Source organism: uncultured Ruegeria sp. (assembly GCF_947497005.1).
GTDB lineage: Bacteria > Pseudomonadota > Alphaproteobacteria > Rhodobacterales > Rhodobacteraceae > Ruegeria.
The window spans coordinates 1-50626 of sequence record NZ_CANMFF010000025.1 but is presented as its reverse complement, the minus strand read 5'-3'; the positions used below and the strand labels follow the sequence as shown (position 1 = coordinate 50626).

55 protein-coding genes and 1 pseudogene are annotated in these 50626 nt (G+C 54.2%); 21 read left to right on the top strand and 35 right to left on the bottom strand.

The annotated features are described in order from the left end of the window. The first annotated feature begins 244 nt into the window (after nt 1-244). Nucleotides 245-1114 carry a helix-turn-helix domain-containing protein gene (locus tag Q0816_RS23195; RefSeq protein WP_298855135.1) on the top strand — a complete coding sequence of 290 codons (870 nt, stop codon included), beginning with the start codon at nt 245-247 and terminating at the stop codon, nt 1112-1114. A 10-nt stretch (nt 1115-1124) separates the two neighbouring features. Next, nucleotides 1125-2084, top strand: a complete 960-nt coding sequence (locus Q0816_RS23190; RefSeq protein ID WP_298855132.1) for an IS5 family transposase — start codon at nt 1125-1127, stop codon at nt 2082-2084. A gap of 79 nt (nt 2085-2163) precedes the next feature. Here Q0816_RS23190 and Q0816_RS23185 read toward each other — a convergent pair whose 3' ends face one another. The 6 genes from Q0816_RS23185 to Q0816_RS23160 form a co-directional block, all read right to left on the bottom strand. Beyond that, nucleotides 2164-2397: a VOC family protein gene (locus Q0816_RS23185; RefSeq protein WP_298855129.1), complete on the bottom strand. Its 234-nt coding sequence runs from the start codon at nt 2395-2397 to the stop codon at nt 2164-2166. A gap of 289 nt (nt 2398-2686) precedes the next feature. Continuing rightward, nucleotides 2687-5002: a molybdopterin-dependent oxidoreductase gene (locus Q0816_RS23180; RefSeq protein ID WP_298855126.1), complete on the bottom strand. Its 2316-nt coding sequence runs from the start codon at nt 5000-5002 to the stop codon at nt 2687-2689. Nucleotides 5003-5005: 3 nt separating this feature from the next. Then, nucleotides 5006-6478 (bottom strand): pyridoxal-5'-phosphate-dependent protein subunit beta, encoded by a 1473-nt coding sequence (locus Q0816_RS23175; protein WP_298855123.1) that lies wholly within the window; start codon nt 6476-6478, stop codon nt 5006-5008. A gap of 122 nt (nt 6479-6600) precedes the next feature. Continuing rightward, nucleotides 6601-9045, bottom strand: coding sequence for an FAD-dependent oxidoreductase (locus Q0816_RS23170; RefSeq protein ID WP_298855120.1), 2445 nt, complete (start codon nt 9043-9045; stop codon nt 6601-6603). Nucleotides 9046-9070: 25 nt separating this feature from the next. Continuing rightward, nucleotides 9071-9883: an Asp/Glu racemase gene (locus Q0816_RS23165; protein WP_298855117.1), complete on the bottom strand. Its 813-nt coding sequence runs from the start codon at nt 9881-9883 to the stop codon at nt 9071-9073. 5 nt (nt 9884-9888) lie between these two features. Then, nucleotides 9889-10755: a phytanoyl-CoA dioxygenase family protein gene (locus Q0816_RS23160; protein WP_298855114.1), complete on the bottom strand. Its 867-nt coding sequence runs from the start codon at nt 10753-10755 to the stop codon at nt 9889-9891. 106 nt (nt 10756-10861) lie between these two features. On the opposite strand from Q0816_RS23160, the gene Q0816_RS23155 reads away from it, so the two are divergent. The 3 genes from Q0816_RS23155 to Q0816_RS23145 are packed head-to-tail and all read left to right on the top strand — an operon-like array spanning nt 10862 to nt 13189. Further along, entirely contained in the window at nt 10862-11608 is a 747-nt protein-coding gene (locus Q0816_RS23155; RefSeq protein WP_298855111.1) for a GntR family transcriptional regulator, read from the top strand. A gap of 32 nt (nt 11609-11640) precedes the next feature. Then, a complete protein-coding gene (locus tag Q0816_RS23150; RefSeq protein WP_298855109.1) occupies nt 11641-12807 on the top strand; it encodes a Xaa-Pro peptidase family protein in 1167 nt (388 codons plus the stop codon). A gap of 10 nt (nt 12808-12817) precedes the next feature. Continuing rightward, on the top strand, nt 12818-13189 hold the full coding sequence (locus Q0816_RS23145; RefSeq protein WP_298855106.1) for a cupin domain-containing protein: 372 nt from the start codon (nt 12818-12820) through the stop codon (nt 13187-13189). 57 nt (nt 13190-13246) lie between these two features. Here the strand turns inward: Q0816_RS23145 and Q0816_RS23140 are convergent, their stop codons facing one another. The 5 genes from Q0816_RS23140 to Q0816_RS23120 all read right to left on the bottom strand — a co-directional run bounded on the left by Q0816_RS23140 (nt 13247) and on the right by Q0816_RS23120 (nt 17165). Then, nucleotides 13247-14038: an arylmalonate decarboxylase gene (locus Q0816_RS23140; RefSeq protein WP_298855105.1), complete on the bottom strand. Its 792-nt coding sequence runs from the start codon at nt 14036-14038 to the stop codon at nt 13247-13249. A 12-nt stretch (nt 14039-14050) separates the two neighbouring features. Then, nucleotides 14051-14866, bottom strand: coding sequence for an ectoine/hydroxyectoine ABC transporter ATP-binding protein EhuA (gene ehuA / locus Q0816_RS23135; protein ID WP_298855103.1), 816 nt, complete (start codon nt 14864-14866; stop codon nt 14051-14053). Between the two features lies 1 nt (nt 14867). Next, complete coding sequence (ehuD, locus tag Q0816_RS23130) at nt 14868-15569, bottom strand: ectoine/hydroxyectoine ABC transporter permease subunit EhuD (RefSeq protein ID WP_298855100.1); 702 nt, start codon at nt 15567-15569, stop codon at nt 14868-14870. Nucleotides 15570-15572: 3 nt separating this feature from the next. Next, complete coding sequence (ehuC, locus tag Q0816_RS23125) at nt 15573-16238, bottom strand: ectoine/hydroxyectoine ABC transporter permease subunit EhuC (RefSeq protein WP_298855097.1); 666 nt, start codon at nt 16236-16238, stop codon at nt 15573-15575. Nucleotides 16239-16322: 84 nt separating this feature from the next. After that, the gene (locus tag Q0816_RS23120; RefSeq protein ID WP_298855094.1) at nt 16323-17165 is read right to left on the bottom strand and encodes a transporter substrate-binding domain-containing protein; all 843 of its coding nucleotides are present in this window, start codon (nt 17163-17165) and stop codon (nt 16323-16325) included. A gap of 207 nt (nt 17166-17372) precedes the next feature. On the opposite strand from Q0816_RS23120, the gene Q0816_RS23115 reads away from it, so the two are divergent. After that, on the top strand, nt 17373-17822 hold the full coding sequence (locus Q0816_RS23115; protein WP_298855091.1) for an Lrp/AsnC family transcriptional regulator: 450 nt from the start codon (nt 17373-17375) through the stop codon (nt 17820-17822). Between the two features lie 302 nt (nt 17823-18124). Here the strand turns inward: Q0816_RS23115 and Q0816_RS23110 are convergent, their stop codons facing one another. The 4 genes from Q0816_RS23110 to Q0816_RS23095 form a co-directional block, all read right to left on the bottom strand. Next, on the bottom strand, nt 18125-18367 hold the full coding sequence (locus tag Q0816_RS23110; protein ID WP_298855087.1) for a hypothetical protein: 243 nt from the start codon (nt 18365-18367) through the stop codon (nt 18125-18127). A gap of 14 nt (nt 18368-18381) precedes the next feature. Beyond that, on the bottom strand, nt 18382-18852 hold the full coding sequence (locus tag Q0816_RS23105) for a hypothetical protein (protein WP_298855084.1): 471 nt from the start codon (nt 18850-18852) through the stop codon (nt 18382-18384). A gap of 756 nt (nt 18853-19608) precedes the next feature. Further along, nucleotides 19609-19962, bottom strand: coding sequence for a hypothetical protein (locus tag Q0816_RS23100; RefSeq protein ID WP_176865328.1), 354 nt, complete (start codon nt 19960-19962; stop codon nt 19609-19611). Between the two features lie 59 nt (nt 19963-20021). Continuing rightward, nucleotides 20022-20273 (bottom strand): hypothetical protein, encoded by a 252-nt coding sequence (locus tag Q0816_RS23095; RefSeq protein ID WP_282121187.1) that lies wholly within the window; start codon nt 20271-20273, stop codon nt 20022-20024. Nucleotides 20274-20618: 345 nt separating this feature from the next. Here Q0816_RS23095 and Q0816_RS23090 point away from each other — a divergent pair, with 345 nt between their 5' ends. Both Q0816_RS23090 and Q0816_RS23085 read left to right on the top strand, forming a co-directional pair. Then, complete coding sequence (locus Q0816_RS23090) at nt 20619-21035, top strand: hypothetical protein (protein ID WP_298855066.1); 417 nt, start codon at nt 20619-20621, stop codon at nt 21033-21035. Nucleotides 21036-21206: 171 nt separating this feature from the next. After that, nucleotides 21207-21407 (top strand): hypothetical protein, encoded by a 201-nt coding sequence (locus Q0816_RS23085; protein WP_113789405.1) that lies wholly within the window; start codon nt 21207-21209, stop codon nt 21405-21407. 54 nt (nt 21408-21461) lie between these two features. On the opposite strand, the gene Q0816_RS23080 is transcribed toward Q0816_RS23085, so the two are convergent. Then, entirely contained in the window at nt 21462-22193 is a 732-nt protein-coding gene (locus Q0816_RS23080) for a Crp/Fnr family transcriptional regulator (RefSeq protein ID WP_298855056.1), read from the bottom strand. A gap of 155 nt (nt 22194-22348) precedes the next feature. On the opposite strand from Q0816_RS23080, the gene Q0816_RS23075 reads away from it, so the two are divergent. Together Q0816_RS23075 and Q0816_RS23070 are read left to right on the top strand one after the other, a co-directional pair. Then, nucleotides 22349-22585 (top strand): hypothetical protein, encoded by a 237-nt coding sequence (locus Q0816_RS23075; protein ID WP_298855054.1) that lies wholly within the window; start codon nt 22349-22351, stop codon nt 22583-22585. A 17-nt stretch (nt 22586-22602) separates the two neighbouring features. Beyond that, nucleotides 22603-22917, top strand: a complete 315-nt coding sequence (locus Q0816_RS23070; RefSeq protein WP_298855052.1) for a fatty acid desaturase — start codon at nt 22603-22605, stop codon at nt 22915-22917. 245 nt (nt 22918-23162) lie between these two features. On the opposite strand, the gene Q0816_RS23065 is transcribed toward Q0816_RS23070, so the two are convergent. The 3 genes from Q0816_RS23065 to Q0816_RS23055 all read right to left on the bottom strand — a co-directional run bounded on the left by Q0816_RS23065 (nt 23163) and on the right by Q0816_RS23055 (nt 26238). Beyond that, nucleotides 23163-23294, bottom strand: coding sequence for a hypothetical protein (locus Q0816_RS23065; protein WP_268952749.1), 132 nt, complete (start codon nt 23292-23294; stop codon nt 23163-23165). A gap of 98 nt (nt 23295-23392) precedes the next feature. Further along, nucleotides 23393-25015: a chaperonin GroEL gene (gene groL / locus Q0816_RS23060; protein ID WP_298855048.1), complete on the bottom strand. Its 1623-nt coding sequence runs from the start codon at nt 25013-25015 to the stop codon at nt 23393-23395. Nucleotides 25016-25788: 773 nt separating this feature from the next. Continuing rightward, a complete protein-coding gene (locus Q0816_RS23055) occupies nt 25789-26238 on the bottom strand; it encodes a DDE-type integrase/transposase/recombinase (protein ID WP_298855046.1) in 450 nt (149 codons plus the stop codon). A gap of 384 nt (nt 26239-26622) precedes the next feature. Between Q0816_RS23055 and Q0816_RS23050 the strand changes: the two genes are divergently transcribed. Continuing rightward, nucleotides 26623-27678, top strand: a complete 1056-nt coding sequence (locus tag Q0816_RS23050) for a class I SAM-dependent methyltransferase (protein ID WP_367180573.1) — start codon at nt 26623-26625, stop codon at nt 27676-27678. 259 nt (nt 27679-27937) lie between these two features. Here the strand turns inward: Q0816_RS23050 and Q0816_RS23045 are convergent. The 11 genes and pseudogenes from Q0816_RS23045 to Q0816_RS22995 form a co-directional block, all read right to left on the bottom strand. Then, nucleotides 27938-28339: pseudogene (locus Q0816_RS23045) on the bottom strand (transposase); the annotation flags it as partial. Between the two features lie 126 nt (nt 28340-28465). Beyond that, on the bottom strand, nt 28466-29302 hold the full coding sequence (locus Q0816_RS23040) for a fatty acid desaturase (protein ID WP_367180572.1): 837 nt from the start codon (nt 29300-29302) through the stop codon (nt 28466-28468). Nucleotides 29303-29538: 236 nt separating this feature from the next. Continuing rightward, nucleotides 29539-29745: a cold-shock protein gene (locus tag Q0816_RS23035; protein ID WP_298855044.1), complete on the bottom strand. Its 207-nt coding sequence runs from the start codon at nt 29743-29745 to the stop codon at nt 29539-29541. An 867-nt stretch (nt 29746-30612) separates the two neighbouring features. Then, on the bottom strand, nt 30613-30885 hold the full coding sequence (locus Q0816_RS23030; RefSeq protein WP_298855042.1) for a hypothetical protein: 273 nt from the start codon (nt 30883-30885) through the stop codon (nt 30613-30615). A gap of 379 nt (nt 30886-31264) precedes the next feature. Then, nucleotides 31265-32380, bottom strand: a complete 1116-nt coding sequence (locus Q0816_RS23025) for an alanine/ornithine racemase family PLP-dependent enzyme (protein WP_298855040.1) — start codon at nt 32378-32380, stop codon at nt 31265-31267. Beyond that, complete coding sequence (locus tag Q0816_RS23020; RefSeq protein ID WP_298855039.1) at nt 32377-33468, bottom strand: DUF1611 domain-containing protein; 1092 nt, start codon at nt 33466-33468, stop codon at nt 32377-32379. The genes Q0816_RS23025 and Q0816_RS23020 overlap by 4 nt, the downstream gene beginning before the upstream one ends. Before the next feature lie 201 nt (nt 33469-33669). Continuing rightward, a complete protein-coding gene (locus Q0816_RS23015; RefSeq protein ID WP_298855037.1) occupies nt 33670-34299 on the bottom strand; it encodes a hypothetical protein in 630 nt (209 codons plus the stop codon). A 214-nt stretch (nt 34300-34513) separates the two neighbouring features. Beyond that, nucleotides 34514-34867: a hypothetical protein gene (locus Q0816_RS23010; RefSeq protein WP_298855035.1), complete on the bottom strand. Its 354-nt coding sequence runs from the start codon at nt 34865-34867 to the stop codon at nt 34514-34516. 44 nt (nt 34868-34911) lie between these two features. Continuing rightward, complete coding sequence (locus Q0816_RS23005; RefSeq protein ID WP_298855033.1) at nt 34912-35178, bottom strand: hypothetical protein; 267 nt, start codon at nt 35176-35178, stop codon at nt 34912-34914. 192 nt (nt 35179-35370) lie between these two features. Further along, nucleotides 35371-35916, bottom strand: a complete 546-nt coding sequence (locus Q0816_RS23000; RefSeq protein WP_367180571.1) for a transposase — start codon at nt 35914-35916, stop codon at nt 35371-35373. A gap of 133 nt (nt 35917-36049) precedes the next feature. After that, nucleotides 36050-36244 (bottom strand): hypothetical protein, encoded by a 195-nt coding sequence (locus Q0816_RS22995; RefSeq protein ID WP_298855031.1) that lies wholly within the window; start codon nt 36242-36244, stop codon nt 36050-36052. A gap of 207 nt (nt 36245-36451) precedes the next feature. Between Q0816_RS22995 and Q0816_RS22990 the strand changes: the two genes are divergently transcribed. Next, nucleotides 36452-37105: a DUF2461 domain-containing protein gene (locus Q0816_RS22990; RefSeq protein WP_298855029.1), complete on the top strand. Its 654-nt coding sequence runs from the start codon at nt 36452-36454 to the stop codon at nt 37103-37105. A 207-nt stretch (nt 37106-37312) separates the two neighbouring features. Here the strand turns inward: Q0816_RS22990 and rpsU are convergent, their stop codons facing one another. Then, the gene (gene rpsU / locus Q0816_RS22985) at nt 37313-37513 is read right to left on the bottom strand and encodes a 30S ribosomal protein S21 (RefSeq protein ID WP_040700433.1); all 201 of its coding nucleotides are present in this window, start codon (nt 37511-37513) and stop codon (nt 37313-37315) included. A 313-nt stretch (nt 37514-37826) separates the two neighbouring features. After that, nucleotides 37827-38414 carry a TetR/AcrR family transcriptional regulator gene (locus tag Q0816_RS22980; protein WP_298855025.1) on the bottom strand — a complete coding sequence of 196 codons (588 nt, stop codon included), beginning with the start codon at nt 38412-38414 and terminating at the stop codon, nt 37827-37829. Between the two features lie 87 nt (nt 38415-38501). On the opposite strand from Q0816_RS22980, the gene Q0816_RS22975 reads away from it, so the two are divergent. Genes Q0816_RS22975 through Q0816_RS22965 form a run of 3 tightly spaced genes read left to right on the top strand, consistent with a single transcriptional unit; the run spans nt 38502 to nt 40772 of the window. Then, nucleotides 38502-39608: an NmrA family NAD(P)-binding protein gene (locus Q0816_RS22975; RefSeq protein WP_298855023.1), complete on the top strand. Its 1107-nt coding sequence runs from the start codon at nt 38502-38504 to the stop codon at nt 39606-39608. A gap of 47 nt (nt 39609-39655) precedes the next feature. Continuing rightward, nucleotides 39656-40228, top strand: coding sequence for a carbonic anhydrase (locus Q0816_RS22970; RefSeq protein ID WP_298855021.1), 573 nt, complete (start codon nt 39656-39658; stop codon nt 40226-40228). A 55-nt stretch (nt 40229-40283) separates the two neighbouring features. Beyond that, complete coding sequence (locus tag Q0816_RS22965; RefSeq protein WP_298855018.1) at nt 40284-40772, top strand: hypothetical protein; 489 nt, start codon at nt 40284-40286, stop codon at nt 40770-40772. Between the two features lie 319 nt (nt 40773-41091). On the opposite strand, the gene Q0816_RS22960 is transcribed toward Q0816_RS22965, so the two are convergent. The 3 genes from Q0816_RS22960 to Q0816_RS22950 form a co-directional block, all read right to left on the bottom strand. Next, nucleotides 41092-41508, bottom strand: coding sequence for a hypothetical protein (locus tag Q0816_RS22960; protein WP_298855017.1), 417 nt, complete (start codon nt 41506-41508; stop codon nt 41092-41094). 201 nt (nt 41509-41709) lie between these two features. Next, nucleotides 41710-43527 (bottom strand): gamma-glutamyltransferase family protein, encoded by a 1818-nt coding sequence (locus Q0816_RS22955; RefSeq protein ID WP_298855015.1) that lies wholly within the window; start codon nt 43525-43527, stop codon nt 41710-41712. 88 nt (nt 43528-43615) lie between these two features. Beyond that, the gene (locus Q0816_RS22950) at nt 43616-44539 is read right to left on the bottom strand and encodes a LysR substrate-binding domain-containing protein (RefSeq protein ID WP_298855013.1); all 924 of its coding nucleotides are present in this window, start codon (nt 44537-44539) and stop codon (nt 43616-43618) included. Between the two features lie 95 nt (nt 44540-44634). Here Q0816_RS22950 and Q0816_RS22945 point away from each other — a divergent pair, with 95 nt between their 5' ends. The 6 genes from Q0816_RS22945 to Q0816_RS22920 all read left to right on the top strand — a co-directional run bounded on the left by Q0816_RS22945 (nt 44635) and on the right by Q0816_RS22920 (nt 50027). Continuing rightward, nucleotides 44635-45828, top strand: coding sequence for a Xaa-Pro peptidase family protein (locus tag Q0816_RS22945; RefSeq protein WP_298855011.1), 1194 nt, complete (start codon nt 44635-44637; stop codon nt 45826-45828). Nucleotides 45829-45854: 26 nt separating this feature from the next. Next, nucleotides 45855-46838 (top strand): TRAP transporter substrate-binding protein, encoded by a 984-nt coding sequence (locus tag Q0816_RS22940; protein WP_298855009.1) that lies wholly within the window; start codon nt 45855-45857, stop codon nt 46836-46838. A 67-nt stretch (nt 46839-46905) separates the two neighbouring features. Next, on the top strand, nt 46906-47433 hold the full coding sequence (locus Q0816_RS22935) for a TRAP transporter small permease (protein WP_298855007.1): 528 nt from the start codon (nt 46906-46908) through the stop codon (nt 47431-47433). Nucleotides 47434-47436: 3 nt separating this feature from the next. Beyond that, entirely contained in the window at nt 47437-48744 is a 1308-nt protein-coding gene (locus Q0816_RS22930; RefSeq protein WP_298855005.1) for a TRAP transporter large permease subunit, read from the top strand. Nucleotides 48745-48747: 3 nt separating this feature from the next. Then, on the top strand, nt 48748-49185 hold the full coding sequence (locus tag Q0816_RS22925) for a universal stress protein (protein ID WP_298855003.1): 438 nt from the start codon (nt 48748-48750) through the stop codon (nt 49183-49185). Nucleotides 49186-49214: 29 nt separating this feature from the next. Continuing rightward, nucleotides 49215-50027 carry a sulfite exporter TauE/SafE family protein gene (locus Q0816_RS22920; RefSeq protein WP_298855000.1) on the top strand — a complete coding sequence of 271 codons (813 nt, stop codon included), beginning with the start codon at nt 49215-49217 and terminating at the stop codon, nt 50025-50027. Nucleotides 50028-50626 lie beyond the last annotated feature (599 nt).

Here is a 50626-nt window from a genome sequence, read left to right as displayed (position 1 = left end):
CAATTCGCAGAACTCGCAGTCTAAACACAGCAATTTCTTACGAGCATTCATACTTCCGAAAAGAATGCGACAAAGCCAGGATAAACGCATTCGTGCGAATGGATTTTCTTTGTCTATTGCTGAGGTTCGACGCGCCTTGCTTCCCCAATGAGAAGCACACCATGAAACTGATGAACCATTTCGAATGTTCCGCCCCGCGAAGCTGCGATAACAACTCTTGCCTTTGCCAAGTGAGGTCGAAACCATGAGCTTTCGGCACATCTCATCCGCCCGAAATCACCAAAAAATGCGCTTCCACAACGGCCTTCCCGAGGGCTGGAACCGTGACCGGTTTCGGCAGCTTTGTGTGTGCTACGCCCAGATCAGAGGCGCATCAGCCCAGTGTATTCGCACCTTTGAGATCATCGTCGACATGATCTCACCAAGTGCATTTCGAGACCCGTCTCAGGAACCCTTCTGCTACGCCCGTCAGGAAACGCTGATCGCCGGGCGTGGCGTAACAGATCGGACAATTCACAACCATGAACGCCAGCTAGAAAAGCTTGGCCTGATCGAACGCAGGCTTGGCGCAAATGGCGCGCGATGCAAGCGCAAGGGGCTTGGCCTGTTCCTGACCCCGGCCCTGAACCTTATTCCCGAGATGCTCGACGCGGACGTGCAAAGCAAGGCTGAGAAGAAAGAGCATGATGAGTTGCGCGGGGATCGATCAAGGCTTTGCAGATATGTGAAACATAGCCTGGCCGTACTTGTCTTACTCCCCTGCCCTCGTGAAGGCTTCGATGAGATGGTGGACGCGTTTCGGTCCTGGCCGCGCGCAGACAAGCTGAAATATATGACGTTGGATGGGCTTAGATCACATGTTCAGGCGGCTCACGACCTTTGGAAGCGGATCGAAGATCATGTCGAAAAACTCGGTGAAATTTCGGGTGAACCGGAAGCCAGTTTCGGGTGCCATATACAAGATCAAATTGAAGAAAAAATTCTGTCCTGTAACGCCGATGGCGAGATTTCAATGCCCTCGGCTAATGCCTCGGAACCAGATTGTTCTGGCTCCGGGCGACTGTGTTGCAGGGATCGGTCGCTCAAAGTATTCTCAGCGTTTTCTGTGACGTGAGCAACGGTCGATGCCCCACAAATTCAATGATGCCCGTCGCGACAAGTTTCCCAAAGCTAAGTACCGGGTCACGAACTGCTCGGAATACAATGAAAGTCTGCGGCGTCGAGGCGATGTGACGATCTGGGTTTCTGATGATGTGGTGCAGAACTGGACATCGCCACGTCGCAAAACGCGCGGTGGTCAGTCGCGTTACTCCGATCTGGCAATCGAGATCTGTCTCACTCTGCGGGTCGTGTTTCGACTTCCGCTCAGGCAAACTCAGGGCTTCGTGCGGTCGATTGCCAGGCTGATGGGCATGGACCTCGTGGTGCCGGATTACTCGACTTTGTCGCGGCGCGGTAAGAGGTTGAAGATCACCCCAAACCGGAGCGTTTCAGACAAGTCTATCACCCTCATCGTGGACAGCACGGGACTGAAAGTGCATGGCGGCAACGGCTGGCATGAAGAAAAACACGGCACCAAGAAAGCCCGCAAAACATGGCGTAAGCTCCACATCGGACTCGACCCGGAAACTGGCGATGTCGTTGCCTCGAAGGTGACCACGGAGCATGTGGGCGATGAAACGGCGCTGCCAGCTTTGCTCACTGACATTGATGATTATGTGAGCCGGTTTCTGGCGGATGGTGCCTATGATGGCCAGGGCGTGACAGACTGCCTGATTGGAAAGTTCGGGCGCGGGATTGATGTCATTATCCCTCCGCCGAAGAACGCAGCTCACGGCGAGAATGCACAGCGCAATCACCACATCGATGCCATCGCTCAACATGGCAGAATGAGCTGGCAAACGAAGACGGGATACAACGAGAGATCGCGGATTGAAGCCCAGATCGGCAGATGGAAACAGGTCATCGGCGATCGCCTGCAAGCGCGTGATTTCGACAATCAAATAGCTGAGGTGAAAATAGCATCAAAGGCGCTCAACCGCATGACTGGTTTCGGTCGTGCGGCGTATGAACGTGTCTTCTGAAGTGATGGGGTATGGGGCAAATTCGCCTCAATTCTGATCCATGCAACACGGTCAAGTTCAACCTAAGCCGTTAGTGAAGTTACTGTTTTTCCCGTGAGACAAATTCATGAACGTTGCCATTCGGGCCTGCAAAGAACCCGATGTACTCACCCCACGGCATCTTGGTTGGTTCTGATACAACCCGAGCGCCCCTATCCACGATCGCTGTATATGCTTCATCCACATGTACGTCAGTATCAAAGTAGAATCCCAACCCGACACCGGAACCTGTTCGAGTGCCGTCAAAACCTCTGTCTCCGAGAATTTCCAACATGTCGGATCAGTTGACTAAACCAAGGTTTGTTGGTGTCGAGACGAAATTGGCGAACTCACCTTGCTCAAAGGAGATATCAAGCTTCAACACATCTCAATAGAAGGCAAGCATTTCCGGGTAGTTAAGGGGAACAAAGCGTGCGGCAAAATCAGGACCCATTTCCCCGTTGCATCCGCCGCACCAACAGGCACGACTATTTAGAATTAGCTGCTTTGGTTCGAACCTCAGGAACGCCAGGGACGCAGATTCCGATACTTTCTGTTGTTCCCGCTCACACATTTAGTGCCGTTCATTTGCGGGTTCGGATCTCAGGCGCTGAGAAAGCAGCTTTCGTTTCATCAGTGTCGACAGGTTCGACTGCTACCAGGCAGGAATGTGCAACAGGTCCTTGAGCTAGTTCAGAAGTGCCACGATCTTGTGTGACGGTGTTCGGATTGCCGTGGCGGCACATAAGTGTGCCGTCGTCTTGTTGGACTGCGTCCAACCAAGCACCGGTACTCATCTGAAGAACACCTGGCATCAGATCGGAATCGGCTATGACTGTAACCAAGCAGGCACCACGGTCATTGTAGACTCGTGCACAATCGCCCGAAGATACGCCAACTTTGGCGGCATCGTCTGGACGAATTCTAAGGGGGGTTCGCCCGTTAACCTTGGCGGAACGGCTGACACGACCATGGTCAAGTTGAGAATGCAGCTTGTCGGCCGGTTGGCTGGATATCAGGTGGAACGGGAAGTGGCCCGTAGCTTGCCCAAGCCATTCGACCGGTTCGTACCAGGCTGGATGTGGTCGAATCTTTGAATCCGCAAAGGATTCGATCGTCTTTGATGTGATCTCGATCTTGCCGCTGGGTGTCCGCAAGGGGTTGGAACCCGGATCGTTTCGGAAATCCGTGAAGGCATCCGACGGATCTGTGGGCATTTCGGTCTCGTGCCAACCTGCTAATTTAAAGCTTTCATAATCCGGTAAGTTCACGCCGCCACGCGCAGCTTGGGCGCGGCTTTCCTCATAGATCCATTCCAACCAACTGGTCGCATCTCGGTTTGCTGTGAACGCGTCTTCAACGCCCAGCACCCGGCCGATGCCACGCAGGATGTCGTGGTCATTGCGGGCCTGCCCAACAGGGAGGATTACCGCCTTCATCGCGACGATAAAACGATCCCGTGGTGTGATCATGATATCGTCACGTTCCAGCGGGGTGGTACAGGGCAGTACGATATCGGCACGTTTAGCAAGGGCATTCCAGCAGTAATCCTGGACGATTATAGTCTCTGGTTTCTGCCAGGCTGCCGACAATCGTGTCAGATCTTGATGGTGATGAAACGGATTGCCTCCTGCCCAATACACCAGGCGAATATTGGGATATTGATGCACTTCACCATTGAAACGGTATTCGGTGCCTGGATTTAGCAACATGTCGGAAATCCGGGCGACGGGAATGAATGTGTCCACTGGGTTTTTCAACTGCGGAAGCGATGCGTAGCGCACGCGATGACGCTCAATCCCTACTGAATTTGCTGCGCCGTAGCCGTAGGCAACACCTCGTCCCGGCAATCCGATTTGGCCAAGCATAGCGGCCAGAGTCGTCGCCATCCAGAACGGTTGTTCACCATTCTCTTGGCGTGTCAAAGCCCAGCTGACGGAAATCATCGTGCGTGACTTCGCCATTTGTTTGGCAAGACTCTGTATTCGTTCTATAGGAATGCCCGAGATATTGGCTGCCCACTCGGCTGTTTTGGCGATACCATCTGTCTCGCCGGTCAGATATGCCGCGAACAGATCATAACCGTGGGTATAGCGACTCAGAAATTCCTTATCGTGCCAGTCGTTGCGTTGAATTTCGTGGGCCAGTCCCAACATGATTGCCACATCGCTGCCGGGGCGAGTCGGCAGCCACTCCGGGTTCAGATCCTCCGACATGTCGCTTTGAATCGGCGACAGGTTGACGAAGGATACACCGGCATCCCTGGCCTGCCTCAGCCCCTCATTTGTGCGGTGGTAGCCGGTGCCGCCGGCGCTGATCTGGCTGTTGCGTACGGGAATGCCGCCAAAAGAAACAACCAGTTCGGCATTTCCCGCAATAGCTTGCCAAGGCTGCGGCGCATGAATGAAAGGCGCAGCATCGCCAAGGGTATGCGTTAGTATCACTTCACCAGCGGCCAGAGAATAAGAGTTAACCGACCTTGTGTACCCGCCTATGCAATTAAGGAATCGGTGGAGTTGACTTTGTGCATGGTGAAACCGCCCGGCGGAGGCCCAACCGTAGGAACCCCCGTAGATTGATTGGTTGCCGTGGGTCTGACGAACCCTGTTCAACTCGGCAGCCGCCAGCTTTTCGGCCTCATCCCAGGTGATGCTGACAAACTCATCGTTGCCGTTGCGTTTCTGGGCATCGCCACGTTGGCTTTCAAGCCAAGCTTTGCGCACCATCGGTGTCTTGATCCGCAAAGGTCCGTCAACTGCATCCAGATATCCTTGCCCGATGGGAGAAGGATCGGGGTCATGCTCGAACGGGTGCAGCGCCTTTAGTTCCCCGTCGCACACTTCGGCACGGTAGACGCCCCAATGGGTCGCGGTCAGAGGTAAATGCGTGCGATCAACCATGGCTCATGCTGCATTGAAGCGTTCGATCATCCCATCCCAAACCGGCACCAGCTCCAGCAGTCCATCCCAGAATGACTGGTCTCTGCGACGGTCAAAATCTTCCAGAGAGGTCCCCTGTTGCTCGACCCAGGTATAGTAGCCCAGGTTGAAGATGCGTTCACGATCAGGACGTGTCAATTCGATCATGTTATCTGTTGTTGCACCCAACACTGATCGGCCGAAAATCTCGGCAGCCTTCACCTTGTCGAGCCCGGTTGAGCCAAGTTTCTTTTCAGCAATCTGTAACTCGGTTTCGTACATGGCCGCGCCGTCTGTAGCGACCGTCATCACGACGTCTTCTGCGCCCAGGTCCATGTACTTGGCGTATTTGATAGCCCCGGTGATATTGGCCAGTGCCGAGAGCCCGAAATGCGACAGGCTGGTGATATCTTCCTGTGTCAGCCCACGATGGGTTGCAAGATAGTCGCGCCCAACAGTGGTGTTGGCCACAAGGTTCATGCCGTCCGAGGCTTGATCGGATACCCCAATTACAAAATCCGCATTCATCACGTTGTGAATCAGCGGCACATGTTTGTCGCCAATGCCCTGAATATTGTGTTCACCGTAGCCGTTGTACAACAGCGTTGGGCATTCCAGGGCTTCGATCGCGCCGATTTGTGCACCCAAAGATGCTTTCAGATGGTCACCCGCAGCAATCGTGCCGGCGGAACCAGTGGCCGAAACAAAGGCGCGCGCCTTTAGATTGCCCGAAGCATTCAGGTGATTAAAGATCCGTTCCATCGCGGGACCTGTAACAGCGCGGTGGATGATGTAATTGCCGTATTCTGCAAACTGGTTGAGGATCAGGTTTTCCGGACTTTTGGCTAGCTGATGGCAGGCATCATAGATTTCCTTGACGTTGCTTTCAGTCCCCGGCGTTCGGAAAATATCGTTCGGATCAGAAAGCCAGCGGTTCAGCCAGTCGAAGCGCTCGCGGCTCATGCCTTCGGGTAGGACAGCGACTGAGCGACAGCCCAAAAGATTTGAAATCGCGACACCACCGCGGCAATAATTGCCGGTCGACGGCCACACAGCGCGATGACGTGTTGCATCAAACACACCGGACATAAGACGAGGGATCAGACAACCATAGGCGGCAAGAACCTTGTGGCAGTCGATCATCGGAAACCGGTCGCCCAGGGCGACGACGATTTTGGCTTTCACACCAGTGACGTTTTCGCCCAAAACGATGTGCTCTGGAACGTCGGCAAGACCTTTGCGGTCTCGGGCATTGTGCCAATGGACGCGAAACAGGTTACGCGGATCGGCAACGTCCGGGTCGGCATTACCGATGCTGTCCATCCTACTCGACAGCGCGGCAACGGGATCTGCCAGTTCCGAGATGCGTGGTAGGGTAACGCCGGCCGCGTGTAATCGGTCAACGTTGCGGTCATAGGCGTCCTGATCAACAATTGCGGTTTCCAGCCCAGGCGTCATTTTTGGTCCCTCCGTCAATTCTTCCGTAAAAGGATAGCGGCGAAGGGAGAGGGTCTTTCGCAAAGACCGGGACTATCGTTACGAAAATGATCACAAAAACTCCTGTACCCGGGCGAATTTGATCAACTAAGCATGCGAGTGTTATTTGGATCAAAAAATGGTGTCAGGCTGACTTGGGCTGCAACCTCATGGCCTTCGATCATTACGGTCCAGCGCCCGGCCGGAACACTTGCCCGTGTGGATTCGCCTTCGGGCGGTGAAACCAGACACAAACCTACAGAGGCTCCCGCCGTGGCACTATATGCGCCGCCGGTCACATATCCGGCAACCTCACCATCGCGCAGCACAGGCTCGTTATGGTGCAATAGTGGACCGGGGTCGCAGAGTTTGATCGCACACAGGAACGGCCCCCGACCTTCTGCCTTGCGCGCCAGATACGCATTGCGGCCGATGAACGGCACCGGCTTTTTCGGCTTGCAAGCAAAGTCGAGCCCCAATTGATGCGGCGCCTCGGTATAGGCCATTTCGTGGCCCCAATGGATAAATCCTTTTTCGAGCCTCAACGCGTTCAACGCCTCGCCCCCAATCAGCTTCAGGCCAAGGGGGCGCCCTGCCTCAGCTAGAACGTCAAAAACATGCTCGGCCAAGTCCGGAGTGACGAAAATCTCCCACCCCAGTTCACCCGTATAGGACAGGCGTTGGGCAAAGACCTCGGCGTGACCGATGTAGAAACGTTGAAGACTGTTGAAGGGGAAGGCTGCGTTGGAAGTGTCGATGTCACTGACGGCGGCCAGTAGATCGCGCGCCTTTGGTCCGCAAATGGCCAGCACGCCGTAGGATGTGGTGGCATCGCGCAGACGAACGTCTTCTTCGGGCTGGACGTGATCGCGCAGATAATCGCGATCACGCCGAGTGTGAGAGATCGAACTCATCACCATGAAACGGTCTTCGCGATGGCGCGCCACGGTCACATCGCTTTCGATGCCGCCGCGATCGTTCAGCATCAACGTATAAGCCACACGACCGACGGGCAGTACCATATCGTTGGTGCACATCCGTTGCAGAAAAGTTTCGGCATCACGCCCTTCGACCATCAGCTTGCCCAACATGGAATAGTCGATCATACCAACCGCGTTCCGAACTGCCTTTTGTTCATCCTGTGCAAAGTCAAACCAGTTCTGGCGTCCAAAGCTGTATTTGATTTTTGGTATCGATCCTTCGGTCGCAAAAAACAGCGGGCGCTCCCATCCCTGAACCTCGCCGAAACAGGCCCCATGGGCCTTCATCACGTGGTGGAAGGGCGTTTTTCTCAGGTTGCGAAGGGTTTCCCGCTGACGGTTCGGCCAGTGCATTGCGTAGGTTAGTACAAGCGTTTCGGGGCAGCGTTCGCGCAAGTAGGGATCACGCGCTTGAAATTCTTCGCACCGCGCAGGGTCCATTTCGGACAGATCCATCGGCGGGTGACCCTTCATAATCCAGTCCGCCAGCGCCTTGCCGGCCCCCGAGCCCGATTGAATGCCTGTCGAGTTCACGCCGGCCAGGATAAAATATCCTTTCAGATCTGGCGCTTCGCCCAAAGTGAACCGACCATCATAGGAATAACTTTCAGGGCCATTGAAGAATGTGCGAATACCACAATCCAACTGCACGCGGTTCATCGCCAGTTCCAGCACTTCCATCACGTCGTCTTCGACAAAAGGCAGGCTGTCGAATTCGAAGCTGTTCGGGATGCCATCGACCGCCCAGGGCTTGGCTTGGAAGTGAGCAAAGCCAAACAACAATTTGCCCGCGTCTTCTTTCCAATAGGTGCCATCACAATAGGACCGGAGAACAGGCAAATCGCTAGGAAGGTCCGGAATTGGCTCGGTCACCAGATAGTAGTGTTCGCAGGCGTGAAGAGGTACTCCGACACCATTTCGCTGCCCCAGTTCACGCGCCCACATGCCACCGCAGTTGACCACCACATCCGCCCGGATTTCGCCTTGGTCAGTCCGAACCCCGGTGACTTTTCCACCTTCTGTCAGAACTTCTTCGACGAGAACGTTTTCTCGGATCGTGGCCCCATGCTTCCGTGCGCCCTTGGCCAGTGCCTGTGTCAGATCGATTGGATTGGCCGAGCCATCGGATGGCATATAAATACCGCCTAGCACGCCCTCGTCATTCATCAAGGGCCAGCGCTCGGCAATTTCAGGCGTAGAGACATAGTGCGCCTCAACCCCAAAGAGGGAGGCGAAGTCTGCCTTGCGCTTTAACTCGGCCATCCGTTCATCATTCACCGCGATGGAAATCGAACCCGACTGGCGGAAGCCAGGGTTCTGACCGGTCTCGGTCTCGATATCTTGCAACAGTTCTATGCCGTATTTCGCAAAAGCCGTAGTCGAATGGCTGCCTTGCAACTGCCCGACCAACCCGGCGGCATGCCACGTGGTGCCCGACGTCAACTGTTTACGTTCCAGCAGAATGACATCCTTCCAACCTTCGCGAGCCAGATGATAGGCGACAGAGCAGCCGTGAATGCCGCCGCCAATGATGACAACCTGCGCGTGGTCAGGAATTTGTTTTTGCATGGTTTTCTCGACTTCAGATTGTGAATCAGACAGCGTTTGAAAGTTGTTCTTCGAAGAGGCAGCCTGCGCCTCTCAGAGTATCGGGAATGCCGGCTAGGCGCAGAAGATGCCAGGCCAGGGCATGATTACTCGCTGTGACGGGCTTGTTCAGGGCACGTTCAGCGGCTGGGATAATAGTGGCGGCACGCAAACTTGTGCACGAAATGAAAACGCCGTCCACATTGTCTGAAGAGCCCACCGAGATCGCACCCTGCAGGATCGAATCTGAATCGATCCTGCCGACGATCAGATCGCTTTCCTCATAAAACGAGCCCACGACTTGTACAGAAATGCCTACCGCGTCGAACCGGGATTGCATCGCGTCAGTCACGTCTGGTGAATAGGGGGTCAGAAGGCCCAATCGTTTGACGCCGAGCGCGGTTATCGCCGCCTTGGCCGCTGTCAGCGGGTTGGTCGACGGAATGTCTGGATGTGCCTTTGCAATGATTTCAGCTACGCGGTCTTCCCCGATGATCGTCGCTCCCGAGGTGCAGCCATAACCGATAGCCTTCAGCCCCAGATAGTTTGGCAGCAATCCGGCAGCTACGGGCAACTCCCGCTCCATTTTTGCTAGCGTGTCGGGCGTAACCGTCACTTCGTTCGCAAGTCGTGCGTGATAGACGGAAACGCCTGGCAGGTCAGTCAGCGTACGAAACTCTGACTCCATGGTCTGATCAGATTCAAGGACCAGAAGGCCCAGGCGCGCACGATCCCCGGCACCGGAATCGGTGGTGAAAGACAAGCGTTCAATCCGAGTTCTATCATGTGTTCCGTCTTTGGCGGCATGTCCTTCTGTCATGTTCGTTACCCGACCTCGGTTGCTTCCTGCTGCGCGAAGAACGATGTGCCATCCGGGACTTCAGGAAGCTCCATCTCATAAGACGAGCAACGCACCCGCCCCGAGGCCTGACCGCGGACCAGTTCATGCGTCAATGTGCTGGGCAGGTGGTTCGGGCTGAGTTCGATTGCGTCTTCAGCGTAGTAGGTAGCAATGTACAGCGTACGTGGCTGATCTGACAGATTGGGTGCCGAGCCGTGTAACAGGCAGGCGTGCATCAGGCAGACCGACCCTGCCTTGCCGGTACATTTGACTATCTCGCCGTCGCGTCCCTCCATCACTTCCGAGGCGACTGCTCCGGTAAAGGTGCCATTATGCCAATGGGAATGGATGGGCCCTTTGTGTGATCCCGGGATCACTTCCAGCGGACCATTTTCTAAGGTAACGTCATCGATGAAGAGAAGACACGTAATCATGTCTTGGTTGGTCATCGGCTCGAACGGGAAATCCTGATGCCATTTAACCTCGGTTGCTGTTCCCGGAAGCTTGGAGTTGACCTTGCCATGATGAAACCGAATTCCCGGCCCGATCAGCTCGGCACAAAGTTCGACGGTTCTGGCGTTGCGCATTGTATCGGCAAAAACCTCTGAGATTTCTTCGGGCGACTGCACCCGACGCAGACCCGGTACTTCAGCAGTATGACCGGGCTGCAGATCAAATCGCGGACGTCCGTCCAGTGTTTCGCCATAATCGTCCTGATGCGCGCGGCTTTCGTCCACCCATTGCTTAAATACGTGGCGCAGATCGGCTAGCTGATCTGCGGTTACAGCATCTTCGACCACCAAAACTCCATCGCGCCAGAACTGGTCTTTCTGATCCTTCGTCAGTGTCATTTTCGAAATCCTCCCAACCAAGAATCTGGTATATACCAGATTAATTCTTGGTATATACCAGAGGCAGTGTTACACAAAGAAAAATCTTACAAAAGAAGCACTGCACTTGACCCAGCCACACCTCTCTGACGCACCTGTTGCTCCACGTTTCAGGCAAATTGTCGATGCACTTCGCCAGAATATTGTTGACGGGACCCTGCCGGAACACACGGCCCTGCCGTCCGAGCGCATGATCGCAGAACAACACGGCGTCAGCAGAATGACGGCCCGACGGGCGCTTGAGGCGTTGGAAATGGAGGGGCTGGCTTATAGCGAACAAAGGCGTGGACGTTTCGTCTCTCCGCCGCGGCTGACTTACGATATCAGTCGCAAGATCAGTTTTGCCGCTGATGCGCTAGCAGATGGCACGGATCTTGAAATCGAAGTGATCGCCAGTTGGACATGTCCGGCCGATGCGCGATTGGCACGGTTGCTTGATATCTCGCCGGATGAGGGATTGTTCGGCTACACACGATTGTTTCGGATGGGCGGGCACGCGATCTTCGTGGAAACCGAACATGTCATTGCTAGTCGATGCCCCGATCTTTTAGGCCATGATCTGCGGCAATCGACGACAAGATTGCTTGAACAATACTACGCAACAAGTGCCCAGATCGGTAACATCACGATCCGCATGCGCGGAATGAATGCTAAAGAATCAGAGCTGCTTGGCCTGCCCCAGAACCATGCGGGAATTGAGCTGGAACAAGTAATCCGTGACACCGAAGATGTGCCGTTTTGTATCGGTCTTCAGATGTGGCGCGGCGAATTGGCTGAGTTTTCCGCCCGGGCATTCGTCAATCAAGAGGTCTAAGGCGGTGACATCGGGGAATGAAAGGGTGAGAAATGGCTGATACGTTGAAACGCGGATTTCCCAATGCCGAGTTTGAGGCGCGTACCGCAAGCGCGCAGATATTGATGGCGGAACAAGGTCTGGCAGGGCTGCTACTGATGAGCGAACCGGACGTGCGCTATTTCAGTGGCTTTCACACATTGTTTTGGCAAAGCCCAACACGGCCCTGGTTTCTGTTTGTCCCGGCTGAAGGCAAGCCCATCGCCATAATTCCTGAGATCGGTGCCGAGTTGATGCGCCGTTCCTGGCTTGACGACATCCGCACCTGGAGCGCACCAGCGCCCGACGATGACGGGATCAGTCTTTTGACAGAACTGCTGTCTCCTTATGCGTCACGTCGCGAAAAGATAGGCGTGATGAAAGGACATGAGACGGGGTTGCGCATGCCACTGGGAGACTGGGAGCGCCTGATTGCGCGGCTGCCTGGATTACAAATCGGCGATGCCACGGGGTTGGTTCAGGGATTGCGCATGGTTAAATCCGGGGCCGAAATTAAGAAGCTTGCCCATATCTGCGGCATCGGTTCAGCCAGTTTCGCCCGCGTACCCGAGATCATGTCCGAGGGTATGCCGCTCGACCATGTATTTCGCCAATTCCGCCGCGAAGCGTTGGCGCAAGGGGCGGACGACGCGCCTTATGTTGTCGGCGGGGCGGCCCCCGGTGGATATTCCGATGTGATCTCGCCACCATCCCAACGTCCTTTGCAGGCGGGCGATATTCTGATGATCGACACCGGTTGCACCTGGGACGGATATTTTTGTGACTTCGACCGGAATTGGGCGATTGGCCAGGCGGATGATGACGCGCGACGCGCCTATGATGTGTTATGGCGTGCGACCGAGGCTGGAATAGTTGCGGCGCGACCGGGCTCTACCTGCCGCGACTTGTTCCGGGCCATGTCACATGTGATTGCCGAGATGGACGATAGCGGTGGTGATATCGGGCGGCTTGGACACGGTCTTGGCATGCAGTTGACTGAGCAGCCATCACATGCCGCATTTGATACAACCGAGCTGAAGGCAAACATGGTTCTGACCCTGGAACCGTCGTTGTCCTATGGCGATGGATTGATGATGGTCCACGAAGAGAACATCGTTGTAACACCCACCGGCGGACGTCTGCTAACGACGCGTGCATCGCCTGACCTGCCTGTTATCTGAAGGATACACGATGTTTAAATATCAACCTGGGGACGATGTCGGTGAGCTGGAACTCTGGTCTTTCGACAATCCTGAAAGTGACTATCGCATCACGAAGGGTGCACCCAAAACTTATGGTCGGATTGATCTAGGTGGGGTAGGTCACACGACGCGGTTTGGTATCTGGCGCTGTACGGCTGGTGCGGTGGAATGTACCGAACAGGGTGACGAGTTGATGACCATCCTGTCCGGACACTGTCGTATCACACGCCACGATGACGGCGAATCTCGCGAGTTGAGCCCTGGCGATACATTGTTCGTTCGTGACGGTACCCGCGTGACTTGGGATGTTCATGAAGAAGTGACAAAGGTGTTTTTTGGTCACAAGGCTGAGGAGTACTGATGCCAGAGTGGCGTGCGTTTCGGAAAACGGACAACGTTCGTGGCTCACACCGCACTGTCAGCCAGGCAACAACGAAATACCTTTACGCGAGAATATCTGACCAAACCCATCCAACTCGTCCGTAATTCCGGCGCGTCTGAGGCAACTCCAGAATTGTGCCTGATTTGAGGTGATGACCGGTTTTCCGACTGCCTCTTCAATCTCGGCCACCACTTCCAGCGAACGAATGCCACCGCAGCTCAGGAAAATCACATCCGCGTCGGGCCTGTCGATGGCAATAGCAAATCTTTTCCAGAACTCGGGTGTAACCTGCCCCATCTCGGTGCCGGTCGCCAGATTGAGCCCTTGAATATCCAGAACCTCATACCCTTTTTCCAGAAGGTACTCGGCCTCGGCTGTGTTTACTTCATCCAGATAGGGAGTGCCTACCACCAGTTTTTTCACTCCCAGTTCGTTCAATGCGTCCAGCACTCCCTGCACCAGACACATGGGCCGTGCCCAGGGGGCGCCTTTGCTGATTTCGGCCATCACCCGGTTCTCACCGATGACAATCGATCCGCTGGTACAGGAATAGCTGACAACATCAGGTTTCAGGTCGGGTTGAATGCGTGCGGCGGCCTCGGCCATGTGATCAATGTGGCGGGCAAGGGTTTCATTGGTGGTATAGTCTTCGGTCTTGAGACGCGTGATGTGTACTGCCACCCCTTCGGGAACCATGTCGAAAAAATCGGCCTCTGCGGCCAGATCGGTGGACATCAGGATAAACCCAAGCCTGGCCCTATGGTGCCGTCCGGCATCCAGAACCGGATTCCAATCTTTCGATCTGACTTTATCTCCGGGTTTGAACATTCAGGCCGCTCCTTATACTGCTTCTTTGACGGCGCTCAGAAATTGCTGGGTTCGCTCCCTCTTAGGATTGCCGAACAGGTCTGCAGGCTTACCCTGTTCCTCAATCTTGCCGTCATAGAAAAAACACACCCGATCCGAGATATCGCGGGCGAAGCCCATTTGGTGGGTCACCATGAGCATGGTCAGATTGTGTTCCGACACCAGCTTGCGGATGACATTTGTAACCTCACCGATCACTTCTGGATCCAGCGCGGAAGTGACTTCGTCAAACAGCATCACCTTGGGGCGCATCGCCAGCGCGCGGGCAATGGCGACCCGCTGTTGCTGACCACCTGACAAGCGGGAGGGATGCTGGTCTTTCTTGTCGATCATGCCGACCAGTTCCAGCAGTTCTTCGGACCGAGCGCGCGCTTCGGCCTTGGGCAGACCTAGAACCTGCACAGGACCTTCCATGCAATTTTCCAGTGCCGTCATATGCGGGAACAAATTGAAATGCTGAAAGCACATGCCGATATCGGCGCGCCGTTTGCGCAGGTGCCGTTGGTTTGCGGGTACAAGAGTTCCGCCTTTGGACATATGGGTAAGCGGTTGGCCGTCTACATAGATTACGCCGCCGTTGATCTGTTCAAGCGTCATCAGCATGCGTAGAACGGTGGTTTTTCCTGATCCCGAAGGTCCGATGATCGTCACCATCTCACCGGCCGCCACATCCAGATCCAGATTGTCCAGCACCACCAGCGATCCATAGGCTTTTCGCACTTTTCTGAAACTTACCATTGGTACATCTTCGCCGGTGATCTCCAGCGGAAAAGCTGACATGTCTTCCATATTACATTCCCAATTTGCGGCGCACGAAACCTTCGAACGCGCGGATTAGACCAGCGGCGGGCAGCGAAAGCACCAAAAAGATGATTCCCACCATTGTATATGCCTCCAGATAGCGCCAGGTCTCGGAACCGATGGCATTTGCGGTGTGGATCAGTTCTGCTACCCCGATCACTGAAAGCATCGGCGTATCTTTGAAGATGCCGACAAGATAGTTGCCGAGACCTGCAATGGCCGGAGGGATCGCTTGCGGGATCACAACGCGTTTATAGGTTTGCAGGGTCGACATATTCAGTGCAGTCGCAGCTTCCCATTGCCCTTTCGGTACGCTTTCAATGCCGCCGCGATAGACTTCGGAAAGATAGCACGAATAGTGCAGCCCGATGGCGATCATTCCAGAAACCCAAGGGCTGAGCGTGACGCCGAATTGAGGGCCGACGTAGAAAATGAAGAAGATCTGAAGCAACAACGGTGTCGACCGCACGAATTCGACAAATTCGCGTACCGCAAACGTCACCGTGCGGTAATTGGTACGCTGCGCAAGCGCCAGGAACAGACCAACGACCAGAGCGATCAGATAGCCGGCCGCCGCTGCAATCAGAGTGTTCAGCGTAGCCTCAAGAAGCCGGGGCAGGATTTCCCAGGCAAAATCCCATCGCCAGTCAAATTTCGGAAACCAGTCATCTGTAAAAAGCCAGTCAAACATTGGTTATGCCTTTCCGAGCTTGCGTGACATGAACGCTTCCAGCCAGCGCATGAAAGGGGTCAGCATGAACCGGGCGAGGATGTAATAAATGATCAATGCTGTGCCGAAAATCTGAGCGGAGAGGTAAGTGCTTGCGTTGATCTGCTTGGCCTGGAACATCAGGTCAGCGACCGAGATCAGAGACACAAGAGCTGTGCCTTTCAGAACTTCGATCATCAAATTCCCCCAGGGTGGCAACATGTTCACCAAGGCCTGCGGTAGAATGATCCTCCACATGCGTTTGGCCGGGCTCATGTTTATCGCGGTTGCCGCCTCCCACTGGCCCTTTGGTACTGCCAAAATGCCGCCCCGTACCAATTCGGCGCCGTATGCACCGGTGTTCATGGCGATCGCTACATAACCAGCGGTGAACTTCTCAAGGGTCACACCAAATAGAGGCAAGACAAAGAAGATCCAGTACAGCTGGACCAAAAGCGAAGTACCCCGGAAGATTTCAATGTAGGTGACTGCAAAGCCCTTTACAGCGCGGTTGCTCGACATCTTCATCAAGCCAAACGCCAAAGAGAGGAGAACGGCAAAAATGGCGGACAGGAAAAATTGCGCAACTGTGATACCGGTTCCTGTCAACAAACGCGGCCAATAAACGCTGACAAATTCAAAAAAGCTCATGAAGCCACCCGAGTTGTCTGGTGTACAAAGAGTGTGGCAGGCCGATCAGCCTGCCACAGCAATCAATGGATTGTTTCCGAGACTTCAGCGGTTTGCACAGGTCCATTCGGCGGTAGTGTCGCCTGGCAGGTGGTTCTCGGTGTATTCATGATCGGCCACTTTCGCCATCATCTCGTCAGTCCCGATGTAACCAGCCAGTGCTTCATTGAACTTGGCAAGGAAATCCTGATCTTCATGACGGAACCCGATCGCAGCAAAATTCATGCTCCAATCTGGCATCTTTGAGGCATCACCAAGCTCGATCTCTTCGTGATCATCGGCAAGGTGGGATGCTTCGAAGTAGGTCAGAATCGCCGCGTCTGCACGACCAGCTTTCAATGCCGCGACCATTTCGGTGGGGCCTGGTACCTGCATCAGGTGGGCATCATCAATTCCAACTTTCTTGGCCGCTTCAACAGTGTTGTAACCTGCACCGGTCACCATGATGTGACCGCCGTCCAGAATGTCAGAGTAGTTGTGAATGTTCTTTGGGTTTCCTGCAGCAACCAGAACCCCGTCGCCCGATTTCGCAACTGGTTCAGAAAAGGACACGTTCTCGCATCGTGAATTGAGGATATACATGCCGCCGGTGATCAGGTCGAAACGCTCGGCCTTCAGACCGGGGATCAACCCACCCCAGTCGGTCACAACCGGTTCGACGTTTGTCAAACCCATCTTCGCCAGCGTTTCGATTGCGATGTCATTGGTAAAGCCATCTGCGTTTCCAGCTTCATCCGGATAACCCCAAAGTGGGATATTCGCAAAGCCAATGCGGATCGTTTCACCCGCATCGATGCGATCCTGTAGCGGGCCGGCAAAAGCAGCGACTGTTGTGCTTACAAGCGCGATGCTTGCTCCTATCAATGTTGTTGTAAACTTCGTTGGCATATTCACCTCCATGCCGATGATGGACATTCCCACGCCACATTGCGCAGTCTTGAGGGTCCGTCCTCGCTATCCGAGCGCCATCGATTTTTTGTTAAGCCCTCAATATGCACATCAGTGTATCGGTCAAATGTGATGTATTTCGTCAAATTTGCCAGAATCGTGACTAAATATGTTGTCACAATCTGAATCTTCATCATACACCAAGCTATGGACGACAAAGATTTCGAGATTCTTCGCCTCGTGCAATCAAATGCACGGCTGACAGCCGACACTATAGGACATGAGATTGGACTGTCGCCTCCCGCAGTGCAGAAACGCCTAAAACGACTCCGGGAAACCGGTGTGATCGAGAACGAGATCGCGGTCTTATCGCCGGCTAAGGTGGGCCGTGAATTGACGGTTATCGTGCAGGTCATGCTTGAAAGGGAAAGCCGACTGCACCTGGATTCATTCAAGCGAAAAATGAAGGTCGCTCCGGGCGTGCAGCAATGCTATTATACAACCGGCGAGGCTGATTTTATCCTGGTCGTGATCGTTGAGGACGTCAAAGCCTACGAGGCCTTTACACAAGAATTCTTCTTTGATGAGTCAAACGTCAGTAAGTTCACGTCCTCTATTGTTATGGACCGTGTCAAAGTTTCTCTCGATACGTTGTAAGTTTTTCGGTTTTGTTGCGATCTTTTGAGAACGATGACCTGATTAAGCGATTGCGGTGGATCACCTCGGACGACGGAAGCGGCCCAGCATCTGGCAGGTTTGCTCGACCAGGATGGTTAACGACGGCCCACAGCTGCCATTCATCGGGTCAGGACACGCCGCAACGCAGCTTCATCATACCGGCCATTCGCTGCGCGGGCGAGATCCGTGCGTTGTGATAGGTCGGCACCGCGGACGCAGAGAGCTTTCGCATTATCTCGGACAACAACGGCAGGCAGCCCTAAAAACAAACAAGGGATCTGTCACGACCGGCCGCCAGAGCGGCGACCTTGACTGACGCCTTCCGGCACGGCCGCGCGCCAAGCAGAGGTGGCCTTGCAGCGGGAACAGATGCGTTCGCCAAAACCTTCGGTCCAGAAAGAGGATTTGCAGCGCAAGCAAAACCGTTCCTTGGGCGCATCTGCAAGCGCACGCTTTGGCGGGTCCGAGACGATGAATTCCTTCTTCTTTTGCATCAGTTCCTCGCTTTCCATTGACTCAGGCATTCGCTTCTTCCACTTCATTCAGGTACAAGCGAAGTGGCCTGTTGGCATGGCATCCCTTCATTTTCGGCGTTCTGAATTTCAGAGCTGTCCTGCGAAAAAACTTGCGGGGTCTCGTCTTTGGGACTTTGGTCAACGAGATCGATATTCTCCCGCGTTGTCCGCGATCCCGAGTAAAGATGGCGCAATTGGGCCTCGGATACCCCGTCGGCCTGCATCACAAGCTGCACCATTGGGTCTGCCAGCATTTCTTCTAGAAAAACATCAGACAGCTCTCTTCCTGAAAGCTTGTCCTTCGCGCGGGCATTGTCGAGATCAATCAATGAAACGGTTAGGCTCCGGGTTAATCCCGGATGGGAAATGCGTGGATGCAGGTGGACAACAACTGAGGCCTTCCAAGCTTCAGGGTCTTGGTGATCCGGAGGCGAGGCGAGTTCGGTCTCGATTTCATACTCGCCGGCGGGGAGCGTTTCTGCAAAACCGGGCACTGTGAATGGCCAGTCGAAAACTGCGATGGTCTTGCTGAATTGGTCATCCATTGCAGTGGTCCTTTCGATTAAGGGCCAGGTAGGGCTCGCCAGCCCGTTCCGGCGCGACTCTCGGGGTTTTTCGAGATTGGCTGAACCGGTCTTTGCCGCCCTGATTGTCGGTTTCCTTATTCGACGGTTCAGCAGGACGGCAGACCTAATAGCCAGGTCATTGAAAGACTTGATCCCAATCGATTTCGGATTTTCCACTGAGACCTCGGTGCGTCGGTCAGACCCGAAAATTCGCACGTAGCCTATCAGCATATGGGGTTTGAAGGGCCGATTTACTACGGCGCGTTGCCAAGCAAATCAGCACATGACGCTCGGTATCGGACCGCGGAGCGCTATTTGAGAAGTTACAACAACTTCAAATTTAGGCAGGCTTCGCTATCCCCGTTAGTTTTGGCAAGTTTTCCTTGCATAGTCGAATTCTCGCGACATCCGGCGCGTTTATGCCCCCATAAGAGCGTTGTAGTTCATGCCTATTTTCATTTCGCGCCTGACGGGCCCGGTTGGTTTGGCTGAGCCGGTGTGATCGCTTGTTGCGCCGCGGTAGATTGTACCTGAGGGAAATTTCAGACTGCTTGCATCGGTATCCCACTTTCTAACATCAAGGGTCGAACAGGTTCCATGGTCGCTTTCTAGTTGCAATCCAAACATCCCACTTACCGTAGCAAACCAGTGTGAATTGACGAGGGCGGCATTGACGCAATCATACTAAGATGCATCAAGATTCAGTCCTTCTATGCACGCTTTAGCGAGATCGCGGTTCGGGGAATCGGAACCAGGCATGGTTGCCCAACCCGCATCCATCACGGCGTCGCGTCGCTTGTACGACGTGGCAGCCTGGATCGTTGCGAGCTTTGCTAAACGCTGATTATCCGTGCGGGACATGTCGTGGCAAATTGGCACGAGCGCCGCGATCACCTGGTCCCGCGCCATTTCGCTTGCCAACTTGTTCGCGCTTCCGCCAGTCATCCAACCGCCCCAAGAAAATCCAACGACGCCGACAAACACCGCGCCGAGCAGCGCGCCATACATACCAGGTTTCAGCCATTCAGGATTGGTCATATCAAGTCCTCCAGCGGAGAAAGCGCCGCTTCGCTATGTTGAATTGTTTCACAGTGGGCCTAGTCGCAGGCAATGGCATGCTCCAGATCCTTTTGTGTTGTCATGTGCATCGTTGTTTGACCGACATGACTCCCTCGACCCCTGACCATCAGGTAGGTCGCGGTGCGTCGGTAAGCCTCAAAGCTGACGCCTTGCAGCAACTCCTCCTCGAAGAGAATTTCATACGCGCCAGCCGGAAACACGATGTCGCTGTTTCCCAACCTGAAGGCATTGGTGAACGTCACCTTTGACCTGATCGAACGCGTGAGCATCCCATACCTCCGTTGAATTGATCGCTGGATTTCCGGTACCGACCATGGTCGGCCGCATCAGTCCAGATGCCCCGTCAAGTCACAGCACTTAGGGCTATATTATTCCCAACCCACGGGCTTTATGCTGATCGAAGTTAGTACCCATCAGGTTCTTTACTGTCAGGATGTGTGCAACAGCCTCACTCCCGACAATCGGGGCTAGAAGGTGGCGCATCCAGGCAGATGCAAGTCTTTGCGCCTTGCAGCAATCAAGCAATATTGAATGCGGTATCCAACGCGTTGGTCGGTATCTTTGTCCCAACGATTTTTGTCGAGCGCCGCTCCCCCAGTCCGAAAGGAAAAATCATGTCTGTATCAGATGTTCTTCGCCCGGATGGCTCCGACTACGACCCTTTCCTGCTTGCAGAAGTGGGTGAAGACAAAACCGGTGCAACAGTCACGGTTTTGTCAGCCCTTGCGCGTCTCGGGCTCGAGCCTTGGACCGAGGCTCGTGAGCTTACACTTCTGGGCCGAGATGCAGCGCATGCCCGGCTGAAAGCGCATCTTTCAACAGTCAGAGATGTACCCACGCTTAATCATGCGAGCGGCAGTGTGGCGACAAAGTTGGTGGCCTTGTTACCTAAGCGCGTGTCGCATCGCGTTTCGAAACTGCCAGAGACAATAAAGTATAACGGCCCCAGGATCCCGATTTATTGGATGCTGATTGCACTCATGGGCGCTCTGATGTTTGCGCGGATCTTTTATCTGGCTCAAGCGGGCTAACCTGCGTCAGTACGAAGGCGCTCTGAAACCCGTTAGGTAACATGTGTCCGCTGTGTATTTGGTTGGCATTTTTTTGAGTATCTGAGGGGCGCGGGGAACATGGAGCTCCCCAAAAGAGCTGTATGAGTCTCGTGCTTCTTATTCTCGGACCGTCCAGGAAAGGACATTCCAATGAATGATGAAGACCAGAGTCAGGAAAACCACACCGTCAAACACATGGCCTCCGTTAAGGCCGCCTGGGACAAAGCGCCAGAAGGCCCCAAAAAGGCGACGGCATTGAAACACTATCAGGCCGCTGAAAGTGCCCACGAAGCAGAAAATGACGAAGAGGCTCACAAGGAACTCAAGGAAGCCAGTCGGGCGCTGATGTAACGTCACGCGTTTGAGATGTAAGCAGGATCGTCCAAAACCAGATTGTGGGCCCAATCAGGCCAGAAGCGGCCGTTTCTGATCCAGATACGCTGGATCGAAATCCGCCAGTTTAACCAGACCCTCATAGTTATTGAACGTCACAAACCCATCCCGACATGTAACCAACTCGTCCTCCCTGAGTTTGCGCAGGACGCGGTTGACGTGAATGGCGCTCAATCCCAGTGCATCGGCAAGATGGTACTGTGTGAGCGGGCAGGCATAGCCTTTCTTGCTGCCCATCCCCACAAGCGACAGCCTGACTCCAAGTTCCAGTAGGAAATGTGCCATGCGCGCATCCGCATCACGCCGCCCAAGCCCGACAAGATGTTCGACAACCATCGCTTCGTCGCGTGACACGGCCCATAAAATTGCAGTGGCCAGCCGAGGTGTCTCTGCGAAGGCTTGCAAAAGATCGCTCACCAGAACCTCGGCGGCTTCGATATCAACAATCGGCTCAATGCCATGGTCTGACGTGTGCAACAAAACGCTGCGCAGCCCAAGGAAATCCCCTGGAATCTGGAAATCGACGATTTGGCGTGATCCGTCAGGCTGAATCTTATATGAAACAACCCAGCCAGCGGCGAGGATATAGGCAGCCTGTTCCGATTGTCCCTGATGAACAAGATCTCGGCCAGCCTCAAAGGTTCTCCTCCGCTGGTGCAATTGTTCCAAAACGGCCAGTTCCGCCTCTGCCAAGGCAACAAATGCCGAGAGTTTCTGTGTTAACGGGCTGGTGTTGGTGTTCATCGTTGGATTTCCCCGAGCCTGTAAAGACTCTACCAAGAATTTGGTATTGAGGCTACTTTCGATCAGTCCAAAATACCAAAACTCATGTGACAATAGAAAAACCATCACCACCTCGCCTGGTCACGAATCCAATGACTTTAAAAGGAATGACCCCAATGTCAGACCACCAAGATCCCGCAGGCATGGCTGCACTCTCGATCTGCGAGGCTCTTCTACTTGCCTTAAACGATCTCAATCTTCTTCAGGAACGTGAGATCGTCGGGGTTTTGCGCGATGCTGCCGTGACCCACGAGAGTGCCAATGGTTCGGAATTAGAGCAAGAAACCCATTCGGCAGTCGCCAAATTGATCAACGAGATTATTGTCAGCGGTAACTTCTCGCGCCGATCTTAGATTACGCGGCCAGGTACTTGTACGTCCTGTTGTTCGTGTTTCTGCCGACGATGTTCCTCGCTGCAATTGCTGGCATGTGGTTCTCTTACGTGCAGCACCAGTTCGAGGAAACCAGTTGGCAGCGGCAAAATGATTGGAGCATTCAGGATGCGGCGCTTGAAGGCAGTTCACACTATGCACTGCCCGGAATGCTGAGCTGGATCGCCGGGAAAGTCGGAGTTCACCATGTTCATCATCTGGCCAGCCGCATCCCGTTCTATCGTCTTCCGGAAGTCCTTCGAGGTCATGACGTCCTTGCCAACACCCGGCGCATCACTCTCCGCGATAGCTAGCGCTTCACAAGCCTCGCGCTCTGGGACGAAACCGAACGCATCGTTATAGTGAGTTATGAATCAATCCGGGTATAGATCAGAAACTTCGGAAACCAAATTGCGAAGCATGCCAATACGGCGCTCCAATGGCCTTCGGACACCATGGGCCGGAGTTGCGGCTATTGCCCATGTCTCAATCCCTTCCTGACGACGCGAATCCTGCACGCTCCGCCTTGGTTGCAATCTTCGTCTTGCGACTATGAAAATTACTTTTTCTTACTCCCTATCTTGACCGGCTTCTGACCCTTTGAGAAGTCGGCCGTCGCCACGATTTTTTCCTTTGCTTTCTTTGGCTTTTTAACTTCGCGGTTGCCGCGCCTCTTGTCACCTTTCGACATCTGAGTTCCTTTCAGGTTGGTTTCTCTCAATACGTTTGCATGTTACAGATCGACCGACTGCATTGAGGTGGTCCCGTCGTTGGGTCAAAAGACCTGCGTCACGCCCTCAAGGGTCCCAAATCTGATGCAGTTCCAGACCTGTAGGGTTTTTGTGCGACCATCGCCTCGGTTGTGATCAGAAGGCTTGCAATCGACGCCGCATCTTCCAGAGCAACCCGGACAACTTTGGTGGGGTCAATGATCCCCGCTGTCAGCATGTCGACATAAGTTTCCGTTTGAGCGTCGAACCCGAAGGATGGGTTTTCGCTTTCGATGATCTTTGCCGCGACGACCGATCCGTCCACGCCGGCATTTTCGACAATCTGGCGCAGCGGTGCCTGGATTGATCGCCGGACGATCCTGATACCGGCATCCTGGTCGGAGTTGGCACCTTTAAGGGTCGCAAGCGCTTTGTCTGAATGGAGCAGCGCAACACCACCGCCTGGAACAACACCTTCCTGAACCGCCGCGCGAGTGGCGTTCAACGCGTCGTCAACCCGGTCTTTGCGTTCCGTTACCTCAATCTCCGTGGCCCCTCCGACCCGGATGATGGCGACCCCGCCTGTCAGTTTAGCAAGACGACTCTGCAGCTTTTCCCGTTCGTAGTCGGACATCGTATCTTCGATTTGGGAGCGAATCTGGGCGACCCGCGAAGTGATTGCTGATTTGTCGCCAGCGCCATCAATGACGGTCGTATCATCCTTTGAGATGACGACTTTCTTTGCGGCACCGAGCATGTCCAGCGTGACGGTTTCAAGCTTGGTCCCCAAATCGGTCGAGATCACTTGACCGCCCGTCAGGATCGCGAGGTCCTCCAGCATCTCCCTGCGGCTATCCCCAAACCCAGGCGCCTTCACAGCGGCAACTTTCAATCCGCCGCGAAGCTTGTTGACCACAAGCATGGCCAGCGCATCGCCCTCCACGTCCTCGGCAACAACCAGAAGCTGCTTTTCGGCTTCCATGACTGCTTCGAGCAACGGCACCATGTCGGCAAGAGACGACAACTTGCTCTCGTGGAACAGGATAACGCAGTCTTCCAGCTCTACACTCATCTTGACCACATTTGTTATGAAATATGGGCTAAGGTAACCGCGATCGAAATTCATACCTTCGACCACTTCGGTTTCGGTGTCCAATCCCCTGCTCGCTTCAACCGTGATTACGCCTTCAGTGCCGACCGCAGCCATCGCATGGGCGATCTGACGGCCAATCGCTACATCTCCGTTGGCGGAGATGGCCCCTACCTTCGCAATTTCAGCACTGTCGCCAACCGGTCGGGACAGGTCCTTGATCTTTGCGACGACGACCCTGACGGCTTGTTCAATACCTCGCTTTAGATCCATCGGGTTCATGCCAGCGGCAACGGCCTTCATCCCTTCCTTGACGATCGCCTGAGCCAGAACGGTAGCAGTGGTTGTGCCGTCGCCAGCCTCTTCGTTGGTGCGGGACGCGACTTCCTTCACCATCTGGGCTCCCATGTTTTCAAAGTGATCCGGAAGCTCGAATTCTTTGGCAACAGTAACGCCATCCTTGGTGATACGCGGGGCACCGTGGGATCTGTCCAAAATGACGTTACGACCTTTTGGACCAAGAGTGATCCTGACGGTGTTCGCCAGCATGTTGATCCCTGTTAGCATTCGGCTGCGCGCATCAGCACTGAATTTGACGTCTTTGGCGGACATGTCGGGAACTCCCTGAGACAAGGATTGGATGATGGTCTGCCGCGTCGGAAAAGACCGACTGGTCCATGGTCTTTTCGTCTTCGTCGAAAAGGCGACGTCGAGTGAATGGCCTCGAAGCGCTCTTTGTTAAGGTTTGCCGAGCAGAACAGCACTGGACGGAGGCGTGCTGATCGGGCGAGTTTCATTCGGGCGGGAGCGGTGGCGGTTTCTTTTTCGGATCCACTTCAAAGGTCGGGGAGCCAAACCACTACCGCGCGGTGTCACAAAAATCGAACCGTGTTTTTGGTGACTATGATCGCGTTAATCAAATCAGCAACGGCCTGATGGCATTTTGTTTCCAATCCTATTGTTGGAGCGTTTTCGTGAGCCGTCGCCGCGGCGCGTAATACCCTCGTGACATGGCGTTCCGGAAGCAATTTTTTGATTGTTCAAGGAGAGCGACGGTGCCTCACTGGTCGAGAGTGCCGCCATTCCTGCAAATTCTGTTGGGTCAGACATCATGGGCCGTTCCTGTTGCGTGAATTCATCAGGACCAAAATTGGGCCCGATGAATTCAACCATCGTTGCAGAATTTTCTGCATGTTGGACTGATTGAAAGCAGCTTCGCGTCGAATTTTCTCATGAAATTTTCGTCGCACTTGGAGTACCCAATAAAAACAAGCGAAAACAGTCCTCTCGCTCGAAAACTATCTGCAATCGTCGCTCTTTCGGGTGCTGAACGGTTGTGTTGCTAACTTTTAGAACGGCCAGAGTTAGCGACTTGCTGGACACATTTATCCAGCGATCTCAGCAAACAACTGAAAGCCCGAAGTTGTAGCGCTAGAGAACTGCTTTATTCGGATCATATGGACGACTTCGATACCATCCAGCTTAGCGGACACGGATGCGATGGATTTGAACACACACATGCGCCGAAGACGCTGTATTATGAACTGATGTTCTTGCTCGATCAGGTTATTCAGGAGTTTCGACCTTATTGTCTGTACTTTAGCCGGGCAACCAAATCGCTTCAGAAACCTGTTCACTTCTTGAATTCCTGCTGCGTTGGCTCCGCTCTTATCGATTACGGTTTTGCCAGGGCTTCCGATTGACGACAACGCTTTGGCAAAGAACTTGGTTGCTGCGGGACCGTTCCATCGCTCAGGCAGCACGAAATCATGGGTGTTCCCTGTCACCTGCTTTATCGACAGTTCGATTAAGGCGCATCCAATTGCCGCGAACACGCAATTAAGTCCGGTCCATGCGCCAGGAATTCAGCGCAGGGCGCCTTTTCGATTGTGCTCGCGCGGCGATCATCGGCGAGTATTTGAGAACCTACCTATTCAATGTGGCATTATCTACGCGCACGACCGACCGCTCTGCGGACTAAGCGGACATAACTTGCTCCTTCAACTTGTGCGATTGCCATGGAGTGTAGTCTAATCGTGGAAGCATTGGAGGACGTCACATTGTGGGTGTCATTGCTTGACCGCCTTTTGACCAAGATCATCCAAGAAGGTGAGCTTGCGGTGACTTGGCCGGATGGGCGTTGCAGCACCTATGGCCGCGGAAAAGGGCCCAGTTCAGCCATAACCCTCCACGACAAAGCGCTTCCGCGCAAATTGGTAATGAACGGCGATCTCGCCTTGGGCGAAGCCTATATGGATGAGACTCTCATAATTTCGCAAAACGATTTACGCGGCTTTGTTTCGCTATTTGTGCGCAATGCAAACAACTATGGTGGTGGGCGTTACGGCACGTCGGTCACAGGGCTGCGCAAGTCACTTAGACGTATCGCACAGTATAATCCCGTTCATATCGCGCGCAGAAATGTAGAACATCATTATGACCTTTCCGCTGATCTCTATGAACTTTTTCTTGACCAGGACCTTCAATATACCTGCGCCTATTTCTCAGATCCGGTGCAAAGCATCGAAGAGGCCCAGGTAGCAAAGAAGGCGCACATAGCCAAGAAGCTCTTAATCGAACCAGGAATGACAGTGATGGATATCGGCTGTGGTTGGGGCGGCATGTCAATTACCTTGGCGCGAGACTATGGAGCAAAGGTGGTTGGTGTGACCTTGTCCAAAGTGCAGTTGGAATATGCAAAAAGCAGAGCCGAAGCGGCCGGTGTCGGGAATATGGTCGAATTCCGCCTGATCGACTATCGGGACGTCAACGAAGAATTTGACCGTATCGTTGTGGTCGGAATGATGGAGCATGTTGGTCGGCCCCAATATCCAACTTTTTTTCGCAAGCTGCGTGAGAATCTGAAACCGGATGGCGTCGCATTGGTGCATACAATCGGTCGATCCACCGCACCCGGTCGAACATCGCCATGGATTCACAAATACATTTTTCCTGGTGGATATGCACCATCAATGTCCGAAGCCATGAAAGAGATTGAAAAGCAGGACTTGGTGGCCACAGATGTTGAAGTCTGGCGCGGCCACTACGCGCGAACGCTTCAATGTTGGCAGGAGAAATTCGAGGCCAATCTGGAAACGATCCGCGACCTCTACGATGATCGGTTTCTGCGAATGTGGCGATACTATCTGCTCGTGTCCGAGGCGGCCTTTTCGGAACAGGGCATGGTAGTCTTTCAATTTCAGTTAAGCAGAGGTCAGATGGTTGTTCCCGTAACCAGAGATTATCTATGCAAAACGTCTATTCACTCGGGTTGAGGGTCGTGGGAGCCAGCGGTTCTAAAATACGGCGATGGAGCCTGTGCGGGCATCGAGAACAATAGAACTCAACGTGAAAACATCGAGAAAAAGGGGTTCCGCTTTGGGCTTAGAGCGGTCATCGACAGGCAGTACAACTTCACCTTTTTCAGACAAAACCTGACTGTCGCGCACGGCCCAAGGACGAAGCCGCTCCGCGGCATTGGCGCTCGTGACTGGTGTTCAAAACTGGTCTGACTGCGGTGCATTTGGGAATGGGCGTGCGTTGCCGGACCAGCATGTCGCGCGAGCGATATACCATGGCTTGAGCTTGCTGCGCCTGAGATTTCACTGAAACAAATCGCATCGTCGGACGTGAAGCCGCTTCGGCAATCACCTCGGCGTCCGCTGTATCATTTTTGTGTCGCTTCACATATTGCTTGGCATAGACAGGTGGAACCAGCCGCACCTCATGACCAAACCCTGCAATCAACCGACCCCAATGATGGGCACTACCACAGGCCTTCATCGCAACGATGCAGCGTGGGTGACGTTCCATATAGCGACTGAACTGCGCCCGAGACAGCTTCTTGCGAAATACAACCGGTCCATTTCTGGCAGCCCCGTGCAAATGAAAAACGCGCTTGGCAAGGTCGACCCCAATTAGTGTAACATCGTCCATGGATGCCCTCCTCGTTGCTTGGTGATACTTCACCATTCTGGCACATTGCGACGCCGTATAGCGGGGGTATCCACTCCATCACGGTCGATCGAAGCATACCTCGTATGCGCCAGACTACATTGAGTTTTATGCGTGTTTGGCGTTCGACAATGCCTCAGAAAACGTCGACAGACGTTGACGGCTTTCATCCCAAAGGTGCAGCCGCGCACAGTGCAGGCTTTCGTAGAGCGTAATGCGCTGACAATCGGCGAGTTCAGCGTGATCGCGCAACACTTCTTCAAGCCGGTAAAAAGGTATCCGGCTGGCCACGTGATGAACGTGGTGCACACCTACATTCGCAGTGATCCAGCGAAGAGGAGCAGATAAGGCATAATGAGAGCTGCCGTAAAATGCAGCATGCTGAAGTTTCCAATGCGCCTCGTGTTCCCAAGTTGTGTGCTCGAATTGATGCTGGATGTTGAATAACCAGACACCGATTGAAGCCGCAACAATCATGGTTGGGAGAAACACAAACAACAACACATCCGCTCCTCCGACCCAGTAGATTACGCCTAATACAGAAGCGATCGCAGCATTTGTGGCCATGGCACTTAGCCAATATCGCCACCCGGCGTACATTAACCCGACAGGCAGCCTGTTTTGGACAAAAAACGCGAAGATGGGGACAACACCAAACATGAATACCGGGTGCCGGACCAGGCGGTACAAGGCACGCCCAACCCATTTTCGGTTCAAATACTCGTCGACTGTCAACGTCGGTAGATCACCGGTACCCCGCCGATCCAAATTACCTGTTGAAGAGTGGTGAATTGCATGGGTCCGGCGCCAGACATCGTAAGGTGTGAGCGCCAGAACACCCAGACAACGGCCAGTCCAATTACAAAGCCGACGGCTCCTGAAAAATGATCCATGACCACAATCGTGCATGATTATGAACAGTCGCACCAGAAATGCGGCATTCAATATGGCCAGCGAAAATGCAACCTAGACGCTGATGGACAATGCTTGCCACGCAGCAATCCAAAGCACTACAAAAGGTACGACAGTGATTGTCAGCTCGAAAACACTGCGTCCGGTGTCTGGCGCGCGATATTGTGCGAGAACTCTGGTCCAGTCCTGAGGTTTCAACCTAGTGCCCTCTAGTCTCTCTTCGGAGCCAAAGGTTCAAACGGGCACCAACAAGGGTGCCCGTGAGACGTTCAGGCGAGCGCCAGGTTGGCGGCGTTATCGCGCCCGTCACGACCAGCTTCCAAATCAAAAGTGACCTTCTGGCCATCTTTCAGCTCACTGATGCCGGACCGCTCAAGCGCCGAAATGTGTACGAATACGTCACCCTTGCCGTTTTCAGGCGCAATAAAGCCAAAACCTTTGGTTGAGTTGAACCATTTCACGGTGCCATTTGCCATGGTGTAAGTCTCCTAATATCAGCCGCCCACACTATTGCGGCGGATCGGCGCGGTCGGTCTGAATCGAAAGACTGAACGCCGATTTTGGGAGACAGCAGGTCGAAAAAGAAAAACGTTGGCATTGTATAAATAGGTTTCGGGGGAGCCTTAAACAAGGCTTGGCCTTCAGAAGCATCAACACTCCTGACAATAATAAACCAACGAACAGGCTGGGAAGAAGAACCAGGTTGAAAAGGCTAAATGCACAATAACATCAAATGACATATGCCCAGACTAGCCGATTACGCTGTCGTCGGTTTATCAGCGACGCCGAGCAAGTCCGGGGGTTACCGATACGCCATTTCGCCACGCGTTCAGTCCTTTGCAGCGCCGACAAATCCGCTCTCCGAACCCTTCGCTCCAGAACGGAGTTCTGCAACGTAGGCATGCGCGTTCTTGCGGCACGTCATTGTGAGCGCGGGCTATGATCGCATCTGTTTCGTTGTCGGGGTCTTCCATCAGTTCTTAGCCTCGATTTCTATTTGATTAACTCCGCGGCTGGAATAGAAACTACCAATAAAGTTCACCCTATGCTTTGAGGTTGAAGGAACTGCCTGGTTCAGACTGCCCGTTGGGACGGCCTACAATCCGAGGGGTTTTATTAGGACGAACCGGCATTCCTTCATTCTCGGCAGCTTGGACAGCGAAGGCATACCGAGAGCCGCGCCCGCACACTTCCCGTAGGGCTCGTTGACTTGATGATCTGTCGTCTGCTTCGGAAATGAGCGAGTCCGAGTAGAGGTGCCGAAGTTGAGTCTCAGACACACCATCAGCTTCCATGATCAGTTGCACCATCGGATCGGCCAAAAGTTGGTCGAGCAGGAACTGCTACAACTCCTTTGAAGACAACTTGTCCTTTGCGCGTGCACTGTCCAAATCAGCAAGAGAAACGGTCAAGGTACGCGCCAGGCCGGGGTGAGATTTCCGTGGAAACAGACGGATTAGCACCGATGCCTTCCAGGCTTCTGGGTCCAAATAATCTGGTGGTGCGGAAAGATCAGTTTCTATGTCGTATTCACCCGCCGGGAGTATTTCATCAAAGCCAGGGAAAGAAAACGATCTGCAAAAGACTGCGATTGCCTTGCTGATTATCTGGTGCATTTGGGTAGTTCTCCTTTGCTGATACCGCTCACTCGGAGATGCAGACAAGAACAAACCACCCACTCCCTGCAGGGTATTTTTAACTTTGAGGTTTAGGCCTTGGTTTTTCGGGGGCGACGTCAGGCGCTTCAGACGAAACTTCTTTTTTCGGCGTGTCCACATCGTTTTCCTTCAGTGCGGCAGCCGCTCTGGTCGTCAGGTCTTTGAAAGACATCATTTTGATCCTTTGATTGTCCGCAACACTTTCATGCCCAGATGGGGTGTGGAAAGTGAATGCGGCTACCTCCAATATAGGGATTGGAGGCCTCATTTACTACTTAAGGCCGCAGAATAAGAAGGTTGACTGAAGTTGAACTTAGGCGGCGACAACCTTGGTGCGCTACGTTAACTTCGAATATGGGCGATCATTGTTCGCAGCGGTGCATTCTGCCAAGGCGCTAGCACCACGGTAGATCTTTGCAACATCGGATGCAGCCATGCCGCGTGAGAGCGCGCTGTACTTCATTTTCAGCTTCATCTCGCCACCAGCGCGAAGCTGGCAATTGGTGGTTTCAACAACGATATGATCACTGGTGGCTCCGACGAACGTAACGCCAGCAGGGAATATAACACCCGCCGCATCGATGTCCTGGAGTCCAATGGCCAAGATCGACCGAGCGTTCGAAGGGCTGTCTAAAGTCACACACTGCATTGAAGGCACGGGAAAAGCCATTTGCAGGGGATTTGCTTTTGTCTTCGTTTCAATCACTTCCGCCCTCAGCGTGAAAACATCTGTGTAAAGCCCGTCGATCGCGTGCCCCGAAACGGGATCGGTACCCAGCAGGATGGCCTCACCCAGACGCAGGTTGTTGATCTTTCCGGTTGCCCCGTTGCCAAACGCCCATAGCAAATTTGCAGAGCCGCCGCCTGACACAGTTTCAAGAGGGGGTCCACACGCGCGCTCGGTGTCGATGGCAAGCGATGAAAGCAATGCCATTGCTTCTGCAGAGGGTGCCACATGACCCAGACAGGCGAAATTTGCGCCAATCCCCTTTAGAGAAATCCCCTCCATTTTAAGGACTTGAGATACGGTGCTTTCAAGGCGTTCAGGCAAGATGCCTTCCCGCATGTCCCCCATTTCCACCATCAGGATAATATTGTGGGTAGTGTTCTTTCCCAGCGCATTGACGGCCAGGCTGGCGATAATGTCCATCTCTGTGTTGAAGCTTACATCGCAGTTATCAACGACTTGCGCGACCTGGCTCAGCATGGGTGTTCGGATCAAGGAAATGGAGCACGAGATTCCAGCATTGCGCATACGTATGACATTGCTGATCCGCGCGTCCGCCAGCCCTGTCGCGCCACCTTCAAGCATAGCATTCGCAATCCCAGGATGACCGCACACGGCTTTTGTCACGCCTGTAACTGTAATTCCGCGGGGTCTAAGGCGATCAACAAGGAACCGTGTGTTGTACCGAATTTTGTCCAGATCAATGTCGATACGCGGTTTGCTCATTCAATCGTCGTTATAGGTACGGGCTGCAAGCGCGGAAAGGCAGATAGAACCATATTCACCAAGTTTTTTGGAGGACGGTTCAATGCGTCAGTGACCGGGAGATACAATTTGCAGTTATAGTCTGTGATGGCCTTTGAAATCTCAACCTCATTCATTCCTTCGTGGTTGATCGTCATTCCAATTACCTCTGTATTCGCAAAAGCCTCGATCAGGGTGATTTCATCGCAAGGGTCGGGCATAGCCATGTTTGGGAAGTCGCATCGACGTTTTCGTTTAGGCGCGTGTTGAAGAATAACCGCATGTGGCTGACTGCCTCGCAGAATGAAGGCTGATGTGCAAAAGGCCGGATGGCTGAGCGCGCCCTGGCCCTCGATCACTATGACATCGGGGCGCTCACCTTCAGATGCAGCAACAACAGCGCGCTCAAGTTCGCCACAACAAAATTGCGGCGGCACAGAATCCATCGCGACACCATACTTGGCGCCCTGCATCAAACCTGTCTGGCCGGTGCCGACCAAAACTGTTTTGATCCCATGCGCGTTAAGTGCGCTTGTCAGGATTGTCGCGGTTGTACGCTTTCCAATTGCACAATCGGTGCCGAACACCGCGATTCGGATCGCCTGGACGTCTCCAATACTGCCATCTAACAGGCGCAGGTCGGGATTGGGCCGCGGCTTGCGAATGTCGCGTATCGTGACATCGTGAATTTTGGCAAATCCGGCGAGCTCTTTGTCATCGCTAAGAAATTCATGCAGCCCACTGACGATGTTCATTCCGAGCGTTATCGCATCCACAACAACTTCGCGATCCTCAAGGGACATTCTGCCGCTGGCCGGCGCCATTCCGTAAATAAACGTGTCGGGGATCGTAGCTTCATTAGCGACGGCGGCATCAAGATCATCGAAGATGGGAACCTGATTTGCGACATTATCAAGCACTTTGCCACTATCACAACCGCCATACGTGCTGTCGATCACCGAAAGAACGCGATAGGCCTGTGAATGTCGAACGAGACCATTAGCTGTCTTGCCATCGATCTTTGCGAAGTTTCCTTCGCAATACACGATTGCAGTCGGTGTATCTGTCACAAGTGTCTTGCGGTGAAGCTCTGGAAAAACTGTTTGTTCAGGCGGCAGCTTTTGCGCATCGCTGGCAATGAACTGCTTGGCATCCGACGCAATGGGTACGGGTTTCATATTTGTTCCTTTTTGGAGTGTGAAACGCGCTGTCCTTGGTAAGAACGGGCACAAATTGTGAAGATTGGAAATGTGGGCTCTCTGTCTGAAACCTCATTCGTTCAGAACGCACAGCCCTTCTGATCGATGATAGTTTTTGTGGCATTGCCACCCATTGCCGGATCGGTCGATATGGGCATTTGCCGGTAGCTCGATTGCATTGCAGTAATCACCGGACGCCTCGTAGCCACGTTCGCATTTCCATCCAACTCCATGGATCGCGTCATCGTAGAAAGCATTTTCAGGCACAAAAACGGTATCGCACCTTCCGTCGCGCTCAAAATACCCACGCTCGCACGTCCACGGACGCCCGCTGGTTGATGCGTTCAGAAAAGCGTTTTCCGGCACTGCTACTGCCACGCATGCTTCTCCGTCGATTTCGTAGCCACGGTTGCAACGCCATGCAGATCCATAAGTGCTGTTCGTCAGGTAAGCATTATCCGGCACGACAATTTTCTGGCAGCTATCGTCTACTCTTATGTGCCCCCGCAGGCATCGCCACCTCTCACCTGATGGATCGAGATATCCACCCTCAGGCACAATCACTTCAGTGCATGAGGTGCCACCAACTTCAACAAAGCCATGCATACATGCCCACCCTGAGCCATAGGTTCTGTTTGTGGGGTAGGCATTTCCCGGCACGACAATGGCCACGCATTCTTCGCCTTTCAACCGATAGGACAAATCACATTCCCAACCGTCGCCATACTTTTTGAGATGCGCGTTATCCGGGATCGAATTTGTTTTGGCCGATGCGGGACTTGATGAGATAAAGGAGCCCGCCAAACTGCTGAAGACGACAACAAACAACGCAGTCATCAAGTGAGCGCAACACCAGTGCTGTTTTTTTCGATTTGCCCTGGTGCTAACGGCGTTGTTCGAATGATGAGTGATTGAGTTACGATCCATCCAGGTTCAGCCCCTCGATACAGGCCTGTGCCAGATCTTTGTTGGGGGTTTGAGATCCCGGTACAGTTGCCCAGCCTGCCTCCATGAGGGCATCCTTCTGCTTGAAAGAAGAAGCCTCTTTGATTGTTGTTATTTTTTCGGCGCGTTGAGCGTCAGTTCTCGCCTTATCGACGCAGACCGGAACCAACGCAGCGATTACATTGTCGCGGGACATGGCGTTGGCCATCTTGTCCGCGTTACTGCCGGTCATCCATCCACCCCAAGAAAATCCAACGACGCCTACGAAAACCCCTCCGATCAGGGCACCGTAGATTCCGGGTTTAAGCCATTCGGGCGTGTTCATAATCTATTCCTCCTGCGGGGAAAGCGCCGCCTCGCTGTCAATATTTATGTGGCCAAGGCCTGGTCGTGCTTGAACGCCAGTTCAAAATCTTTTGGGTCAATTGGGCGCATTTCTGTGCGGCCTGACTTGCTGCCTTTGCTCTGAACTGTCAGGTAGGTTCCGGTTCTTCGATATGCTTCAAAACTCAAGCCCTGTAGAAGTTCTTCTTCAACAACGACTTCATACTCGCCCGCAGGAAGTTCATCCGGGTAGCCGGACAAAGAGAACGGATTTGAAAAAGTCACCAAAGAACTGGACGATCTCGTGCTCACCTTAGCCCTCCATGTAGTTTGTTGGATCTTCCCCGCGCAGCCTGCCGCGGAACACGCTCGTAAGCGCTGCGGTAGTTCTGGCGTTGTAACTTAAAATAATGTGCAAATGGCAGACGTGCGCTGATCGATGTTAGCCTTCGGCCCATGACCTAGGATTTTATTGGAATCTCAAATGCATTTGGAGCCCGAGGATCAGGGGCGAATGTCCTGTGTGGATGTATATGGACCCCGCCTTATTGCAACGGTCTGTTTGGTTCTGGTTTCGAGGTCGCGATTGCTGATGTATATCCGGCTTCTTAGGGCGGCCCGATAACTCGTTGCCGCGAGCCCCGATGGATTTCCGCTTGCTTCCACCTCATCGCCCCTAATGCGATGAACGGCCTGGATCTCAAGCTGTTCGGCAGATTTTGGTGGCACGAACCTCATTGATGGTCGGCCGACGGCCTCACAAATCGCCTCGGCATCGTTCCAATCGTTCTTGTTGGATTTGACATACGGCTTCACAAACTGGGGCGAGATCAAACGCACCTCATGCCCCAATTCCGTCAAAACCCGCGCCCAATAATGTGATCCACAGCAGGCCTCCATACCAACGATACAGGGTGATAACTCGGCGAAGAACTGTGCAACAGCATCTCGCCGAAGGGTCTTTTGCAAAACGACTTCATCATCAACACCGACTGCATGGACTTCAAATACGTACTTAGCTAGGTCAAGGCCGATCCTTTTGATTTGCATGATATGATCCTCCATCTTTCTCTTCAAAGATACGCCGCCCGAGGGCGGCGGGGGCCATACCATTGCTCCTGCATTGCAAGGACCGCGTTGCACGAATAGCGCTTGGGCCGCATTTGCCCCCTTCCCCAGTTCGTTATGCGACACGTTCATAGGTCGCACGACCGAGATGGGTCATGCGGTTGAGAGCTTTGACAGCGATCTTGGTTTCGGTTGTCTGGGTCTCCAATTTGCGGCTGCGCAGCTCTGATCCGTAGACTTGTTTGTAACGCCCGATCTGGGCCTCGCCGCGTGATCTTTGGCCATAGCCAGTGGCCTTCTGCCAGGCCATACGACCGCCCTTGACGATCATGTCGATATGGGTGTTGCGTGCGGCGCACTCTCCGGGAACGGCGTTCTTCGGCGGCGGAATGATCAGCTCGACATCCGCACCGAAAGCCTGTCGGATTGTTGCGGCGGTTGCTCTGAATAAGCCTTACAAGAGTGCGATGGGAACGCAGGCGAGCCTCTTGGCAACTGCGAAACAGGAGTTGCGCCCGTGGTAGAGCCAGAAACATTTGCGTTCCTTGCGGATCTCGGAATGAACAACCGGAAAGCCTGGATGGACGAACACCGCGAAGAACGCGATGACGCCTTGCGCAATTTTTCTGGTATCGCAATGACACTGCACGACTATGCTGATCGCTTTGATCCTTTCGTGGCTGAGGCGGGGATCAAACCGAAGCGAAGCTACACCAAATTCTTTCAGGAACCACGAGACCGCATCGGGCGTGCTCTATACCGCTCGGACGTGGATGTTTTTGCCTATGCTAGTAATCCCGAAGAAAGCTTCGGATACTATCTCCACATCGAGCCAGAAAATTGCTACGCAGGAGCTGCACTTTTCAAACCCTCCAAGGACGCGCTCGTCCGAATGCAGACGCGTTTGATCAATGATCCGAGCGGCCTGACAGCCATCTTGGACGACCCAGAGTTTAAGAAGACTTTCCCAGACGGAATTGTCACGCGAAAGGCGTTGGGCACTGTGCCGGAAGGCTTTGCAAGTAACGACCCCGCCGCGCCCTATCTGAAAATGGCTGGCCTGGGATGCCGCAAAGACTTGCCGGACGCTCTGATGCTTGAAGACGAGGTAATCGATCTGCTGATTGAAATCTTCCGCGCCGCCCGCCCGCTGGTAGGCTACTTCGACTGACTCTGCGCAGAAAGGATAATGCGCGCGGGGGTGTTTTCGCGGGATGGCTCTTCATCCGTGAACAGAGTCTGCGTTCTCGGCTATGCAAAACGCGTGCTGCATGAAGCTAATTTGTAGTGCTCTCAGCCCAAATAGCCCGTTGATACGTAAAACCCCCGCTGCCATCAGACAACGGGGGCTGTTTTTCGGCGTCGAGGAATGATTACATCATCCTTCGCGTTCCAATTTCTTACGTGCCAGCTTTCTGGCGCGGCGGATCGCTTCAGCTTTCTGGCGCGCGTTTTTCTCGGACGGCTTCTCGAAATGTTGCTTGAGCTTCATTTCACGGAAAACGCCTTCCTTCTGGAGCTTTTTCTTAAGAACCCGAAGGGCCTGATCGACATTGTTGTCGCGAACACTAACCTGCATGTGGTTCACACCACCTTTCTAGTCTGAAGTTTGCAATGATTGCAGGAATAGGCCAAATAGCAATCTTGTCCTAGATTGTACAGCATACCGGTTGTAGATGGGGCCAGAGGTAATCGTCATGCACACAGCATCGGCCATTTAGGCTAGATGACATTGAATTAGCACACGGCCCTAACCAGCCGTTTGCCTCACCACTCGACGCTGCAGCGCAGCCTGAGCATTGCTGCCGTTCGTGCACCTTGCAGCATTGACGAATAGCGGGTGACGGCAAACCAAAACATAGCCGTCAAATTCTCTGGATACTTTGCCACAGTCAGGATCTTTCTTTCGGCCAATAGTCCTGAAGCAAACCTATGGCTGTGCGCCCTGCTTCCAGCGCTCGGTCTGCCTCTTCTTCGGATCCCGTCAGACGAGCCAGGGTAATCGTGCCCATCAAGAGCGCCATCGCAGCTAAGCCCTGACCCGAACCGGTTTCCGACGTGTCCTGCAAAAGGGCCGCCATGCGATCTAACGCCTGTGCGCCCACTTGATGGGGCGCGCCCGTTGTGCGAGCAAGCTCTGTACCCATCGCCGCCAACGGGCATCCGTTCCGACTATCTTGAGCGTGAGCTTGGGAAAGATACTTAGCTATGTAGCCTTGGCGCTCCTTCTTTCGCCCTTCGCTGGTTTCTTCGCGCTCCATGTCTGAAACCACATCGTCGACCGCGTGCCGGAAGGATGCTGCGATCAAATCTTCTTTCGACTCGAAGTGCCGGTAGAAACCGCCATGTGTCATTCCGGCTGCCTTCATGACGTCAGCGACGCTGGTCGCTTCGACCCCGCGTTCGCGGAACAACTGCGCTGCAGCATCCAGTATCCTGTTGTGACTGCGCTGTTTTTCCGCTTCCGACATCCTCGGCATTTTCGCGCTCCCAGACGGGGTTGACATTTAAGATTACATGTATCATCTAAATTATAGATTGCAAGTATCATCTAAAGGAGTGTGCCCGTGCCTGCCAAGCCCAAGATCCTCGTCACAAGCGCAAGCGGTAAGACCGGGCTGCAAGTCGCGCTTCAGCTCAAAGCAAAAGCTTACCCTGTCCGTGCGTTCATACGGCGGAGAGATCATCGTTCTGACCTACTTGAGCGCGCTGGTGCTGAATTGTTCGTGGGTGACCAGTATTCCCTGAGCGACATGCGCAAGGCCATGAATGGCGTGCAGCGGGCTTATCAATGCGCCCCGACGGCACCCAACGGGCTGCACTTCAACGCGGTATTTGCTGCTGCGGCTTACCAAGCAAAGATTGAACACGTCGTTACGCTAAGCCAATGGCTTTCCAGCGTGGATCACCCATCCCTGTTTACACGCGAAGTCTATCTGGGCGACATCCTGATCGGCATGCGTCCCGAGATGTCTGTGACCACGGTGAATGTCGGCTGGTTTGCCGAAAACTACCTGATGGTACTGGGCATGGCGGCCCATCTTGGGCAGTTCACGATGCCGCTCGGCGACGGCAACGTGAAGAAGAATGCCGCCCCCTCAAACGAAGACATTGCCTGCGTGGTTGTCGGTGCCTTGACGGATCCGGCACACCATGCAGGCAAGACATATCGTCCCACGGGCCCAACGCTGTTGTCACCCAACGAGATCGCTGAAGCAATGGGCCGCGCGCTGGGGCGGCGAGTACGTTATGTCGACATTTCCGAGCATATGATGGTCAAGGCGCTGAAAGCCCTGCGCCCAGCAAACTATTCGGAAGCGGCAGTCACCCAGCTTGCAATCTATTCAGAAGAGTACAGGCGAGGCGCATTCGCGGTGAACGCCCCAACCGAAGACGTGTTCCAAGTCAGCGGGCACGAACCTGAAGCCTTCGAAAGCATTGTACGGCGCAAGGTCGCTGATCAACCGGACCTAGTGCGCAGCCTGTCCCGCAGCATAGGCGCGATCGGCAGCTTTCTGAAGATCCTCACGACGCGCTCCTTCGATCTTGATCGCGCCCAGATGCAGCGAGACTATGTACAGCTTTCGTCCCCGTCGTATTGCCAAGACGACGCCGCGTGGGCGGAAAGTCACCAGCCCACCGCCGGAAAGACCGCACCGATGCGTGTCGCCTGACACTACGCAAGACGAAGGATTGTCCCCCAAGACGAAAGGACCTCTGAATGAACATTCAGGACGAACTTATCACTCGAAACCAAGAATTCGCGGCGGGCTTTGACAGTGCTAACCTGCCGATCCTGCCAAAGTTGCGAACGGTTGTTCTGACCTGCGGCGATGCCCGGGTCGATCCCGCGCACATCCTCGGGCTGGAGCTTGGTGATGCGGTTGTAATCCGAAACAATGGCGGACGGGTTACACGCGCCGCAATCGAAGAAATCGCCACCCTCGCCTTTCTGGTGAGCGTCATGACGGAGGGCCGCGAACAGGCGTTCAACGTAATCCTGATGCAGCACACACAATGTGGAGCCCAGCGGCTGTCCAATCCAGACCTTCAGGACGCGCTGCTGAAAAAGCTTGGGATAGATGTGTCCGAGTACGCGATCACGGATCAGGAAAGCGACCTTTTCGCAGACATCAAGCGCCTAGGGGTAGCATCGGAGGTACCGGACGCGATCACCGTCTCAGCCTTGCTTTATGATGTCGCCACTGGAATAGCCCACGAGATTGCTCCGGCCGCATCATTGGGGGCGATCCGGGCCGAGGTGAGCGTATCGCAAACTGCGGTTCGAGGGTGAAGGTCTGCCTACCTCCAATTCACGTAAACAAACGCATATCGAAAGGACCGATCAGATGACGCCCACAGTGATATTCCTTCTTCAGTTCGCGATGAGTCTCCTTGTCTTTGCTCTGATCGCGGCGTGGTACGTTGCACCCTGGCTTGCACGGCTGTCGGCGGCGGCGGCGCTCTCAATCCTGCTGCTGCCGCATGCTTTCCGACACATCGGAATGAGCTTCATGGTACCAAATCTCAACAACGGAGGATTGCCCGAGGCGTTTGCAACCAGCGCCAGCTATGGCGATTTACTCTCGGCGTTTCTGGCAATCGCCGCGCTTATCGCTTTGCGATGGGGATCAGTGGCCGCCCTTCCGTTGGTGTGGGGTTTCAACATCCTTGGTACTGTAGATCTGGTGAACGCCTTGCGCCAAGCCGAGGCAATTAACTACTTTGGCCCCACTTGGTTCATTCCAACATTCTTTGTCCCGGTACTTTTGGTCACGCATGTGATGATCTTTGCACGGCTGTTGAAGGCAGAATGGCCCAAGACGGCGTCGGCATGACAGAACAAATGTGCTTCTCAGGCAGGCAGTGCTGCTGCCTGCCCCACTGAGTCTCACGGCCCATACTAGCCATTCGGAGGGTCAGTCTGTGCTGCAACGCAGCTTCACCGAACCGGACTTTCGCTGCGGGGCAAATTTCAGCATCAGTCAAACTCACGGTCTGCGGGACAATGCTGCCGTTGTTGATTTTCCACTGTATGTCGATTTAGCCTCTCTTGCTTATGTGTGCACCAATCCTCATCTGACTTATTAGGGCGGGAATTGCGACCGATATATTCTCCGCTAAACAGCCATGCAGTTCGAACTCCAAAGCGGCAAACTAGTTTCGGGTTCGGTAGCCTTTCTGAGTGTTGATGTTCCGGAACTCCGTTTGCACTCGTGCCCATTCATGCAATCGCCTTTCACAATCGACACGTACTTCTCGATCTGCGCGCACTCTCGGGTCGTCCGTAATAACGTAGTACTCAAGACCTTCAGAGCCCCATTCCCTCACAAGATCGACGATGATCCCTTGACGAGCCGCTTCTTTCTCGTTGTGCGTACCGTGGCGGTGTTTGTCAGCCCACCTCATATGCAAGCGGTTACGTCCGCGCATCGAATTGCCGGTTTCGCCAATACGAATTGATCGGGTTGGCCAATGAATTTCGGCGTATATCCCGCCGTGAGTCGGCATGTCTGCAACATTGCCTTCGCCTTCGACGAAGGTCAGATTGAATTGGATCGCCTTATAAATCATCAGACAAGTTGCCTAAAGAACTCGATTTTTTACCAAGGTAAACCAAAGCATTTTTTCTAGCCGATAACAACTTTCTCGGTTGTGACATTCACAATCATGACCATACGCGCGTGCCAAAGTTGACCGTCATGCGCGGTGCAGCATTAGCCAGTTTGGGCTCTCCTCACCTTTCGCTACCAAATAGCAGTCAACGCTTTCTGATCATCTCCCAAGTGCATAGGCCTGCATTCCTCTGGCACTGGCAGACCCAGACAACGTTCCCTCAGCGGTGATCATTGCGCTGCAAATCCATCCTTCTGACCAAGGCGGTGCTGTGGTGACGACGTGGCCACGGGCATTCAGCGTGGCAATAATTTCGCGGCCCGCGCGGGCTTCAATTTTCATTTGCCCAGGCTCAGCGTTGCGCGGGTAGAACGAGCCTGGCCAATGGGTCGAGCTGAACCCTGGCGCATCGTTGGCCTGTTGCGGGGACATGCCGCACAACAGATGGCGGATCAAAAACGCCAGTTGCCATTGATCCTGCTTGTCGCCACCCGGGGTGCCAACTGCCATATAGGGCTTGCCAGCGTCGTTCAGAACAATCGTCGGCGTCAACGTACTGCGTGGACGTTTACCCGGCAAAAGCATGTCGGGCGCACCCGGCGTTAGGCTCATCATCTGAAGACGCGTGCCCAGACACACACCAAGCTCTGGGATCACGGGCGAGGATTCCATCCAGCCACCGGACGGGGTGGCCGACACCATGTTGCCCCAGCGGTCGACCACGCTAATGTGGCAGGTATCACCGGTTGCGGGCCCCGGATCACCGCTACCGCTTTCACTTTTGGAAGTCGGCTCACCCAGACCCATCGCCGCCAGCGCCTTGGCGTCAAATACCTTAGTGGCGGCGCTGTGATAGTCTACGGGATGGCCGAAACCGGGGATGTCGCCGGGTCGCCATGTATTGTTGGCCTGATCGCCAATCAGTTCTGCGCGGCTTTGTGCGTAATCTCGCCCCAGCAATTGCGCCATCGGGACCTGTACCACATTCGGGTCGCCGTAATAGGTTTCCCGGTCGGCGTAGGTCAGCTTCATGATCTCAATCAGCGTGTGATAGAAATCAGCGCTGTTTGGGTCGCGCAGGTGATCCTCAAACTGCTCGGCCATTGCCAACCCCTGCAACAGCACCGGACCCTGACCCCATGGTCCGGTCTTGCAAACGGTATGGCCGCGATAGTTCAGCGTGATGGGGTCCTCATAAATGGCCGACCAACCCGCCATATCCTCACCGGTCAGCAGCCCGCCATTGCGCTGTCCGGTCACATCCAGATGCGTGGTCGTGCGAGAAAACCGATCGATGCTTTCGGCGACAAAGCCGGTTTTCCAGACATTGCGCGCCGCTTCAATTTGATCCGACCGGTCCTGCACAGCGCCCGTGGCCTCGTGTAAAATACGGGTGTACATATCCGCGAGGATGGGGTTTTTCAGTGGTTTGTCTGCCGATGGGACGTCACCATTATCGAGGTAAATCGCTGCATTTTCTGGCCATTCGGCAGCGAACCACCCCCGCAACTGAGTGATCGACTTGATCAACTTCAATGTCATCGGCACGCCATGCGTTGCATAATCAATGGCTGGCTGCATCACCTCTGACAGATCGAGGGTGCCATAGTCGCGCAGCATCAGCATCCAGGCATCAAACGCGCCAGGGATCGCTGTAGCCAGTAATCCCGTGCCCGGGATCTGGTCAATCCCAAGCGCGCGAAATGCGTCAATCGTTGCGCCAGCGGGCGCGGGGCCTTGCCCGCACACCACGCGGGTCGCGCCACTGTCGGCATGGTGCAATAATATGGGCACTTCACCCAAAGGACCGTTCAGATGTGGCTCGGCCACTTGTAAAACCAGCCCACCGGCCACTGCGGCATCAAAGGCGTTACCGCCAATTTCGAGCATACGCATCGCGGTTTGACTGGCCAGCCAGTGGGTTGAACTTGCGATCCCAAAATGCCCGGTGATGTCAGGCCGTGTGGTGAACTCCATGTCATATCCTAACGAGTCTGGCAGCGCATCATGTGTGGGCGAATGGATAATAAGATGCAAGAATTCTCTATATCAGTCTAAACACAAGTTATGTTTCACACGCGGCAACATATTGAAACGCGCGCTCCTGAGCGCTGAGCGCATCACTTACAAGCTGTTGCTGCATGGACTGAACCAGACGCGAATTGGACCTGTGTCTAGGGGTCATAAGTACGATGTTAAAACCGATATTCTGACCCAGCGGTCGCACGACGACTGTGTCTGAAGGCCTTTCAAGCGCGGTCATAGCATCAACGATAGCAATACCAACACCATTCATGGCAAGTTCCAGCGCGGTTTGGGTGGTAAACACCTCTAATCTGCGCGGTTGAGACGATATTATTTGCGACAATGGCTGCGGCAATGCCAGGTGCAAAGGGTCGAAATTCGAGGGTGCAATCAGATCGTGACCCGCCAAATCGTCAACTTCGATCCGCTTCCGCCCGCCCAGCGGATGCCCCTTCGGGCACACACAGACTAAGGGCAATTGCAACAAGGGGGTTTGTATCACGCCCAACTCATCCTTGCGGAAAAGGCCCAAACCTAGATCAGAGCGCCCCGCGGCAACAGACCGGGCGATCCAATCGGTGCTACGTGCGACCAGTGACAGCGAAACATCCGGCCGGTCGCTTAGAAAAGTCGCCGCTGTGCACGGTAACCAGCCTTGTGAGAGCAGCGGCATTGCCGCAACTCTGAGCATCCCACGCCGGCTTTCGCGCAGATCCTCGGCAAACCGATCAAGCTGATCCAGACCCCGGTACAGCATCTCGGCCTGTTCAAACAGGGCGGTGGCCTCATCTGTGGGATGCAGACGATTTCCGTTGCGACTAAACAGGGTAAAACCCACGTCGTCTTCCAACAAACGCAATTGTTTGCTGACTGCAGGTTGGCTGACGTTCAGGCGTTTTGCGGATTCTGTTACTGATCCGGTCAGCATAACCATCCGAAAAATCTCGACTTGCCGTGCATTCATAACTTTTTCTCTGTCTGAGTGTAAAACAAGTTATTTGAGATTATACTAAATCAATCGCAAACTGTCTGGCAATGTTGATAATGAATGAACATGCCATGATCGAATTTGCTGCTGACTTGTCTGCCCCTGCCCAGACTTCGGGCCATTGGCCGGGCGAACTTGCGTTTGATGCCTCTGACTTTGCTGCTCGGTTGCACATGATCCAGGCGGATCTGTCAGACAGGGGGCTGGGAGGCGCCTTGCTGTTCGACCCCGAGAATATGTTCTGGCTGACCGGGTTTCAAACCATCGGCTATTTCACATTTCAATGCATGTTCGTCCCCAAAGAAGGGTTGCCCACCGTTATCACGCGGGTCGTCAACCGCGACATGGCGCTTGCATTGCCAACGATTGGCGGGGTCGAGGCGGTACTGGACACGCAAGATCATATCGATGTCCTTTGCGGATTTCTGGAACGGCTGGGCTTACGTCAGATCGGATTGGAAACAGGCACCCGGTATCTAAATGTCCGCGACTACAGACACCTGTCCGGGTTGGATTCGGTTGGATTTCAGGATTGGGACGGAGTGATCGAACAATACCGCCCCGTCAAAACCCCGGCTCAGATCGACCGGATGCGACAGGCGGCCCGCGCGGTCGAGGCGGGTATGGATGCGGCGTTGAAAACCATAGCGCCGGGGTGCACCGATAATGACGTGGCGGCGGCGCTCTATCAGGGGTCCATCGCGGCAGGCAGTGAATATATCGGACACCCGCCCATGGTGGTGAGCGGTAGACGCTCGGCCCTGTGTTTTGCCTTATGGAAACGCAAGGTGATCGAACGCGGCGATGTGGTTTTGCTTGAGGGCGCGGGCTGCGTCGACCGGTATCATGTGATGATGTCGCGCTCGGCCGTGGTTGGGAAACCCACGGATGAACAGAAAGCTACGGCCGATGCGCTGATTGGTATTCTGGAAACCGCGATTGATGTGATCAAACCGGGTGAAACAGCAGGTGAAATCGATCGGCGCTGTCGGACCGGGATCGAAAAACTGGGCCTGGGCAAGTTTTTCAAAAGCCGTGTCGCCTATGGCATCGGGATCGGCTTTCCGCCCAACTGGGCCGAGGGGCATATCTATGCCATCCGTCCTGACGATCCATTGATGATCCAGGAAAACATGACCTTTCACATTATCCCGACCATGTTCCGCGAAGATTTCGGCATGGCCATCAGCGACAGCATCCGCGTCACTGCGACCGGTTGCGAAGTGCTGACGCAATACCCTCGCGATCTGGTGATCGTGGACTAAAACACAAACATTCAGGGAGATAAAAAATGCTTAGACCATTCATGAAAACCGGTGTTGCAGCGCTTGCGATATCAGCAGCGGCGACATTGGCTCAGGCGCAAGAAAAGTGGGACATGCCGGCCGCCTATTCCGGCAAGAACTTCATTTCGCAATCCTATATCGCCTTTGCCGAGGACGTGACCGCCAACTCAGCCGGTGCGCTTGAGATTGTCGTGCATCCGGCGGGGTCGCTCTATAAAGGGTCCGAGATACTGCGCGCCGTGCGGTCAGGGCAGGTTCCTATCGGGGGCCGCTACATGGGCGCGCATGCCAAGGAAGATCCGATCTTTGGCCTCGACACTGTACCGTTTGTCGCCACCAATTTTGATGAGGCATGGGCGCTGTATCAGGCCTCAAAACCCGCGATTGAGGCGGCACTGGAAGAGCGTGGCATGAAGCTGTTGTTCATGCCGGTTTGGCCACCTCAGGGGCTGTTCTCGGCCAATCCGATTGAATCTATGGCGGATATGGATGGTGCCAAGTTCCGCGCCGCGGACGCCAATACCTCACGTCTGGCGGTGCTGATGGGTGCGACACCGACCAAAACCGAAGCGACCGAGATCAGCCAGGCGTTTTCAACCGGCGTGGCCGACAGCATGATGGGATCTGGTGCCATCGGAGTCTTCCAGAAGATGTGGGACTATGCCGATCACTTCTACACCGTGAACGCCTGGATGCCCAAAAGTGCCGTGATCGTTAATCTGGACGCCTGGAACGGTCTGGACGAGGTCACGCAGAAAGTGGTCATGGATGCCGCTGCAAAGGCTGAAACCGATGTCTGGGCTGCCGTGGCAGGCGTGACCGACGGATATAACGCCACAATGGCCGAGAACGGTATGACCGTGGCTGCGCCAACGGCGGAACTGGCCGTCTCGTTCCAGGAAATCGGCACGACGATGGCACAAGAATGGGCCGACAATGCCGGGGATGCGGGTGCCGCCGCGCTCGACGCCTATAATGCGGCGAAATAGCCACACGGTTTCAACACCTATTGGCAGGGCTGCCCCGGCTGCCCTGCACTTAAGGACCGGAGGAAACATGAAAGACCTTTTAGGACGCAGCATCCATGTCATCAGCCGCCTGTGCGGTGTGCTGGCTGCCTTGGCGATTATCGTTCTTACCGGCCTTGTCATTACCAGTGTGGTCAGCCGTGCGATTGGAGTCTACGTCCCGGGATTGACTGATTATGCGGCCTATTGCCTGGCCTCTGCAGGCGCGATGGGCATGGCATATACCTTTGGTCAGCATGGGCATATCCGGGTCGAGATGATCATCGATCAACTGCCCTCGGGCTCACGCTATGTGCTTGAGGTGCTCGTGCTGGCGCTCTCGGCCGCGATGACCACATACCTGGCCTATTTTCTGGTGCGGATGGCCCATACTTCCTGGCTGTATGAGGATCGCAGCGACGGATCGGATGAAATTCTGATCTGGATCCCCCAAGCCCCCTTTGCCCTTGGGTTCTGTCTGTTTGCATTTGTATTGGTGCTGGCGCTCATACGCGCGCTGATCCGGCGCGACCTTCAGGGTCTTGCAGCTGAACACAAATCCGAAAGCTGGGAATAACCGATGACTGAAACAACGCTCGCCATATTAATGGTCGTTGCCCTATTGGGTTTGCTCAGCCTGGGCGTCTGGATCGGGTTGGCCCTGATGGGGGTCGGGTTCATCGCAATGGCGTTGTTTACATCGCGCCCGGTCGGTGATGCGCTGGCCACCACAGTCTGGAGCCATTCGGCGCTTTGGGGGCTTGCCTCGCTGCCGTTGTTTATCTGGATGGGCGAGATCCTGTTCCGATCGCGATTATCCCAGGGGTTGTTCAACGGGCTATCACCCCTGATGCGGCATCTGCCGGGCGGGTTGATCCATGTGAATATCGTGGGCTGCGCCACATTTGCTGCCATCTCGGGCTCGTCTGCGGCCACGCTGGCCACCATTGGTAAGATCACCGTGCCCGAGCTGAAAAAGCGCGGCTATCCCGACAATATGGCCTATGGCACGCTGGCTGGAGCTTCGACGCTGGGCCTGTTGATCCCGCCCTCAATCATCATGATTGTCTATGGGGTCACAGCGCAGGAATCCATCACGCGCCTGTTCATGGCAGGGATATTCCCGGGGCTGATGCTGGCCGTACTGTTCATGGGTTACATCATCATCTGGGGCATGCTGAACCCCGCTGGCCGCGCCTTGCGCGAGGAACGCGCTTCTTGGTCTGAGCGAGGGCGGGGCATTCTGCAATTGGCCCCGGTTGTTGGTCTGATCCTGATTGTCATCGGGTCGATTTATGCCGGTGTCGCCTCTCCGACCGAAGCCGCCGTTCTAGGCGTTCTGGGCGCTTTGCTACTGTCCATTCTGGAAGGATCGCTAAACTGGGAAAAATTTATCGACGGGTTGATGGGCGCCACAAAAACCACGGCGATGATCATGCTGTTGGTGGCGGGGTCGGCCTTTTTGACGCTGGCAATGGGATTCACCGGATTGCCGCGCGCGCTGGCCGAGTGGATTGGTGGCATGAACCTCAGCCCCTGGATGCTGATCGCGGCTCTGACGCTGTTCTACGTGGTGCTTGGATTCTTTCTGGACGGGATTTCGTCCATCGTTTTGACGATGGCCGTGGTTGAACCTTTAGTACGTGGCGCGGGGATCGATATGATCTGGTTTGGCATCTTCGTGGTGTTGGTTGCCGAGATGGCGATGATCACTCCGCCGGTTGGGTTTAACCTGTTTCTCGTGCAAAGCATGACGGGGCGCGATCTGGGTTTCATTGCCCGCTCGGCCCTGCCCATGTTCTTGCTGATGGTGGTTGGTGTCATTCTACTGACCGTGTTCCCGCAGATCGCGCTGTGGCTCCCCGAATACCTGACGTCGAAAGGATAACAGATGCCTCGACACATTCTGGTCGCCATCGACCTGTTGGACAGTGACTGTTGGGCAATGCTGTGTCCTGAGATCCGTGATCTTGTAAAACCCGACACCCACCTGCACCTGATGCATGTGGTCCCGGAACAAAAGGCACTCAGCCCGTTGGCGCAGTTTATCCCCGAAGGATTTGAAGACGCTCACAGAGCCGAAAGCCATAAAGCGTTGGAATTGCTTGCCGAGGATTTACCGAAAGGTACAGATGTGCATTTCCACCTACGCAGCGGCAATGTCTATGTCGAAGTTCTTGAAGCCGCCGGAAAATTGGATGTTGATCTCATCGTCGTTGGTTCGCAAAGCCCTGATCTAAAAGACTACCTGCTGGGTCCCAAGGCGGCGCGGATCGTACGACATGCCGAATGCTCAGTCCTAGTCGTGCGTGATAAAGGCAAGACGTAGGTTATCTTTTCGAAATGGGTATAATCTGAATGGCAGAGTTTCTCATCCTTGCGATTGGATTGGGTTTGGCCGGTATCCTGGCAGGATTTCTGGCTGGGCTCTTCGGTATTGGCGGCGGAGCCATTTTGGTGCCAATCCTGATTACCGTTTTCCCATATCTGAACGTGAACCCCGATGTCGTCGCGCATATGGCGGTAGGCACATCACTGGCAATCATCATTCCCACCGCAGTCCGATCCTATCGATCCCATCGCAGTCAAGGGGCGGGCAATGCCGAATTGCTGCAGGCCTGGATGTTCTGGGTGCCGTTCGGCGTTGTTTTGGCTTCGCTGATTGTGGGCGGGGTTTCGGGCAATGTGCTGCGCGTTATCTTTGCCGCGGTTGCACTGCTAATCGCGGTCAAGATGCTGTTCAACCGCGCAAGCTGGACATTGAGTGATCATCTACCATCTCGCCCTGTCACCAATGGTGTCGGGTTCGGTATTGGTTTTCTGTCGACGTTCATGGGTATTGGAGGCGGCAACCTGAACAACCTCTTTATGACCAGCTTTGGCCAGTCAATCCATCAGGCCGTGGCAACTTCCGCTGGCTTGGGCATACTGATCGCGATCCCGGCTACGCTTGGCTATATCTATGCCGGATGGGGGCTGGAATCACTGCCGCCTTGGACATTGGGCTATGTGCACCTGCTGGGTGCGACGCTAGTTATACCGTTTTCAATGTTGGCCGCACCGTTTGGTGCACGATTTGCGCACAAACTGTCTCCCCGGAAGCTGGAGATCACATTCGGCATCTTTCTTCTGGTTGTTATCGCCCGAATGATGGCTGATGTTATTGCGTAAGGTATTGGCAGCTTATGAGTTAGATGATTCAGCATTCATCGTGAGTTGAAGTCAGTAGTTATTCTTACGCGCTCCATGGTCGACTATCAAAAGCATCACTGTCGTTAGAATTGGGTGTTGTATTTTGCACTTAAGGTTCGAAGCAGACCACAGATGCAATTTTGTTTCACCGAGGCAGCCACACGAAATCTGAGGAGCTTGCGGCCCAAAGGAGACCTTCACCGATGCGTTAAGACTGTTTCGCAACTGCTCAAAAGCGGACATTCAAGCATCTTGCGGTGCATTGAGCTTTCACTGGGCAGGTTCAACCATCACGCATAAAACTCTGACCAGTGTCTCCAAACAACTTGGTTCACACGTTTGCTTGTGTATCATGCCAAAGGAAAGTTCCGCCGCGCAAGATCACACAGTCCTTGGTGGTACTTCTGCGGAGTGTTGTTAATGTCCGCCATCGATGATCTCTCTTGGCCGGAAGCCTACAAAGAGCTTCTGCCAATGATAACTGACCACTGGTCGGTGAAAGGTGAAATCTACTTTCACCGACAACTAAGTGCAGGCAAGTCTGGCGCTCTTGTCTATATTGTCGACATCACATGCGA

What these genes read in the sequence shown, in the direction of transcription:
- Q0816_RS22935 (WP_298855007.1), top strand. Translation starts at nt 46,906, where the DNA reads ATGAAAGACCTTTTAGGACGCAGCATCCATGTCATCAGCCGCCTGTGC.
- Q0816_RS23090 (WP_298855066.1), top strand. Translation starts at nt 20,619, where the DNA reads ATGTCTGTATCAGATGTTCTTCGCCCGGATGGCTCCGACTACGACCCT.
- Q0816_RS23170 (WP_298855120.1), bottom strand. Translation starts at nt 9,045, where the DNA reads ATGCAAAAACAAATTCCTGACCACGCGCAGGTTGTCATCATTGGCGGC.
- Q0816_RS23100 (WP_176865328.1), bottom strand. Translation starts at nt 19,962, where the DNA reads ATGACCAATCCTGAATGGCTGAAACCTGGTATGTATGGCGCGCTGCTC.
- Q0816_RS23120 (WP_298855094.1), bottom strand. Translation starts at nt 17,165, where the DNA reads ATGCCAACGAAGTTTACAACAACATTGATAGGAGCAAGCATCGCGCTT.
- Q0816_RS23050 (WP_367180573.1), top strand. Translation starts at nt 26,623, where the DNA reads ATGAACGGCGATCTCGCCTTGGGCGAAGCCTATATGGATGAGACTCTC.
- ehuA (WP_298855103.1), bottom strand. Translation starts at nt 14,866, where the DNA reads ATGGAAGACATGTCAGCTTTTCCGCTGGAGATCACCGGCGAAGATGTA.
- Q0816_RS22930 (WP_298855005.1), top strand. Translation starts at nt 47,437, where the DNA reads ATGACTGAAACAACGCTCGCCATATTAATGGTCGTTGCCCTATTGGGT.
- Q0816_RS23030 (WP_298855042.1), bottom strand. Translation starts at nt 30,885, where the DNA reads ATGCACCAGATAATCAGCAAGGCAATCGCAGTCTTTTGCAGATCGTTT.
- Q0816_RS23140 (WP_298855105.1), bottom strand. Translation starts at nt 14,038, where the DNA reads ATGTTCAAACCCGGAGATAAAGTCAGATCGAAAGATTGGAATCCGGTT.
- Q0816_RS23190 (WP_298855132.1), top strand. Translation starts at nt 1,125, where the DNA reads ATGCCCCACAAATTCAATGATGCCCGTCGCGACAAGTTTCCCAAAGCT.
- Q0816_RS23165 (WP_298855117.1), bottom strand. Translation starts at nt 9,883, where the DNA reads ATGACAGAAGGACATGCCGCCAAAGACGGAACACATGATAGAACTCGG.
- Q0816_RS23195 (WP_298855135.1), top strand. Translation starts at nt 245, where the DNA reads ATGAGCTTTCGGCACATCTCATCCGCCCGAAATCACCAAAAAATGCGC.
- Q0816_RS23010 (WP_298855035.1), bottom strand. Translation starts at nt 34,867, where the DNA reads ATGAACACGCCCGAATGGCTTAAACCCGGAATCTACGGTGCCCTGATC.
- Q0816_RS23145 (WP_298855106.1), top strand. Translation starts at nt 12,818, where the DNA reads ATGTTTAAATATCAACCTGGGGACGATGTCGGTGAGCTGGAACTCTGG.
- Q0816_RS23080 (WP_298855056.1), bottom strand. Translation starts at nt 22,193, where the DNA reads ATGAACACCAACACCAGCCCGTTAACACAGAAACTCTCGGCATTTGTT.
- Q0816_RS22940 (WP_298855009.1), top strand. Translation starts at nt 45,855, where the DNA reads ATGCTTAGACCATTCATGAAAACCGGTGTTGCAGCGCTTGCGATATCA.
- Q0816_RS23115 (WP_298855091.1), top strand. Translation starts at nt 17,373, where the DNA reads ATGGACGACAAAGATTTCGAGATTCTTCGCCTCGTGCAATCAAATGCA.
- Q0816_RS23000 (WP_367180571.1), bottom strand. Translation starts at nt 35,916, where the DNA reads ATGCAAATCAAAAGGATCGGCCTTGACCTAGCTAAGTACGTATTTGAA.
- Q0816_RS22920 (WP_298855000.1), top strand. Translation starts at nt 49,215, where the DNA reads ATGGCAGAGTTTCTCATCCTTGCGATTGGATTGGGTTTGGCCGGTATC.
- Q0816_RS23150 (WP_298855109.1), top strand. Translation starts at nt 11,641, where the DNA reads ATGGCTGATACGTTGAAACGCGGATTTCCCAATGCCGAGTTTGAGGCG.
- Q0816_RS22945 (WP_298855011.1), top strand. Translation starts at nt 44,635, where the DNA reads ATGATCGAATTTGCTGCTGACTTGTCTGCCCCTGCCCAGACTTCGGGC.
- groL (WP_298855048.1), bottom strand. Translation starts at nt 25,015, where the DNA reads ATGTCCGCCAAAGACGTCAAATTCAGTGCTGATGCGCGCAGCCGAATG.
- Q0816_RS22955 (WP_298855015.1), bottom strand. Translation starts at nt 43,527, where the DNA reads ATGGAGTTCACCACACGGCCTGACATCACCGGGCATTTTGGGATCGCA.
- Q0816_RS22980 (WP_298855025.1), bottom strand. Translation starts at nt 38,414, where the DNA reads ATGCCGAGGATGTCGGAAGCGGAAAAACAGCGCAGTCACAACAGGATA.
- Q0816_RS23075 (WP_298855054.1), top strand. Translation starts at nt 22,349, where the DNA reads ATGTCAGACCACCAAGATCCCGCAGGCATGGCTGCACTCTCGATCTGC.
- Q0816_RS23175 (WP_298855123.1), bottom strand. Translation starts at nt 6,478, where the DNA reads ATGACGCCTGGGCTGGAAACCGCAATTGTTGATCAGGACGCCTATGAC.
- rpsU (WP_040700433.1), bottom strand. Translation starts at nt 37,513, where the DNA reads ATGCAGGTTAGTGTTCGCGACAACAATGTCGATCAGGCCCTTCGGGTT.
- Q0816_RS22970 (WP_298855021.1), top strand. Translation starts at nt 39,656, where the DNA reads ATGAACATTCAGGACGAACTTATCACTCGAAACCAAGAATTCGCGGCG.
- Q0816_RS23160 (WP_298855114.1), bottom strand. Translation starts at nt 10,755, where the DNA reads ATGACACTGACGAAGGATCAGAAAGACCAGTTCTGGCGCGATGGAGTT.
- Q0816_RS23110 (WP_298855087.1), bottom strand. Translation starts at nt 18,367, where the DNA reads ATGCCTGAGTCAATGGAAAGCGAGGAACTGATGCAAAAGAAGAAGGAA.
- ehuD (WP_298855100.1), bottom strand. Translation starts at nt 15,569, where the DNA reads ATGTTTGACTGGCTTTTTACAGATGACTGGTTTCCGAAATTTGACTGG.
- Q0816_RS22965 (WP_298855018.1), top strand. Translation starts at nt 40,284, where the DNA reads ATGACGCCCACAGTGATATTCCTTCTTCAGTTCGCGATGAGTCTCCTT.
- Q0816_RS22960 (WP_298855017.1), bottom strand. Translation starts at nt 41,508, where the DNA reads ATGATTTATAAGGCGATCCAATTCAATCTGACCTTCGTCGAAGGCGAA.
- Q0816_RS23185 (WP_298855129.1), bottom strand. Translation starts at nt 2,397, where the DNA reads ATGTTGGAAATTCTCGGAGACAGAGGTTTTGACGGCACTCGAACAGGT.
- Q0816_RS22925 (WP_298855003.1), top strand. Translation starts at nt 48,748, where the DNA reads ATGCCTCGACACATTCTGGTCGCCATCGACCTGTTGGACAGTGACTGT.
- Q0816_RS22950 (WP_298855013.1), bottom strand. Translation starts at nt 44,539, where the DNA reads ATGAATGCACGGCAAGTCGAGATTTTTCGGATGGTTATGCTGACCGGA.
- Q0816_RS23180 (WP_298855126.1), bottom strand. Translation starts at nt 5,002, where the DNA reads ATGGTTGATCGCACGCATTTACCTCTGACCGCGACCCATTGGGGCGTC.
- Q0816_RS23065 (WP_268952749.1), bottom strand. Translation starts at nt 23,294, where the DNA reads ATGTCGAAAGGTGACAAGAGGCGCGGCAACCGCGAAGTTAAAAAGCCA.
- Q0816_RS23095 (WP_282121187.1), bottom strand. Translation starts at nt 20,273, where the DNA reads ATGCTCACGCGTTCGATCAGGTCAAAGGTGACGTTCACCAATGCCTTC.
- Q0816_RS23085 (WP_113789405.1), top strand. Translation starts at nt 21,207, where the DNA reads ATGAATGATGAAGACCAGAGTCAGGAAAACCACACCGTCAAACACATG.
- Q0816_RS23035 (WP_298855044.1), bottom strand. Translation starts at nt 29,745, where the DNA reads ATGGCAAATGGCACCGTGAAATGGTTCAACTCAACCAAAGGTTTTGGC.
- Q0816_RS23025 (WP_298855040.1), bottom strand. Translation starts at nt 32,380, where the DNA reads ATGAGCAAACCGCGTATCGACATTGATCTGGACAAAATTCGGTACAAC.
- Q0816_RS22995 (WP_298855031.1), bottom strand. Translation starts at nt 36,244, where the DNA reads ATGGCCTGGCAGAAGGCCACTGGCTATGGCCAAAGATCACGCGGCGAG.
- ehuC (WP_298855097.1), bottom strand. Translation starts at nt 16,238, where the DNA reads ATGAGCTTTTTTGAATTTGTCAGCGTTTATTGGCCGCGTTTGTTGACA.